The sequence below is a fragment of the Actinomadura sp. 3N508 genome, from assembly GCF_044326375.1.
In the GTDB taxonomy this organism is placed as follows: domain Bacteria; phylum Actinomycetota; class Actinomycetes; order Streptosporangiales; family Streptosporangiaceae; genus Spirillospora.
The window spans coordinates 1-52,162 of the sequence record NZ_JBIRAX010000022.1 but is presented as its reverse complement, the minus strand read 5'-3'; the positions used below and the strand labels follow the sequence as shown (position 1 = coordinate 52,162).

Annotated in this window: 40 protein-coding genes and 1 pseudogene; 23 read left to right on the top strand and 18 right to left on the bottom strand. The window is 72.4% G+C overall.

Annotated elements, in window-relative coordinates; all coding sequences use genetic code 11:
- From ACH34S_RS41260 to ACH34S_RS41235, 6 genes and pseudogenes are all read right to left on the bottom strand, one after another.
- Positions 1-217, bottom strand: a pseudogene (locus tag ACH34S_RS41260) (hypothetical protein); the annotation flags it as partial.
- Positions 218-256: 39 nt separating this feature from the next.
- Positions 257-1,114 (bottom strand): lytic polysaccharide monooxygenase, encoded by an 858-nt coding sequence (locus ACH34S_RS41255; protein WP_395958388.1) that lies wholly within the window; start codon positions 1,112-1,114, stop codon positions 257-259.
- 85 nt (positions 1,115-1,199) lie between these two features.
- Complete coding sequence (locus tag ACH34S_RS41250; RefSeq protein ID WP_395958387.1) at positions 1,200-2,966, bottom strand: chitinase; 1,767 nt, start codon at positions 2,964-2,966, stop codon at positions 1,200-1,202.
- 64 nt (positions 2,967-3,030) lie between these two features.
- On the bottom strand, positions 3,031-4,605 hold the full coding sequence (locus ACH34S_RS41245) for a chitinase (RefSeq protein ID WP_395958386.1): 1,575 nt from the start codon (positions 4,603-4,605) through the stop codon (positions 3,031-3,033).
- 476 nt (positions 4,606-5,081) lie between these two features.
- Positions 5,082-6,620, bottom strand: a complete 1,539-nt coding sequence (locus ACH34S_RS41240) for a cellulose binding domain-containing protein (protein WP_395958385.1) — start codon at positions 6,618-6,620, stop codon at positions 5,082-5,084.
- Between the two features lie 335 nt (positions 6,621-6,955).
- Entirely contained in the window at positions 6,956-8,542 is a 1,587-nt protein-coding gene (locus ACH34S_RS41235) for an FAD-binding oxidoreductase (RefSeq protein ID WP_395958384.1), read from the bottom strand.
- Between the two features lie 125 nt (positions 8,543-8,667).
- Between ACH34S_RS41235 and ACH34S_RS41230 the strand changes: the two genes are divergently transcribed.
- Complete coding sequence (locus ACH34S_RS41230) at positions 8,668-9,471, top strand: N-acetylmuramoyl-L-alanine amidase (RefSeq protein ID WP_395958383.1); 804 nt, start codon at positions 8,668-8,670, stop codon at positions 9,469-9,471.
- 41 nt (positions 9,472-9,512) lie between these two features.
- Here ACH34S_RS41230 and ACH34S_RS41225 read toward each other — a convergent pair whose 3' ends face one another.
- The gene (locus ACH34S_RS41225; RefSeq protein WP_395958382.1) at positions 9,513-9,950 is read right to left on the bottom strand and encodes a MarR family winged helix-turn-helix transcriptional regulator; all 438 of its coding nucleotides are present in this window, start codon (positions 9,948-9,950) and stop codon (positions 9,513-9,515) included.
- A gap of 65 nt (positions 9,951-10,015) precedes the next feature.
- On the opposite strand from ACH34S_RS41225, the gene ACH34S_RS41220 reads away from it, so the two are divergent.
- Positions 10,016-11,080, top strand: coding sequence for a substrate-binding domain-containing protein (locus ACH34S_RS41220; RefSeq protein WP_395958381.1), 1,065 nt, complete (start codon positions 10,016-10,018; stop codon positions 11,078-11,080).
- Between the two features lie 40 nt (positions 11,081-11,120).
- Positions 11,121-12,128 (top strand): alpha/beta fold hydrolase, encoded by a 1,008-nt coding sequence (locus ACH34S_RS41215; protein WP_395958380.1) that lies wholly within the window; start codon positions 11,121-11,123, stop codon positions 12,126-12,128.
- 317 nt (positions 12,129-12,445) lie between these two features.
- Here ACH34S_RS41215 and ACH34S_RS41210 read toward each other — a convergent pair whose 3' ends face one another.
- The 4 genes from ACH34S_RS41210 to ACH34S_RS41195 are packed head-to-tail and all read right to left on the bottom strand — an operon-like array spanning position 12,446 to position 15,933.
- Positions 12,446-13,294, bottom strand: a complete 849-nt coding sequence (locus ACH34S_RS41210; protein ID WP_395958379.1) for an ABC transporter permease — start codon at positions 13,292-13,294, stop codon at positions 12,446-12,448.
- Positions 13,291-14,331, bottom strand: coding sequence for an ABC transporter ATP-binding protein (locus ACH34S_RS41205; protein WP_395958378.1), 1,041 nt, complete (start codon positions 14,329-14,331; stop codon positions 13,291-13,293). The genes ACH34S_RS41210 and ACH34S_RS41205 overlap by 4 nt, the downstream gene beginning before the upstream one ends.
- Positions 14,328-15,422: a hypothetical protein gene (locus tag ACH34S_RS41200; RefSeq protein ID WP_395958377.1), complete on the bottom strand. Its 1,095-nt coding sequence runs from the start codon at positions 15,420-15,422 to the stop codon at positions 14,328-14,330. The genes ACH34S_RS41205 and ACH34S_RS41200 overlap by 4 nt, the downstream gene beginning before the upstream one ends.
- Positions 15,406-15,933 carry a sigma-70 family RNA polymerase sigma factor gene (locus ACH34S_RS41195; RefSeq protein ID WP_395958376.1) on the bottom strand — a complete coding sequence of 176 codons (528 nt, stop codon included), beginning with the start codon at positions 15,931-15,933 and terminating at the stop codon, positions 15,406-15,408. Before ACH34S_RS41195 ends, ACH34S_RS41200 begins: the two co-directional genes overlap by 17 nt.
- Positions 15,934-16,266: 333 nt before the next feature.
- Between ACH34S_RS41195 and ACH34S_RS41190 the strand changes: the two genes are divergently transcribed.
- A complete protein-coding gene (locus tag ACH34S_RS41190; protein ID WP_395958375.1) occupies positions 16,267-16,824 on the top strand; it encodes a peptidylprolyl isomerase in 558 nt (185 codons plus the stop codon).
- A gap of 14 nt (positions 16,825-16,838) precedes the next feature.
- Here the strand turns inward: ACH34S_RS41190 and ACH34S_RS41185 are convergent, their stop codons facing one another.
- Positions 16,839-20,363 carry a hypothetical protein gene (locus tag ACH34S_RS41185; RefSeq protein ID WP_395958374.1) on the bottom strand — a complete coding sequence of 1,175 codons (3,525 nt, stop codon included), beginning with the start codon at positions 20,361-20,363 and terminating at the stop codon, positions 16,839-16,841.
- A 193-nt stretch (positions 20,364-20,556) separates the two neighbouring features.
- Here ACH34S_RS41185 and ACH34S_RS41180 point away from each other — a divergent pair, with 193 nt between their 5' ends.
- The 4 genes from ACH34S_RS41180 (at position 20,557) to ACH34S_RS41165 (ending at position 23,502) form a co-directional block, all read left to right on the top strand.
- Entirely contained in the window at positions 20,557-21,636 is a 1,080-nt protein-coding gene (locus ACH34S_RS41180) for an OmpA family protein (protein WP_395958373.1), read from the top strand.
- A complete protein-coding gene (locus ACH34S_RS41175) occupies positions 21,633-22,394 on the top strand; it encodes a hypothetical protein (RefSeq protein ID WP_395958372.1) in 762 nt (253 codons plus the stop codon). Before ACH34S_RS41180 ends, ACH34S_RS41175 begins: the two co-directional genes overlap by 4 nt.
- An 88-nt stretch (positions 22,395-22,482) precedes the next feature.
- Complete coding sequence (locus tag ACH34S_RS41170) at positions 22,483-22,956, top strand: carboxymuconolactone decarboxylase family protein (RefSeq protein ID WP_395958371.1); 474 nt, start codon at positions 22,483-22,485, stop codon at positions 22,954-22,956.
- Positions 22,957-23,199: 243 nt separating this feature from the next.
- Positions 23,200-23,502, top strand: a complete 303-nt coding sequence (locus ACH34S_RS41165; RefSeq protein WP_395958370.1) for a hypothetical protein — start codon at positions 23,200-23,202, stop codon at positions 23,500-23,502.
- On the opposite strand, the gene ACH34S_RS41160 is transcribed toward ACH34S_RS41165, so the two are convergent.
- Positions 23,499-25,529 (bottom strand): AAA family ATPase, encoded by a 2,031-nt coding sequence (locus ACH34S_RS41160; protein WP_395958369.1) that lies wholly within the window; start codon positions 25,527-25,529, stop codon positions 23,499-23,501. The two genes, ACH34S_RS41165 and ACH34S_RS41160, sit on opposite strands and share 4 nt — an antisense overlap.
- 144 nt (positions 25,530-25,673) lie before the next feature.
- On the opposite strand from ACH34S_RS41160, the gene ACH34S_RS41155 reads away from it, so the two are divergent.
- Positions 25,674-27,086 (top strand): FAD-dependent oxidoreductase, encoded by a 1,413-nt coding sequence (locus ACH34S_RS41155; RefSeq protein ID WP_395958368.1) that lies wholly within the window; start codon positions 25,674-25,676, stop codon positions 27,084-27,086.
- On the top strand, positions 27,083-27,451 hold the full coding sequence (locus ACH34S_RS41150) for a hypothetical protein (protein WP_395958367.1): 369 nt from the start codon (positions 27,083-27,085) through the stop codon (positions 27,449-27,451). Before ACH34S_RS41155 ends, ACH34S_RS41150 begins: the two co-directional genes overlap by 4 nt.
- Before the next feature lie 98 nt (positions 27,452-27,549).
- Here ACH34S_RS41150 and ACH34S_RS41145 read toward each other — a convergent pair whose 3' ends face one another.
- Entirely contained in the window at positions 27,550-29,577 is a 2,028-nt protein-coding gene (locus tag ACH34S_RS41145; RefSeq protein ID WP_395958366.1) for a SpoIIE family protein phosphatase, read from the bottom strand.
- A 256-nt stretch (positions 29,578-29,833) separates the two neighbouring features.
- Between ACH34S_RS41145 and ACH34S_RS41140 the strand changes: the two genes are divergently transcribed.
- The 6 genes from ACH34S_RS41140 (at position 29,834) to ACH34S_RS41115 (ending at position 40,074) form a co-directional block, all read left to right on the top strand.
- Positions 29,834-30,334, top strand: coding sequence for a hypothetical protein (locus ACH34S_RS41140; RefSeq protein ID WP_395958365.1), 501 nt, complete (start codon positions 29,834-29,836; stop codon positions 30,332-30,334).
- Positions 30,335-30,620: 286 nt separating this feature from the next.
- Positions 30,621-31,220 carry a hypothetical protein gene (locus ACH34S_RS41135; protein WP_395958364.1) on the top strand — a complete coding sequence of 200 codons (600 nt, stop codon included), beginning with the start codon at positions 30,621-30,623 and terminating at the stop codon, positions 31,218-31,220.
- Between the two features lie 257 nt (positions 31,221-31,477).
- Positions 31,478-34,405: an AAA family ATPase gene (locus ACH34S_RS41130; RefSeq protein WP_395958363.1), complete on the top strand. Its 2,928-nt coding sequence runs from the start codon at positions 31,478-31,480 to the stop codon at positions 34,403-34,405.
- Positions 34,406-34,550: 145 nt separating this feature from the next.
- Positions 34,551-35,168 (top strand): anthranilate synthase component II, encoded by a 618-nt coding sequence (locus tag ACH34S_RS41125; RefSeq protein ID WP_395958362.1) that lies wholly within the window; start codon positions 34,551-34,553, stop codon positions 35,166-35,168.
- Complete coding sequence (pabB, locus tag ACH34S_RS41120; RefSeq protein ID WP_395958361.1) at positions 35,165-36,622, top strand: aminodeoxychorismate synthase component I; 1,458 nt, start codon at positions 35,165-35,167, stop codon at positions 36,620-36,622. Before ACH34S_RS41125 ends, pabB begins: the two co-directional genes overlap by 4 nt.
- Positions 36,623-36,843: 221 nt before the next feature.
- Positions 36,844-40,074 carry a tetratricopeptide repeat protein gene (locus ACH34S_RS41115; protein ID WP_395958360.1) on the top strand — a complete coding sequence of 1,077 codons (3,231 nt, stop codon included), beginning with the start codon at positions 36,844-36,846 and terminating at the stop codon, positions 40,072-40,074.
- A 3-nt stretch (positions 40,075-40,077) separates the two neighbouring features.
- Here ACH34S_RS41115 and fdxA read toward each other — a convergent pair whose 3' ends face one another.
- Positions 40,078-40,419, bottom strand: coding sequence for a ferredoxin (gene fdxA, locus ACH34S_RS41110; protein WP_395958359.1), 342 nt, complete (start codon positions 40,417-40,419; stop codon positions 40,078-40,080).
- Positions 40,420-40,432: 13 nt separating this feature from the next.
- On the bottom strand, positions 40,433-41,425 hold the full coding sequence (locus tag ACH34S_RS41105) for an NAD(P)/FAD-dependent oxidoreductase (RefSeq protein WP_395958358.1): 993 nt from the start codon (positions 41,423-41,425) through the stop codon (positions 40,433-40,435).
- 175 nt (positions 41,426-41,600) lie between these two features.
- On the opposite strand from ACH34S_RS41105, the gene ACH34S_RS41100 reads away from it, so the two are divergent.
- The 7 genes from ACH34S_RS41100 to ACH34S_RS41070 all read left to right on the top strand — a co-directional run bounded on the left by ACH34S_RS41100 (position 41,601) and on the right by ACH34S_RS41070 (position 47,994).
- Positions 41,601-42,827, top strand: a complete 1,227-nt coding sequence (locus ACH34S_RS41100) for a Rieske 2Fe-2S domain-containing protein (RefSeq protein ID WP_395958357.1) — start codon at positions 41,601-41,603, stop codon at positions 42,825-42,827.
- A gap of 14 nt (positions 42,828-42,841) precedes the next feature.
- On the top strand, positions 42,842-43,798 hold the full coding sequence (locus tag ACH34S_RS41095; RefSeq protein ID WP_395958355.1) for a hypothetical protein: 957 nt from the start codon (positions 42,842-42,844) through the stop codon (positions 43,796-43,798).
- Entirely contained in the window at positions 43,795-44,685 is an 891-nt protein-coding gene (locus ACH34S_RS41090; protein ID WP_395958354.1) for an alpha/beta fold hydrolase, read from the top strand. The genes ACH34S_RS41095 and ACH34S_RS41090 overlap by 4 nt, the downstream gene beginning before the upstream one ends.
- 20 nt (positions 44,686-44,705) lie before the next feature.
- Positions 44,706-44,852, top strand: coding sequence for a hypothetical protein (locus ACH34S_RS41085; protein WP_395958353.1), 147 nt, complete (start codon positions 44,706-44,708; stop codon positions 44,850-44,852).
- Between the two features lie 16 nt (positions 44,853-44,868).
- Positions 44,869-45,744, top strand: coding sequence for an alpha/beta fold hydrolase (locus ACH34S_RS41080; RefSeq protein WP_395958352.1), 876 nt, complete (start codon positions 44,869-44,871; stop codon positions 45,742-45,744).
- Positions 45,741-47,051, top strand: a complete 1,311-nt coding sequence (locus ACH34S_RS41075; RefSeq protein ID WP_395958351.1) for a M20/M25/M40 family metallo-hydrolase — start codon at positions 45,741-45,743, stop codon at positions 47,049-47,051. The genes ACH34S_RS41080 and ACH34S_RS41075 overlap by 4 nt, the downstream gene beginning before the upstream one ends.
- 301 nt (positions 47,052-47,352) lie before the next feature.
- Positions 47,353-47,994 (top strand): flavin reductase family protein, encoded by a 642-nt coding sequence (locus ACH34S_RS41070; RefSeq protein WP_395958350.1) that lies wholly within the window; start codon positions 47,353-47,355, stop codon positions 47,992-47,994.
- Positions 47,995-48,000: 6 nt separating this feature from the next.
- On the opposite strand, the gene ACH34S_RS41065 is transcribed toward ACH34S_RS41070, so the two are convergent.
- Both ACH34S_RS41065 and ACH34S_RS41060 read right to left on the bottom strand, forming a co-directional pair.
- Positions 48,001-50,658 carry an AAA family ATPase gene (locus tag ACH34S_RS41065; RefSeq protein ID WP_395958349.1) on the bottom strand — a complete coding sequence of 886 codons (2,658 nt, stop codon included), beginning with the start codon at positions 50,656-50,658 and terminating at the stop codon, positions 48,001-48,003.
- A gap of 173 nt (positions 50,659-50,831) precedes the next feature.
- Positions 50,832-51,869, bottom strand: a complete 1,038-nt coding sequence (locus ACH34S_RS41060) for an LLM class flavin-dependent oxidoreductase (protein WP_395958348.1) — start codon at positions 51,867-51,869, stop codon at positions 50,832-50,834.
- Positions 51,870-52,162 lie beyond the last annotated feature (293 nt).

Genomic DNA, 52,162 nt, shown 5'->3' with positions numbered 1-52,162 from the left:
CGGGGCGTCCCGCAGCGCGGCCGTCCGGCACAGGGGGTTCGGCCGGAGGGGGTGGCTCGGCCGTGTGGCGGACGGTGACGCTGCGGTCGGCCGCTGGGCGGTCGGCCGCGGGAGGGTCGGCCGCGGGCCGGCCCGCCGCCGGGGCCCCCGTGGTGGTGGGGGCCTCCGGGGCGGACCGTCCCGTGGCGCGGCGGCGGCCGGTGGCGTGGCGCTTCATCTGGGGCAACTCATCGCGTGCGCTTCATCCTCGTCGCGCTCAGACCTGCTGCCAGAGCGCTGCGGTGTTCGCGGGTTCCCAGCCGGCCAGCGCCGTGTGCGGCTGAAGGCACTTGTACGTCACGCCGTTGTAGGTCACCTGGTCACCGGCGCTGTAGGCGGTGCCGGCCGTCCAGGTGCCGCTCGGCGGGTCCGTCGGCGGGTCGGTGGGAGGGTCGGTCGGGGGATCGGTGGGCGGGTCGGTCGGCGGCGTGGTCGTGCCGCCGAAGTCGACGTCCGAGCAGGTGTAGAAGGCCTCCTGGCTGCCGACCACGCGCTGCCAGATCGAGTACAGGATGTGCCGCCCGGTGCGCGGCGGGATGTTGATCGTCCACTTGGTGAACGTGGTCGGGTTCTGGCGGTTGAACGTCTGGATGTGCACCAGGTCCGACCAGCGCAGCGGCTGCGTCGGGCTCCAGCCGTCGCGGGTGATGTAGAACTCGAAGTTGCTGGCCGAGTGCGGCGCGGTCGCGTGGTAGGTGATCGTCTGCGGGCCGGACGACATCCGCTTGGCGGGCCAGTCGGCACGCGCCAGGTCCAGGCCGCGGTACTTCGCGCGTCCGGCGCTGCACAGCTGGCCGTCCGGGATGATCTGCCGGTGCCGGCCGCCGGCCTCCAGCAGCGACACCTCGTTCCAGTCGTAGAACGCCTGGGTGCCGCCGGCCGCGACGGCCGCCTTGCACGCGGCCGACTTCGGCGCCTCCGGGCCTTCGTTCTTGCAGACGTAGACGCGGCTGGGCGGGTCGGACATGGTCCCGTGGGCGTTCGCGCCGGTGGAGCCGCTCAGCACCACCAGCGCGGACGCCGCCGGGACCGCGGCCGTGACGGCCGCGACCTTTCTCGCTCGGGTCGATCTCACTTCGTTTCCTTCCGGTGGGGGTGGGTGTTCCTCAAGGAAGCTCTGGGGCCCTGCCGAAGGGCCGCCGGCGCCAAGGCCGTCGGCGCTACGGAAGGCCGTTGAGGAACGGCTCGTGGGCGTTCATGAACTCCCACTTGAAGTAGTGGTCCCAGTTGATCGACCAGGTCATCAGCCCGCGCAGCGCCGGGGACGTCCCGCCGCGCAGCTGGTACGAGCCACAGCCCGTCCCCTTGACCAGGCAGTTCACCGCCTGCTGCACCTGCGCGGGCGAGGTGTGGCCGTTGCCCGCGGGGATCGCGGCGGGCAGCCCGATGCCGATCTGGTCGGGCCGCAGCCCGGGGAACGTGTGACCGGTGTTCGCGACCGGGAAACCGGCCTTCACCATGTCGGTCATCGCGATGTGGAACTCGGCGCCGCCCATGTTCTTGTACTGGCCGTCGAGCCCCATCACGGGACCGGAGTTGTAGTCCTGGACGTGCAGGACGGTCAGGTCGTCCCGCATCGCGTGGATCACCGGGAGGTAGGAGCCCGTCCGGTTGTCCCCGCCGCCGGCACCGCCGTAGAACTGGTAGCCGACCTGCACGAAGAACGTCTCCGGCGCCATCGTCAGCACGAACTTCTCGCCGTACTTCGCCTTCAGCGTCTTCAGCGCGGAGATCAGGTTGACGATCACCGGCGTCTTCGGGTTGCGGAAGTCGGTGTCACCGCTGTTGAGGTAGAGCGAGTGGCCCTCGAAGTCGACGTCCAGGCCGTCCAGGCCCCACTTGTCGATGATCGCCGAGACGGACCGGACGAACGCGTCCCGCGCGCCCGTCGTCGTGAGCTGCACCTGGCCGTTCTGGCCGCCGATCGAGATCAGCACCTTCTTGCCCTGCGCCTGCTTCGCGCGGATCGCGGCGATGAACTCCTCGTCGCTCTCCACGTTCGGGCATTCGCTCACCGGGCAGCGGTTGAACCGGATGTCGCCGGAGGTGACCGACGTCGGCTCGCCGAACGCGAGGTCGATGATGTCCCACGCGTCCGGGATGTCCGCCATCCGCACGTAGCCGGAGCCGTTGGCGAAGCTCGCGTGCATGTAGCCGATGAGCGCGTGCTTCGGCAGCCCGGAGTCGACGCAGCCGCTCGTCCGGCCGCTGACAGGCGCCGATCTGGCCGACTCTCCGACGTCGTTGTACGCGGCGACCGTGTAGCTGTGCGAGGTGCACTTGGCCAGGCCCGAGATGGTGGTGCTCGTCCCGGTCACGGTGGCCTTCAGCGCCGTGCCCTCGTAGACGCGGTAGCCGGTGACCGTCCCGGTCGCCGGTTCCCACGACAGCGCGATCGAGTTGTCGGTGACCGTGCCGAGCCTGGGAGCGGCGGGCGCGCCCGGCACCCCCGGCTGGGGTTCGCCGCCGGGGCCGTCCAGCTCCACGTCGTCCGCGTGGTAGGCGCCGGTGCCGTACCAGCCGTGGAGGAAGATCTCCGCGGACTTCTGGTCGGCTCCGGTCGTGAACGACACCGTCAGCTTGGTGTAGTTCGACGCGGACGGGATCCACGTCTTCGCCCCGCCGGTCACGCCCATGTGCACGTAGCTGCCGCGCACCCACGCCGACAGCGTGTAGGCCGTGCTCGGCTGGACGCTGACGGTCTGCGTGCACTGGCCCGTGCTGCCCGCGGTGACCCCGCCGGCGAGCGCGTACGAGCCCGTCCGCACGGGGCTGCTCACCACGGAGCCGCCGCTCGCGCACGTCCAGCCGCTCAGCGACCCCGTCTCGAAACCTGCGTTGGCCAGTACGTTCTCGGCTTGCGCCGGGCTCGGAAGCCCGACGAGCAGCCCGGCGGTCAGCACCGCCGGGGCCCAGATCTTCTTCATGTCCGTCCCTCTGGCGAAACGTGTCCCGCTCCCGCAGCATGTCCCGCTGCGGGAGCGGGATCGGTTACGGAAGCGTGTCCAGGTGCGGTCCGACGGTGCCGGCGAACCGGCCGCCGTTGGTGACGTCCCAGTTGATGGACCAGGTCATCGCGCCGCGGATGTCCGGATACGTCTTGGACGGCTTGAAGCTGCCGCAGCTCGTGCCCTTGGCAAGGCAGTCGAGCGCGTTGTTGACCAGACCCGGCGAGACGACACCGCCGCCCGCCGCACCGGCGCCCGCCGGGAGACCCAGCGCCACCTGGTCGGGACGCAGCCCGTTCTCCAGCTGGATGCACGCCAGCGCCGTCATGAAGTTGATCGTTCCCTGCGAGTACACCCCTTGGTCACAGCCGAGCATCGTGCCTGAGTTGTAGTACTGCATGTGGACGACGGTCAGGATGTCCTTGATGTTCAGCGCGAGCTGGAAGTAGGCACCGCCGGTGGACTGCATGTCGACGGTCTGCGGCGCCATCGTGATGATCATGTCGTTGCCGACGTTGCCACGGATCGCGCGCAGGGCCTGCCCCATGTACTGCGGGTTGAGGCCGTTCTCCAGGTCGATGTCGACGCCGTCGAAGCCCCACTCCCTGATGATGTTCGTCATGGACTCGGTGAACAGCGTCGCGGCGCTGCTGTTGCCGACCCAGATCGCGCCCTTCTCGCCGCCGACCGACAGGATGACCTTCTTACCCTTGGCCTGAAGCGCCTTCACGTCGGCCTTGAACTGCTCGTCGGTGTAGCCGCCGACCGCGCTGGCCAGACCCGGGTCGACCCGGAAGCTGACCTCACCGAAGCGGCTGGTCGACTCGCCGAACGCGACCGCGATGACGTCGTACTCGTTGGGCACCTGGGAGAGCTTCAGCGGCCGGGCCTGGTTGACGAAGTCGTGCCAGTAGCCGGTGAGGAAGTGCTTGGGCAGCGCGCTGCTCACGCATCCGCTGGTGGTGCTGGTGACGGCGGTGCTGGCGGGCGACTCGCCGTCGGCGTTGTAGGCCTTGACCGTGTAGCTGTGCGTCGTGCACTTGGCGAGGCCGGAGATCGTGGCGGTGGTGCCGCTGACGGTCGCGCGCAGCTCGGTGCCCTCGTAGACGCGGTAGCCGGTGGGCTCGCCGGAGGCGGGCTGCCAGCTGAGGGTCAGCGAGGTGTCGGTCCGCGCGGTGACGGTCGGGCTGCCGGGCGCGCCGAGATCGCCGGGGCCGCCGGTGTCACCGCCGTCGCATGGGTTGCCGTTGAACTTGCAGTTCTCGGGGGCGCCAGGACCGTTCCCGAGGAAGCCGAACGTGACGGTGCCGCCGGCCGGTACCGCGCCGTTGTAGTTGCGGTTCTCGAACGTCTGGTGCTGCCCGTTCTTGGTGAGCAGGGCGTCCCAGTACGCGCCGACGGTCGTGCCGGCCGGCAGGTCGAACTCGACCTTCCAGCCGCTGATCGCCTGGTCGGTGCCGTTGGTGAGGGTGAAGCGTCCCTCCCACCCGGAGCCCCAGTCGGAGGGCTTGGTGAACGTCGCGGCGAGCGACTCGGCGTTGGCGGGGGAGCTGCCGAGCGGCGCGAGAAGCGCGACGAGGAGGACGGCTATGACGCTGAGGACGGAACGGGGGCGCAAGCGTGCATGGGGGTGGGGGCGCAACTCTCACTCCATCGGTAGGAAGCTCTGGCGGATTCCCCCGAACCCCGAGTAGGTACTGCAGTTGTAGATCGCTAATCGATAGGAAGGTTTCCTATCAGTTTGAGAGCAAGGTAACCAGCCTGCGTGACCTGGGCAAGCCCTTTGCTGAAGGTCAGACACATGCATATGGCAACCACCCCAGCTTGAACACCGAACCAGCCCGGGCCCTCCGGAATATCGGCACTGTCCGCCGGGGGAGGGCGTGATTCATTGGCGATATTCGCCAATTAGGCCACGCGGTCAGGGCGGCGGAAGCCCCATCCGATGTGCCAATCGGCGGGTCGCGAGCGGGTCTGGAGGCGGGTCCGGAAAAGTTCGGAGGCGGGCCTGGAGTGGGGCGGGGGCGGGTTTGGAAAGTGTGCGGCCCGCGTCCCCGGAGCTGGGACGCGGGCCGCCTAGAGGGTGGTCAGGGGTCAGGACATGAAACCGGCAGTGATCTTGCTGAACTCCCAGTCGGTCTGGTTGGTGCCGCTGCCGCCGGCACGGTCGCGGTTGACCGCCCAGAACGTCAGCCGGGCCAGGCCCTTGGACTTCGACCAGTCACGGATCTGGGTCCAGATCGCGGTGGTCGTGATCTCGCCCACGTCGGACCGGCCGTTCATGCCGGAGATGCCCATGTGCGAGTAGGCGACCTCGTCGGTCCACTTGTTGGCGGACTTCAGGGCCTCCTTGAGGCCTTCGGAGGACTTGACGGTGTTGCCGTACATGTCCGAGTGGCCGTTGAAGTTGAACGGCATGATCGACCAGATGTCCACCGGGACCTGCAGCTCGGCCGCGCGGTCGATGAGGCGCTTGCCCCACGAGTTCGGGCCGCTGGCGAGGACGGGGAGCGTCAGGATCGTCTGGATGCCGGGGTTCTTCTGCTCGACGATCTTCAGGGCGCCGAGAATCCGGTCCTGGACGACCGCGCTCTCGAACTCGTCGGTGTTCTCGATGTCGACGTCGATGGACTTGAGGCCGTAGGCGTCGATGACCTTCTGGTAGGCGCCGGCCAGGGCCTCCGCGGAGGAGCAGTTCGGGCCGAGCTTGTTGCCGGACCAGCCGCCGATGGACGGGATGATGTCACCGCCGGCCGCGCGGATCTTGTTGATCGCTTGCTCGTCCACGCCGCCCTTCAGCGGGCGCTGGCTGTCCCAGGCCGGGTTGCAGCCGTTCTGAGCCAGGATGAACGCCATCGTGAACGTCTTGGTGCCGCTCGCGTTCATCACCGTGACCGGGTCGGGCGGGTTGCCCCAGCCGAGGTACAGGTAGGGAGCCGCGTGCTTGCCGATCTCCGGCACGGTGCAGCCGCTCGTGGTGCCGGACACCGCGGATCCCGCGGACTCGCCGACCTCGTTGTAGGCCTTCACCGTGTAGGTGTGGCCCGAGCACTTCTGCAGACCCGAGATGGTGGTGCTGGTGGCGTTCACCGTCGCGCGGACGTCGTCGCCCTCGTAGACGCGGTAGCCGTCGACCGAGCCGGTGGACGGGCCCCACGTCAGGGTGAGCGAGGTGTCCGTCTTGCCGGTCACCGACACCTCGCCGGGAGCGGAGGGCGCTCCGGGGTTGGTGTCACCGCTGCAGGATCCGCCGTTGACGGTGCAGTTCGTGGGAGTGCCCGAACCGCTGACCAGGAACCCGAACGTGACGGACGCGCCGGCGGCGACGGTGGCGTTGTAGTTGCGGTTGGTGAAGGTGGCCCGCTGCCCGGACTTGGTGAGCAGCGAGTCCCAGTAGGAGCCGATGGTCGAGCCGGCCGGGAGGTCGAACTCGACCTTCCATCCGGAGAGCGCCGACTCGGTCGCATTGGTGATCGTGTATCTGGCCTCGTAGCCCGAACCCCAGTCCGCGGCCTTGGTGAAGGTCGCCGTCGCCCCTGCCGCGGCGTTCGCCGGGGTCGGGACGAGCAGTGCGAGGACGAGGGCACAGAGGGCGGTGAAGAGGAGGCTAGGGCGGAGTCTTCTCAATTTCACTCCCGGGAAGGAGATGTGGACATGCGGGAATCCCCCGAACCCCGAGGTAGGTCTGATGGGCATGGCTGGACGGCCGGCGGGGGGCGAGCGGGCCACGGGTTCGACCTCGGATCTGATAGGAAACTTTCCTTTTAATCGAGTGAACGGTAACCAGCGCGCCGTGCTCCGGCAACCCTGTCCGGCCGTCGCGTCTCCGCCCCAGCTCAGCCCGCTCCAGCCCAGCCCAGCTAATGGACCGAACCACGCCGGTGTAAGAAGAATGTCGGCACTTTCCGCCAATGGTCGGCCCGATCTATGGGCAGATCAGGCCGGTCGTGCAGCTTGAACGCGGTCGGTCATGCCTGTTCCGGCGAATCCCTTTCGGGCAGGAGCACCCCCGGATTGAGGATTCCCGCCGGGTCGAGCGCGGCCTTGGCGGCGGCGAGCGCGGCGGCGAACGGGCCGGGGCGCTGGCGGTCGTACCAGGGCCGGTGGTCGCGGCCGACCGCATGGTGGTGGGTGATCGTGCCGCCGTTCGCCGCGATCGCCGCCGACACGGCCGCCTTGATCTCGTCCCACTGGGCGAGCAGGCCGTCCCAGCGGCCGGGCGCGTAGACGCCGAAGTACGGCGCGGGCCCGTCCGGGTAGACGTGGGTGAACCGGCAGGTCACCACGCCGTCGCCCGCCACCTCGCGGATCGCCGTCCGCGCCGCCTCGGTGACCGCGCGGTGCAGCCGGTCGAACCCCTCCCAGGTGCAGGACGTCTCGAACGTCTCGACGATCAGCGCGTGCCGGGCGAGCGCGTCGCGCTGGTAGGGCATCCGCAGGAAGGACGAGCGCCATGTGTCACCGGGCTCGCCGTCCGCGTGCACGTCCGGGGCCTCGCCGCCGTGATCGCGGCAGATCTCCACGGCACGCTCCAGGGACGCGTCCACCGGATGGTCGGCGGACTCGAACCCTAGCACCAGCACCCCGCCGCCGACCGAGACGCCCGCGTTGACCAGCGCCTCGGCGGCATCGAGGAGCCGGCAGTTCGCCGGGTTCAGCCCGCTCTGCGCGACGGCCCGGGTCGCCGCCACCGCCGCGCCGTAGTCCGCGAAGCGCACGGACGCCTTGGCCCGCCACCGCGGACGCTCCCGCAGCCGCATCCACGCCTCGGTGATGACGCCGAGCGTCCCCTCGCTGCCGAGGAAGAGCCGGTCCGGGGACGGCCCGGCACCCGAACCGGGCAGGCGCCGCGACTCGCCGACGCCGCTCGGCGTGACGACCCGCATCGATTCGACGAGGTCGTCGATATGGGTGTCGAGGGTCGCGTAGTGGCCGCCGGAGCGGGTGGCGAGCCAGCCGCCCAGCGTGGAGAACTCGAACGACTGCGGGAAGTGCCGCAGCGTCAGCCCGTGCGGCCTGAGCCGGTCCTCCAGGTGCGGGCCGAACGCCCCGCCCTGGACGCGTGCCGCCCGGCTCACCGGATCGATCTCCAGGACGTGGCCCATCCGGGCCATGTCGACCGTGACCGCCGCGCGGCCGTCCGTGAACCGCGGCTCGATCCCGCCGACCACCGAGCTGCCGCCGCCGTAGGGGATCGCGGCGATCCCGCCGGCGCCGCACCAGTCGAGCAGGTCGACCAGGTCCCGCTCGCCGCGCGGCCGGGCGACGAGGTCGGGGACGTGCCGCAGGTCGCCGTGCAGGTTGCGGACCACGTCCCGGAACGCCTTGCCGTGCGCGTGCGCGGCGCGGTCGGCCGGGTCGGCGGAGCAGAGCGCGGCGAGCGCGGTCGGCGCGGAGATCCGGGGCGCGGGCAGGCCGAGTGAGGCGATGCTCGGCGGCTCGTGATCGACCAGCTCGCCGGGTGCCAGCGCGCGGGCTCGGGCGAGCAGCGCGTCCAGTTCGGCGCCGTGGACCGCGTCCTCGACGTTGCCCCAGCCCCACCACGACCTCGTCATCGACCCATCGTCCCCGATGCCGCCCGGACCTGCTTGTTTAGGCGGCGCCGCGCTGCGCAGATTGTCAGGGGGGCGAGCGAGCTGTCACGGGGGGACGACCGGTGCGTGTTCGGGGGAGCGGGCCAGTGGCCGTCGGGGCCGGGCTGTGCTTCGCGGTGCTGGCCGCGTGCGGGGGATCCGACCGCGAGCCGGCGCCCAGGGCGACGGGCGTCACGCCCACGGCCACGGACGTCTCGCCCACGCCGACCGGCGGGTCACCGGCGACCGGCGGGTCGGCGGTGAGCGGGAAGGTCATCGTCGTCGATCCCGGTCACAACGGCGGGAACGCCGACCACAAGGAGGAGATCGACAGGAAGGTCTTCGTCGGCAACGGCTACAAGCCGTGCAACACGGTCGGTACCAACACGCGGGACGGTTACAGCGAGCACGCCTTCACCTGGGACGTCGCCAACCGGCTGGCGCGCGTCCTCCGGGACCGCGGCGCCAAGGTCACCCTGACCAGGAAGGACGACACCGGTGTCGGGCCCTGCGTCACGGAGCGGGCGGCCATCGGCAACCGCCTGCGCGCCGATGCGTCCGTGTCGATCCACGCCGACGGCGCGGAGCCGTCCGGGCACGGGTTCCATGTGATCGAGCCGGAGGCGGTGGGGAAGAACGCGCCGATCGTCGAGCCGTCCCGGAAGCTCGGCACGGCGGTCCGCGACGCCTACCGCTCCGGCACCGGCATCCCCTACTCGACCTATCGGGGACGCGACGGCCTGGACCGGCGCAGCGACCTCGGCGGGCTGAACATGTCCACGGTGCCGGTCGTGTTCATCGAGTGCGGCAACATGCAGAACCCGGGGGACGCGGCCAAGCTGTCGAGCGCCCGGGACCGGCAGCGGATGGCCGAGTCACTGGCCGCCGCGTTCGAGAACTATCTCCGCTGATGCTTCCGAACAAAAATATTCTGAAGGGAAGCAAGGGCGGGTCAGGTCAGCCGCGCGGACATCCTCGTCAGCAGCACGCGCAGCAGCGCCAGCTCCTCCCGGCCCACCGCGTCCTGTACGCCCCGCCACTCGGCCTCGATCGCCGCGGTCAGCTCGTCGGCCGTCTCGCGGCCGTGCTCGGACAGGAACGCCAGCACCCGGCGCCGGTCGGCGTCGTCGACGCGGCGGAACACCAGCCCCGCCGACACCAGGCGGTCGATCACCTTGGTCAGCGTCGGTGCGGGGAGCAGGGCGAACTCCGCTATCTCGGTCATCGTGTGCCCGGCCCCGTCGGCGAGCAGGGAGATCACGCGCCATTCCTCGACGGTGGAGCCGGCCGTCTTCAGCGCGGCGGCGAGCCTTGCGGCGATGCCGCGTTCGACCCGCGCGAGCATCCGCGGCAAGTCCAGCTCGTCCTGCGCCATACCTGTTGTAGTCATCGCGAGATACAAGATTACCGTCTCATCGGAACTATTTTGGGCGAGGATCCACTAACGTCCCCGATATGGACGACCTGGCTGTCGCCCTGGTGGTGCCGCGTCAGGGGCCCGCGGGACTCTTCGGGCCCTCTGCCGAGCTGTGCGCCCGGCTCGCGGAGGAAGAGATCAACGAAGAGGCGGGCGTGCTCGGCCGCCGCCTCCGGCTGACCGTCGTGGACGGCGGCGCGCCGCCCGCGCGGGTCGCCGGGCAGGTCGGGGAGCTGGTCGGATCGGGCGCCGTGCAGGCGGTCACCGGCTGGCACGTCTCGACCGTCCGGCAGCGGCTCGTCCCGGAGATCGCGGGACGCGTCCCCTACGTCTACACCGCGCTCTACGAGGGCGGCGAGCGCGCGCCGGGAGTCTTCCTCACCGGGGAGACGCCCGAGCAGCAGCTCCGCCCGGCGCTGCGCTGGCTGTCGTCCGAGCTCGGCATCCGCCGCTGGACGATCGTCGGCGACGACTACGTCTGGCCGCGCGGCACCGCCCGCGCCGTACGGTCCTACCTGGGCGAACAAGACGCGACCCTGTGCGACGAGATCTACGTCCAGCTCGGCACGAAGGACTTCTCCGAATCGCTGCGCAGGATCGAGACGAGCGGCTGCGAGGCCGTCCTGATGCTGCTGGTCGGCGACGACGCGGTGGCCTTCAACCGCGCGTTCGGCGCGGCGGGCCTGGAGCAGCTGCGCTTCAGCCCGCTGATGGACGAGAACATGCTGCTCGCGTCCGGCGTGGAGGGCACCCGCGGGCTGTTCGCGGCGGCGGGGTTCTTCGAGACGCTCCCGACCGGCGACGGCCTGGACTTCGGCGCCCGCTACCACCGCCGCTTCGGCCCGCAGGCGCCGCCGCTCAACAGCATGGGCGAGTCGTGCTACGAGGGCGTGCGGCTGCTCGCCGAGCTGTTCCGCCGCAGCGGCGGCGAGCCGGACGTCCGCCGGATGACGGCCCTCTCGGAGGGCCTCGGCTACGACGGCCCGCGCGGCCCCGTCGAGGTCCGCGACCGGCACCTGCGGCAGAAGATGTTCCTCGCCGCCGCGGACGGCCTGGAGTTCGACGTCCTGTACCAGCTTCCCTCGACCCCCCTTGACCATTGATTCCTCAGGAAATAGTTTCATCCTGAACTAAGGGGGGCTTATGGCCACGACGTTCGAACTCGGCGACTTCGTCCTGCAGGGCGGCGCGACCCTGCGCGGGGCGCAACTCACCTACGAGACCTACGGTGACCTGGCGGAAGACAAGAGCAACGCCATCGTCTATCCCACCTGGTACTCCGGCCGCCACCAGGACAACGAGTGGCTCATCGGCGAGGGCATGGCGCTGGACCCGTCCCGTTACTTCATCATCGTGCCGAACATGCTCGGCAACGGCCTGTCCAGCTCGCCCAGCAACACCCCGCCGCCCTACGACCGGGCCCGCTTCCCGAACGTCACGATGTACGACAACGTCGAGGCCCAGTACCGCCTGGTCACGGAGCATTTCGGCATCGAGCGCCTGCCGCTGGTCACCGGCTGGTCCATGGGCGCGGGCCAGACCTACCAGTGGGCCGTCAGCCACCCCGAGATGGTCGACCGCATCGCCCCGTTCTGCGGCTCGTCCCGCTGCAGCTACCACAACAAGGTGTTCCTCGAAGGCGTGAAGGCCGCGCTCACCGCCGACGCCGCGTTCGAGAACGGCTGGTACACCAGCCCACCCACCAAGGGCCTCCGCGCCGCCGCCCGCGTCTACGCCGGCTGGGGCTTCTCCCAGGCGTTCTACTGGGACCGCCTCTACGAGCAACTCGGCTTCAGCTCCCTGGAAGACTTCCTCGTCGGCTTCTGGGAGGGCTTCTTCCTGGACGACCGCGACGCCAACAACCTCCTCACCATGCTCTGGACATGGCAGAACTCCGACGTGGGTCAGACCCCGGGCTTCAACGGCGACACCAAGGCCGCGCTAGCGTCCATCAAGGCCAAGACGCTGGTCATGCCCGGCGAAAAGGACCTGTACTTCCCACCAGAAGACGAGGCCTGGGCCGTCCAGCACATCCCCGGCGCCGAACTACGCGTGATCCCCAGCGTCTGGGGCCACTTCGCAGGCCACGGCACCAACCCCGTAGACACCGCCTTCATAGACACAGCCCTAAAGGAACTTCTCGCCCGATAACCACCCCCACCCGCCACCGACGCCCCGGCCCCCGGGCCGCCGATGGCCGCAAAGCGGCGCCCCGGTGCGCTGCATGCGTGCGCGGTGCGCTGATACCTGGCGCCGTGGGGCCTGGTGGACGCAGTGCCTCCGGTGTCCAGCGGTTGATGCGTGGTGGGTGTGGTGCGTGGCGCCCGGTCGTGCTGCGTGGTGCTCTGGTGCCCGGTGCCCGGTGCCCGGTGCCCGGTTGCTGGGGCTTGCTGGCTGGGCTCGCTGGTTAGTGGTTGGTGGCGGAGGGCTTGTTGGGGACTGTCGGGCGGTAGGTGATGGTCCTTTGGTCAGAGGTCGCGGCGCTGGAAGGCGACTCCGGCCAGGCCGAGGACGACGGCGGCCCAGAGGAGGGTCCAGGCGGCGTAGGCGACGGTGAGCGGGGCGTCACTCAGGAACGGGTGGCCGTCGAACCCACCGGGAAGCCCTCCCGAAAACGCCGGGTGCTGGATCGCGTGCATGGCCCCGCGCCATAGGCCGTCCGTCGGGAGCAGCACCCGGGAGACGTCCCCGACCCGCTCGACGCCTTCGTTGCCGAGGGCCTGGCCGACGCCGCCGACCACGCCCGCGATCCAGGTGGCGCCGAACAGGCCGACCGCGACGATGCCCGACGCCATCGGCGAGATCACGGTGGACAGCAGCAGGCCCAGCGTGAGCAGCACGGTCGACTGGGCGGCCAGCAGCACCAGGCCGGTCACCGGCTCCGGCGGCCAGTAGTCCATCGTGACCTTGACGATGACGAACTGAGCGAGCCCCGCCACGGCCACGAACCCGCTGGCGAAGACCACCAGGCCCAGCCATTTGCCCAGCAGCACCGCCGAGCGGCGGATCGGACGCGCCAGGACGGCCAGTGCCGTCCCCGACTCGATCTCGCCCGCCAACGTGGGGCCGGCGAGGAAGGCGGTGCCGAGGGCGGCGATCAGGCTCAGGCCGAACATCACCAGGTTCAGCACCGTGGACGCGGCCAGCCGGGCCTCTCCGCTGGTGAGCGTCCCGAACTCGGCGTCGAGCCGGGCGAACCCCCAGGCGCTGAGGCCGAGCAGGATCACCGTCATCACGGCGAGCGAGCGCAGTACGCGCCTGCGCGCCGCCTCCTGGAGGGTGAGGGCGGCGATGGTGAAAACGATCCGGACGGTCATCGGCGATCCTCTCCGGGGCCGGTGCGGAGGATGTCCAGCAGCCGTTCTTCCAGGCTGATCCGCCCGGGTTCGACGGCGTGCACCCGAACCCCGAGCGCCACCAGATCGGCCACGAGGTCCGGGACGGTGGCAAGGCCCTGCCCGGTGTCCTGCTCGATGTCGTGGCCTTTGCCCTGCCCGGCGCCCTGCCTCGCGGTCTGGGCGGGGTCGTGGGTGGTGGGGAGTTCGATTGTGTACTCGTCGGCTGTGCGGGTCAGGCGGCCGGTGGCTGCTAGGCGTGCCTCTGCCTCTGGGGTCACGTTGTCCAGGCGGAGTCGTAGTTCGCGGGCGCCGAGTAGTTCGGCCAGGGTGCCGGACGTGGCGACGCGGCCCTTGTCGAGGATGACGACGCGGTCGCAGACCCGCTCCACCTCGCCGATCAGATGGGAGTTGAGCAGGACCGCGACTCCGCGGGATCGCAGGGACAGCAGGAGGTCGCGGACGTCGGCGCGGCCGAGCGGGTCGAGGGCGCTTGTGGGCTCGTCGAGGACGACCAGGTCTGGTCGGGCGACCAGCGCCACTGCCAGGCCGAGGCGCTGCTGCATGCCCTTGGAGAAGCCGCCCACCCGGTCTTCGGCCCGGTCGGCGAGGCCGACGGTGGACAGGCATTCGCGGCGCTCCGAGTCAGGCACCGTGGTGCCTGCGAGCCGGACGTGCAGGCGCAGTACCTCGGCGGCGGTGAGCCATGGCTGGTAGCGGAACAGTTCCGGCAGGTAGCCGACGCGGGCGCGGGCGCGCGGGTCTCGTGCGGGGCGTCCGAGCAGGAGCACCTCGCCCGCGTCCGGACGGACCAGGCCCAGCAGGATCTTGATGACGGTCGTCTTCCCGGCGCCGTTCGGACCGAGCAGGCCGACCACCTCGCCGCGTCCGACGGTGAACGACACGTCGTTGACCGCGGTCTGCCGCCGGTACTTCTTGCGCAGGCCCGAGCACCATGCGGCTGGTGCCGGCGGCAGCTCCGCCAGGAGCTGCTTCGCGGGCTCGGTGCGGGGCGTCACCGGAGCCCCCTTGCCACCGACAGGACCTCGCGGGCGCTCAGCGAGCCCGCCACGGCGGTGACGACGCCGTTGTCCACCCAGACCACGGCCGACATCGCGCCGTCGCGTGCGGTGAGGACCGTGGCCGGGATCCCGCCGACGTCGGCGGTGGCGGTCTCCATCTTCTCGACCTGCACGAACAGGGGCAGCGTCGTCCCTGTGCCGGTGTAGGTGCGCAGTTGCGCCTTGACGTTCTCCGGCAGGGTGGGAAGGGACAGCAGGTAGTCGCGGGCCGTCGCGAACGGGAGGCCCGCCGAGTACACCGTGGGCGCGATCGCGCGGGCCACGATGAGGGACGGGACGGGACGGCCCTGCGACCAGGCCGCGACGATCCCGGGACCGGCGCCCAGCCGGAACCTGCTGCCGTCCAGGCCGGGGGGTGGCGGCGGCGCCTTTCCCCCGGCCGCCGCGACGGTCTGCGCGGTCTTCGCCATCGAGAAGGTGAAGAGTGCGCTCGTCTTGCCGGCGATCCGGTACTTCGGTTCTCCCGTTGCGCCGCGGGGGAGCCTGCCTACGCGGGGCACGGGGAGCCCTGTGGCGTTGTGCGCGGCGGCGGCGTCGGCCACCGGGCGGATCTCGATCTTCGAGGTCACCACCAGGTCGCCGAAGGCGTCGAGCTCCGGTAGCCGCACGAGGTCGGCGCGCGGGGCGGTGACCGGGGCGATCTGCTCGGCGCGGAAGATCTGGAACCAGTCCGCAGCCGCCGCGACACCGGCCCCGCCCAGGAGGGCGACGACGCCGACGATGGCGACCACCGGGTTGCGCAGTTTCGCCTGCCAGCGGCTCGGGGGGTCGGCGGTTGCCTCCGGTGTTTCCCCGGCGGCGATCGCGGTGGTCAGGCGGTGCCAGCCGGCGTCGACGTCGACGATGAGCTCGACGTCCGGGGTGAACGTGATGTCGAGGGTGGAGGCGGCGGCGGTCGCGTCTTCTTGGGCGGCCGCCAGCTCCGACAGGCATGACGCGCAGTCGGCGACGTGATCGCGGTCGGCGCCGGCGACGCCGGACGGCTCGTCCAGCAGCCGGCGCAGCGTGCCGTCACTCGGATGGCGCATGGCGGTTCAACTCCTCCCGCAGAGCGGACTCGGCGCGCCGCACGGTGGTGCCCACGCTGCCGGGGGAAAGATCGAGGGCGGCGGCGACCTCGGCGTAGCTGAGGCCGCTGTGCCGCAGGACGAGGGCGACCGCCTGCCTGCGCGGAAGGCGCGCCAGCGCCTCCCGGACGCGGCGGCGCTCGTCGAGGGTCACGACCGTGTCGGCGACGTCAGGGCTGACGGTTCCGCCGTCGTCGGCGGCCTCTTCGCGGGACGTGCGGCGGCGGCCGGAGCGCAGATGGTTCAGCGCGGTGTGCGCGGCGGCGACCGACAGCCAGCCCCCGGCCTCGCCCGCCGGGACCGCGGAGCGCGCGAACGCCAGGAACACCTCCTGGGCGACGTCTTCGGCCTCGTCCCGGGTGCCGAGCACGCGGGCGGCGACGGCGACGACCCGCGGGTACGCCGCGCGGAACACCTCTTCGAGGTCGGCCCGGACGGCCGCCTCCCGGCTCGGACGATCCGGCACCGCCACCCCGCCGCCCCTTCGCTCGGCACGCCCGGTCACGCCGCCGTGTCCATCTGCGGACAGGGCGGCCGGGAGCGCGGCGGCCGGTGCGCTCCCACCTTGCCCTACAAGGTCCATACCTGTAGAGCACCGCCGGAGCTCCGCATGTGACACCGGGGTTCGTCGGGATTTGCCACTATGCCGGTAGCTCGGTGATCACTACGTTGGGGCGTTATGAGACCCCGCTGGGCCGTCCTCACGTCGGTCGCCGCTCTTGCCACCGCGCTCCTTCCAGCAGGTGCCGCCCAGGCCCAGGCGGCTCCCGCGTCGCCTTCCGGTGGCGGGCACAAGGTTCGGTGCGTGTACACCCCTACGCCCGACAACCCGCCCGCCAAGCCTGTGCGTCCGCCTCACTCCAAGGCTCGTGCCCACGGCAAGGTCGACGTCGTCCTGGTCACCAACTTCGGCGTCGTCGCCATCCGCATGGACCGCGGGAACGCCCCCTGTGCCGTGCACAGCTTCGTGAGCCTGACCCGGCAGAAGTTCTACAACGACACGCGGTGCTGGCGGCTGACCAACTCGCAGCGGCTCGGCGTCCTGCAGTGCGGCGACATCTACCGGGCGGAAGAGGGCGGGCCCGGCTACAAGTTCGACGACGAGCTCACCGGCAAGGAGACCTACCCGCGCGGGACGGTCGCCATGGGCAACTGGGGCCCGGACACCAACGGCAGCCAGTTCTTCCTCGTCCACTCCAGGGCCGAGATCCCGCCCGCGTACACGGTGCTGGGCAAGGTCACCTGGGGCCTCCCGGTCCTCGACCGGATCGTGAAGGGCGGGATCACTCCCGGCCCGAGCGGTCCCCAGGACGGCGAACCCGCCAAGCCCGTCAAGATCCACCGCGTCTTCGTCCACGGCTGATCCCGGGCAGCACTTCAGCGGGACACGGTCTTCAGGGACGCGGCCGCGCGTTCCGGGGCCAGGTCCCAGGCGGTGATCGTCTGGTCGCCGCTTGAGGACAGCAGCGTGCGGCCGTCCCGGCCGAACGACAGGCCCAGGACGATGTCGGTGTGGCCGGTGAGCGTGGCCCATCGCGTGCGTGCGGGGACGTCCCACACGACGACGGAGCGGTCGAGGCTCGCCGTGGCCAGGCGGTCGCCGGACGGGGCGAACTCGATCGCCCGGATCTCCGCCGCGTGCCCGGCCAGCACGCCGACGCGGCGGTGCGACCGCGCGTCCCACAGCAGCACCCGCCCGTCGCCGCCGCCCGACGCCAGCAGCCGCCCGTCCGGGCTGTAGTCGATCTCCTCGACGTCGCCCGCGTGCCCGGACACCCGCGCGACCGGACGCCGCGCGCCGAGGTCCCAGAACGTCAGGGCGCGGTCGTCGCCCCCGGTCACGAGCGTCTTCCCGCCGGGACTGAACGCGACGTCGCCGACCAGCGGACGGCCGCGCTTGAGGGTGGCGAGCGGGCGGCGCGCGGCCAGGTCCCACCAGATGACCGCGCCGCTGTGGTCCGCGGCGGCGAGCGTCCGGCCGTCCGGGGCGAAGGCGATGCTGCGGAGCCCCGCGGAATGTCCCTCCAGGGTTGCGGCGAGGCGCCGGTCCTGCCAGATGCGGATCGTCCCGTCGTCGCCGCCGGTCGCGACGGTCCGGCCACCGGCGGCGGTGTCCATGGCCCCAAGCCCGGCCTTGGCGCCGGTGACGGGCGGCGCGGGCGTGTCGGCCGGGCGGTGGTCGCGGGTGTTCCACCAGCGGACGGCGCCGTCCTGGTCGGCGGACACGGCGGCGCGGCCGTCCTCGACGAGGGAGACGGCGTTCACCCAGCCGGTGTGACCGGTGTACGGCATCGTCCGGCGGTCCCAGATCAGCGCGCTCTGGTCCGCGGCGGCGGTGGCGATCAGCCCGCCGTCCGGGGCGGCGGCCACGTCGTACAGCCCGCTGGTGTGGCCGGTGAGCTCGGTGACGGCGGTCTGCGAACCCGTGTCCCACAGCTTGGCGACCTGGTCGTACCCGGCGGAGATGAGCGTCCGTCCGCCGTCGGTGAAGGCCAGTGCCCGGACGGGGGCGGCATGCGCGAGCCGCCGCTTGGGCTTCAGCAGGCGTCGGCCGGCCAGATCCCAGATATGGACTTCGCAGTCCTCGCCCGCCGCGGCCAGGCGCCGCCCGTCCGGGCTGAACGCGACGGCGAAGAGCGGCGCGTCGCTGACTTTCAGCGTCTCTGCCGGTTCCGGTTCCCCGCCGCCGGTGCGCGGGGTCCAGAGTGCGACGCGGCCGCTCTCGTCCGCGATCGCCACCCGGCGGCCGTCCGGCGCGAACGCGACCTCGGTCATCTGGCCGCCGTGCCCGCCGAGCTCGTCGACCTTCCGGCCGGTGGAGGTCTCCCAGACCATGGTCTTCTTCGCCGCCCCGGACGCGGCGACCAGCCGCCCGTCGGGGCTGAACGCGAGCCCGTCGAGGACGCCCTTCGCCTGCATGCGGGCGACCCGCGCGTTGTCGGACGTCCGCCACAGCGTGACACCGCCGCCCAGGTCGGCGGCGGCGAGCAGGCCGCCGTCCGGGCTGTACTCCAGGGCGCGCACGGCGCCGCCGCCCGGGCGGAGCCGGCCGGTCTCGGTGTGCGCGCGGCCGTCCCAGAGGATCACGGTGCCGTCCTGCCCGCCGGTGGCCAGCTCCGCGCCGTCCGGCCGGATCGCGACCACCTTCACCATGCCCGCGTGCCCGCTCAGCCTGGCCTGGTAGGGGCGGCGGGCCGCGATGCTCAGCAGCGCGCTGCGGGCGTCGAGCGTCGGGGCGATCCGGTACGCCTCGGCGGCGCTGCGGGCGGCCCCGCGGACGTCGGTGGGCAGCCGCGCCACCGCCTCGGCGGCCAGCTGCCGGGACCGGGCCAGCCGCCGCTGCTCGTCGGCCTCCGCCCGCTCGCTCAACGCCAGGCCCCCGGACGCGACGGCGACCAGCAGCAGGACCGACAGGGCCGACACCAGCCCCTGCAGCACACGAGTCCGCCGCTCGGCCGCCGCCGTCCTCCTGCGGTGCGCGGCGGACGAGGCGTCCAGAAAGTCACGTTCCAGCGGGCCGAGGTCTTCGTCGTGCGCCTCGGCCCACTCGGCGGCCATGGTCAGGCGCGGGCCCTGGTAGAGGCTGCCCTCGTCGCGTCCGATGGCGTCCCATTCGGCGGCGGCCGCGGCCAGCCGGGCGCGCAGGCGCAGCCCCTCGCGGTCCCGGGCGAGCCATTCGCGCAGCCGCGGCCAGGTGCGGATCAGCGCCTCGTGCGCGATCTCGACCTCGTCGTCGTGGAGGGTGATCAGGCGGGCGTGCGCCAGCCGCTCGACGAGGGCGCCGCAGCGCAGCGCGCCGTCGAGCTCGGCGCGGGCCACGGGCCGCCGCACGGTCAGCTCCGGGGCCGTGTCGCCGACCGTGACCAGCCGCGTCATCAGCCGCCGCACCGCCCGCCGCTCGGGCTCGGACAGCCGCTGGTAGATCTCCTCGGCCGTGTCGGCGATCGCGCCGTGCACGCCGCCCGCCGCCTCGTACCCGGCCAGCGTCAGCGTCTTGCCGCGACGCCGCCGCCAGGTCTCCAGCAGCGCGTGCGACACCAGCGGCAGCGCGCCCGGCTCGGTGCCCGCGTCCTGGATCACCCGCGCCACCAGCGCCGGTTCCAGCACCAGCCCCTCGGCGGCGGCCGGTTTCACGATCGCCTCGCGCAGCTCCTCCCCGCGCATCGAGCCGACCAGCACGCCCGCGTCGCGCAGCGCCGCGACCAGCTCGGGGTGCTCGGCGCAGCGCCCGTAGAAGTCGGCCCGGACGGCGATGACCGTCCGGCCCCGGCGGGCGAGGACCGCGTCGATGAAGGCGTCGCGGTCGGCGGCGTCCGGGCGGAGCGTGAACACCTCCTCGAACTGGTCGACGACCAGCACCTCCGCGCCGGGCGGCGGCACGCCGTGCTCGCCCGGCGTGACGACCGCCGCGTCCGCCGCGTCCAGGCCCAGGCGGGGGACGACGCCCGCGCGCAGCAGCGAGGACTTCCCGCTGCCCGAAGGGCCGAACACCGCGACGAAGCGGTCCCGCCGCGTCCTGGCGACGATCTCGTCGACCAGCGCGTCGCGGCCGAAGAACCGTCCCGCGTCCCCGGCCTCGTACCGGGAGAGCCCGAGGTAGGGAGGCTCCGCGTCGGGGGCGTCGGAGGTCTCCTCCGTGAGGCGGCGCCGCAGGTCCTCCCACCGCCGCCGCCACTCCTCGCGGTCCCCGCCGCAGGCGTCGACGTAGGCGAGCGTGACCTGGAGGCTCGGCAGCCGCTCCCCGCGCGCCGCCGCGGCCAGCGCCGACGCCGAGAAGCGGGTCCGGTCGGCCAGTTCCCGGTAGCCGGGTTCCCCCGCCTCGCGCCTCAGCTCCCGCAGCCCGTGCGCGAAACCGTGCAGCGGATCGGCCTTCGGGTCGAGTTCTCGCTCGGGACGGGGCACGGGCCACCCCCGGTTCTCTCGTCGGTTTCCGGCTTCATCGCGTCATTCGGGTTGTGCAGTTTCGGGCCCCCTTGCTGCACAACGCGGCACAGCGTAGACCACCAGAACGGACCGAGACCGGGTCGTCACGCGAACGCGGTCTCGGTGCCTGCACGCTCGCAACCCGCCAGCCGTATCCCGTGAAAGGTGCAGAATGCTCCGCCGATCCCTGCAACGTTCCCGACGCTCCCGGCAGCGGTCCCTGCGGCGGCTGGCCGCCGTCCCGGTGGCCGGGACGGTCCTGCTGGCGGGCTGCTCCCTGCCCGGATTCGGAGACGGGGACGGCGGCGGAGACGGGGGCGGAGGCACCGGTAAGGGAGAGGGCGGCGGCAAGCTGCCGGCCACGGGGATGTCGCAGTGGATCCTGGCGAAGCAGCCCGTCCGCGTGGACCTGCTCTCCCTCGACAAGACCTCCGGCAAGGCGGTGACCGCCCGCCTCCGCGTCACCCACACCGGCGCCGAGGGATCGTTCCTGTTCAGCCAGTCCGACCTCGGCGGACGCCGGGCCCCCAAGGACTCCCTGTCCGGCGTCACACTCGTCGACGGGGTCAACCGCAAGCGCTACTACCCGTGGTGGGGCGCCGACGGTGCATGCGTCTGCTCCATCGCGGGCGGATCGGGGATGTTCATCGAGCCGGGCGCGAGCGCCGAGTACTTCGTCAGCTTCCCGGTGCCGCCGGTGCGCAAGGTGATGCTGCTGGTGCCCAACACCCCGCCGTTCATGGACGTCCCGATCGGCGACAAGCCCGGCCCGGTGACCGCGCCCGAGGGCCAGCAGGAACGCGATCCCGCCAAGGTGGCCCTGGACGGTCCCGAGATCGTCCCGCTCACCGACGAGTCCGAGGCCCTGGACGGCAGCAGCGAGCAGACCGAGAACGACCAGAAGGTCGAGGTGCGCCTCTCCGCGGACGTGCTCTTCGCCCTCAACAAGGCGGACCTGAACCCCCGCGCGCAGGACGTCCTCCGCCGGGTCGCAGCCCAGATCAACGCGTCGAAGGCGGCGACCGTCGTCACGATCGACGGCTACACCGACGACACCGGCAACGACGCGATCAACGTTCCGCTGTCGCAGCGGCGGGCGCAGGCGGTGCAGAAGGCGCTGGCGCCGATGGTCACCAAGCCCGGGATCACCTACCGGGCGGCGGGGCACGGCTCGGCCGATCCGGTGGCCGGCAACGACACCGAGGAGGACCGCAAGCGCAACCGGCGCGTGAGCATCGGCTTCGCCCGATGAGCACGCTCCGCGAGATGAACGCCGTCCCCTCGATGAACGCCGCCCGCCCGATGAACGCCGCCCGCCCGATGAACGCCGCCCGCTCGAAGAACGCCGCCCGCCCGATGAACGCCGCCCGCTCGAAGAACGCAGTGCGCACGATGAAAGCGAGCATCCGCATGTCCCGCCGTCCGATGACCGCGCTCCTCGCCGCCCTGCTCCTGCTGGCTGGCCCGGCCCTGCACGCCTCGCCCGCGCGAGCGGACGGCGCCGTCGCTCCCGCTCAGGGCCGGGCACCCTCCCCGGGGCCCACCGGGCCGACCGCGAGGCCGACCCTGCCCGTGCTGGCCGAGGCCAAGTTCAACCCGGCCCAGGCGAAGAACTCGAACGGCTCCGACCGCACCGGGGCCGTCGTGAAGATCAACGGCTTCAAGGCGGACGGGCAGGGCCTCGGCGTCCTCTACTGGACGCTGCGCAACGAGGGCGACTCTTCCGAGAGCCTCGGACCGGGCGACTTCGCCGCCTCCGAACGCTGGGGGGAGTCGGTCGTCTCGCCGTCCGGCGTGCGCATCGTGTACGAGGGGCGGCGCCACGCGACCCTCTTCCACGAGAACCAGTGCCTGTGCTACCGGAACCCGCCCGGAATCGACTACAGCTTCGTCTCCCAGGGCGAGGAGATCCTGCTGAGCCAGGTGTTCCTCATCAGCCCGACCGCCACCCACGTCACCGTTGAGATTCCGGCCTTCCACCCGGTGCCCAACATCCCCGTCCAGCGGTGAGAAGCACTTCACATCCGTATCGATGTCACATCACGCCTGGTCGTCCCGTCTGTCCTTGTGTAACGGCTGACACGGCAAGGAGAACGTGATGGACGCTCGATTCGACTACTACGGCAACCCGACCACGGCGAAGTTCATGAAGTACGTCCAGTCGGCCGGCAAGGAACTGGGGAAGACGACCCTGCCCGCCGCGACGCGCGAGCTGGTGCACATCCGCGCCAGCCAGATCAACGGCTGCGGGGTCTGCGTCGACATGCACACCAAGGACGCCGCGCACGCGGGGGAGACCCCGGCACGGCTGAACATGATCGCCGCCTGGCGCGAGGCCAAGGTCTTCACCGAGGCCGAGCGCGCCGCCCTGGAGCTGACCGAGCAGGGCACCCGCATCGCAGACGCGGCGGGCGGGGTGCCGGACGAGGTGTGGGCGAACGCCGTCAAGCACTACGACGAGGACCAGCTCGCCGCCCTGGTGTCGGAGATCGCCCTCATCAACGCCTGGAACCGGCTGAACGTCATCACCCAGCAGCCCGCCGGCGACTACGAGCCCGGCCAGTGGGGCTGATCTGAGAGATCCCGCGAAGGCCCGCCCGGCCCCGCATGCCAAGGCCCCGCCGAGTTTCACGCCCCCGATCGGCGGGGCCTTTCCCTGCCCGCTCCCCGCCCGCGCCTCTTCGGGATCACCGACGGTGGCGGGGCATAGCCTCCGTGCGATGGCCAAGTGAGATTGGGCTGGCGACCTGCGGCGACGTCAAGATGGAAACGTCCAAACGTTGTCCAAACCGGCGTCCACCCCCCGGGAACGCATATGGCCCTCCAGCAACCCCACGCCATCGAGCAGCCCCACGCCGCCGACCCGCAGCGCCACGCCGTCGGCCTGCAGCCCCATGCCATCGGCCCGCAGGACCACGAGGCCGCGTACGAACGCGAACTCGCCATCGTCCGGGCCCAGTTCAACCCCGCCTCCGCCGGCGGCTGGGGCATCATCTTCGACCGGCACGCCCACCGGTGGACCGCGGTCCGCGGGTCCCGCACCATCGTCCACGCGGGCAGCGCGAGCGAGCTCCGCGCGAAGCTCACCGCCGGCCACTGGAACCTCGCCGCGCGCTAGCCGCCGCCGTCCGTGGGGCCGTGGATCTCGCGTTGCCAGAGCCAGGTGGTGATGCGCTCGACCGCGCGGTCGCGGTGGCGGCGGTAGGTGCTGAACGGCAGGCCCAGCATCTCGGCGGCGCGTTCCTGCGTCGGCGCCGGACGCAGGAACGTGCGGTCGATGACCCGGTACAGCGACTCCTCGCCGCGGAGCGTCCCGGCCGCTTCGGCGATCAGGTCCGGGAGCGTCCCGGGACGATGGCGGACGAGCCGCGACCGCATGAGCGGATTCCCAGCGAGCCGCTCGGGACGATGCAGATCCTTCAACGCCGCCCGCACCGCGTCGGCGAACTCGGGCTGGGAGAGCACCAGTTCCGGGGCCGTCCCGGTGGGCGGGGCCGCTTCGGCGCCGAGTTCGCGTTCGGCGGTCAGCTCCAGCCATTCCTCGACGCTCAGCCGCCGCCAGTCGTGGGCGTACACCTCGTACGGGCGGCCGCCGATCTCGTATCGGGTGGCGTGGTGGAAGTCGAAATGGCTTAGCAGCGGGTCCCAGTAGTCGCGGTCGGACGGGACGGAGACGACGTCCCACGCACGCGGCCCGCGTGTGATGATCTCCTGGCCGTTCCACAGCCGGATCAGCGTCTCCGCGCGGGACGGGCGGATGTGCGCCTCGGAGTCCACGAAGAACCGCCAGGCCATGACACTCTCCCCCGGACGGGCCGGGCCGTGGCGGCGGGTGTACTCCCACATCGTCCGGGCGCCCGGATCGTGTGCCAGGTCCCGCTCGTCCGCCTCGTGCAGGGGGAGGAACGCCGCGTACCCGAACATCTCGCCGGAGGTGTCGCGGAAGGCGCCGAACGCGTCCGGCCGGCGGTCCAGCCAGTACGCCGCGAACCGGGCCTGCTCCTCGCCCTGCGTGCGCCGGGTCAGGTCGAGGAGGGCGGCGTGGTCGTCCGGGCGGACCTCGTCGGTGCGGAAGCGGCCCAGCCCGGTGAGCTGCCAGTACGAGCTGACGACCGGATGGGACCGGCTGAGGAACAGCACGTCCGCGACGTGCTTGCGGCGGTCGCGGCGGTTGCCCGTCGCCTGCCGGACGCGCTCGACGAAATGCCCGCGGAGCCTGCGGTGCAGGGCGGCGTACCCGTCCGGATCGCGCCAGCGCAGGTCGGCGTCCAGGATGTCGCGGGCGACGTCGTGCGGGTAGATGCCGTGCTCCCCCTCCTCCATGAAGGACAGCGTCCGCAGCCACCGGAACAACTCAGGGACGCCGTCGCCGTCGAGCATGGCGCGCAGCAGTTCCTCTGTGGTGAACCGGGCGTGCGCGCACACCTGGAGCGCCCGCGCGTGCCGGTGCGAGGGGACCTGGTCGATCACGCGCCCGAGCAGGGCCCGGACGACGTCGGGGGCGGCGGCCAGCGCGTCCGGCACCGCGCGGCCCTCCCGCCGCTGCCGGACGATCATGTCCACGGTCAGCGACAGCGCCAGCGGATGCCCGTGCGTCATGGCGAGGACCTGCTCGTGCAGGTCGTCGGGGACGCCCTCCACCCGCAGGTAGGCGCGGGTGTCCTCCGGGCGCAGGTTCCGCAGCGACACCACCCGCAGCAGTTCCCGCCACCCCGGATCGGCGCTCCAGCGGGGGCCGGGCGCGTCCCGTCCGGCGATGACCACGAGGGCGTCGGACGGCAGCGACGGCAGGAAGGTCTCCCGGACCCAGTCGTCCAGCGGCGCGAGCAGCTCGTAGGTGTCGATCATGACCACCCGGCGGCCCGGACCCGCCCCGGCCGCCGCCCGCGCGAACGCCTCGGGCGCCGGGTCCACGGTCCGGGCGTCGACCAGCGCGGGCGCGAGCCCGTGGCGCCGCGCCTCCTCGGCCAGCTCGGCCAGCAGCGCGCTCTTCCCGACGCCGCCGGGCCCGTGCACGAACAGCACCGAGAACGGCGCGTCGGCCCCGGCGTCGAGCACGCCGCCGAACAGCTCGATCTCCCCGGACCGGCCGACGAACCGGCGCCGCCGGGCCCGCCGCAGCCGATCCCCGAACGTCCCGCTCATCGGCACCCTCCGCGCACCCGCCCGCCTGTCCTGCTCACGCTAGGCCACCGGATCGGGCAGTAGACGGACAGCGAATGGCCTGTCGGATGGACACCGGACCGCCGGATCGTCGTCGTACCTCGCCGCTACGAAGGAGGTACGGAGATGGGACGCGTCGGAGAGCGCGCGGTCGTGCTCGGGGCCGGGATGGCGGGCCTGCTCGCCGCCCGGGTTCTGGCCGGGGCCTACGACCAGGTGACGATCGTCGAACGGGACGAACCGCCCGAGCCGGGCCGGCCTCGGAAGGGCGTGCCGCAGGGACGGCACGCGCACATGCTGATGCCGCGCGGGCAGGAGGTCTTGCAGGAGCTGTTCCCCGGCCTTGAGGACGAGCTGGTCGACGCCGGGGCCGTGGTCGCGGACCCGAGCACCGAGCACCGGTTCAACCTGGGCGGGCACGCGCTGTGCCGGGTGCCGCGCAGCGACCGCGCGGTGCAGGCGAGCCGCCCGCTGCTGGAGGGCGCCGTCCGTGAGCGGGTGCGGGCGCTGGACGGCGTCGTCTTCGCCCACGGCTGCGACGCCGTCGGGCTGGTCGCGCCCGATCCCCGCCGCGTGACCGGTGTGCGGATCATGCGCCGGGTCCCGGGCAGCGCCGAGGAGGAGCTCCCCGCCGACCTGGTGGTGGACGCGACGGGACGCGCCGCCCGGACCCGGCTCTGGCTGGAGTCGCTCGGCTACGATCCGGCCCCGCGCGAGGAGATCGAGGTCGGGGTGGCGTACGCGAGCCGTCCCGTCCGGCTGCCGCTGGGGGCGCTGCCGGACAAGGCCGTCGTGGTCGGGCCGGGGCCGGGACGGCCGCGCGGGATGGCCCTGATCGCGGTCGAGGGCGACCGGCACCTGCTGACCGTCGCCGGGCTCGACAGGGGGCACCGGCCGCCGGCCGACCCCGAGGGCTTTCTCGCCTACATGGAGACCCTGGCCCCGCCGGACGTGGCGAGGGCGGTGCGCGCGGCCGAGCCGCTCGGGGAGATCTCCGCGCACCGCTACCCGTCCGACCTGCGGCACCGCTACGAGCGGCTGCGGCGGTTCCCGGCGGGCCTGCTGGTGACCGGGGACGCGCTGTGCAGCTTCAACCCCATCTACGCCCAGGGGATGACGGTCGCGTGCCTGGAGGCGCGGGTGCTCGCCCGCTGCCTGGACGCCGCCGGAGCCCGCGACCTGACCCGGCGGTACTTCCGCGCGGTCGCCAAGGCGCTGGACGTCCCGTGGCGGATGGCCGTGGCGGCCGACCTGTCCATGCCCGAGGTGCCGGGACGGCGCGGACCGGCGATCCGGCTGCTCAACGCCTATGTCGGCCGCGTCCAGGCGGCCGCGTCCCGCGACCCCGAGATCGCGGGGCGGCTGGTGCGCGTGATCGGGCTCCTCGACCCGCCGGCCGCGCTGATGCGCCCGTCCGTGCTCGCCGCCGCCTGCGCCGTCCGGCGTAGGGGCGAAGCCTCCCCGGGGACGACGCCGCGCCCCGGAACCGCATCCGATCATCACTTCACCGTAGGAACCGAACAGGGAGCGCAGCGATGAAGACGCTCGACCGAACCGAACTGATCACCGTGGCGGGCCTGGTCACCGGGGCCGCGGGGCTCCTGATCCAGAAGGTGGCCGGGGTGGAGATGCCGGTCGTCCCGCCCGGGATGATCATCCTGCTGGTGGTGGCCGCGCTGATGGCCGCGACCCGCTGGCGCTGGACGCCGATCCTCGCCGTGCTGGCCGCGCTGGCGGAGGTGGCCGGGTTCGTCGGCAGCCTGGCCGATGCGGGCGCGTTCGGCGAGTACGCCGGCGCCCTGGTCCGGGGCGCGGGCGTCACCGTCGCCCTGGTCGCCGGAATCGCCGCCACGGTCGGCAACTACCGGACCCGGAAAGCCACCGCTCCCGCACCGACGCGCTGACCCGCCGACCCGCCGACCCGCTGACCGCCGCGTCGACCGCCGGCCCGCCCGCCCCGGCCCGCCCGCCGGGGCGGGCGCCGCCGCCGGACGCGGCGGCGTCACGGGCTGACGCGCAGGGCGATCATGGCGATGTCGTCGGTGCCGGTGCTGGGCATGTCGTCCAGGAGGGCGTCGCAGAAGTCCTCCAGCGGGCGGGACACGAGCGCGGAGGCATGCCGGCGGAGCCGCTCCAGGCTCGCGTCCAGGTCCTCGCCCGGATGTTCGACGAGGCCGTCGGTGTAGAGCAGCAGGGTGGAGCCGTGCGGCAGCGGTTCGATCGCGCTGCGGTAGGGTTGGTCGAGCGGGGAGCCGAGCAGGGGGTCGGCGACCTCGTCCAGGAAGCGGGCGCCGCCGCCCGGAGCGATCAGCAGCGGCGGCGGATGCCCGGCGACGGCGTAGTTGAGCCGGTACCGGCCCGGTTCGGGCTGCTCGACGCGCGCCAGGACGCAGGTCGCCGTCGCGTCCGGGTCCACCGTCTCCATGGCGATGTTGAGGCGGCGGAGGATCTCGCAGGGCGGGGTGAGCCGGTCCGCGGTCAGCACGCGCAGCATGTTGCGCAGCCGGCTCATCTCCACGGCGGCGGCCAGGTCGTGGCCGACGACGTCGCCGATGGCCAGCGCGGTCGCGCCGTCGGACAGGACGAACGAGTCGTACCAGTCGCCGCCCACCTCGGCCGCGGCGGGGCTGGCCAGGTACCGGGCGGCCAGTTCCAGATCGTCGAGCCGGGGCGGGTCGGCGAGCAGGCTGTGCTGGAGCGCCAGGGCCACCTGCTGGGTGCGGTGGAACTGGACGGCGTTGCTCAGCGCGTCGTGGGTGTGGTTGAAGATCTGCCGCATGAGCGCGACGTCGTCCGGCCCGAGGGGGTCGCGGTCGGCGAGCCGGGCGGCGGTCACCGCCGCCGCCACGGTCCCGTCGACGATGACCGGCATCAGCACGATGCTGGTGGCCTCGGCCTCGGTGAGAAAGGCGACGGTCGACCTCGGCAGCAGATCCTCGGGCGGGCGGCCCGGCGGGAACGTGAGGTGCAGCGGGCGGCGCCGCTTGATCGCGCGGGCGAACCCGCTGTCGGGGGCGAAGCGCTCCTCGCCGGTCGGCGGCTGCCGCCGGGTCCCCGGCCGCGCCGCGGTGGCGATCCGGCGCACGACGATCGGGGCGCCCGCGGGCCGGTCGACCAGGTCGGGGAGCAGGTACACGCCGCACCCGTCGGCCAGCGTGGGGACGAGCACGTCGGCGAGCGCGCCGAACACCTCGGCCAGCTCGGCCTGCTCCACGGCCGCCGCCGCGGCCCGGTCGAGCAGGTCCCTGCGCTCGCGCTCCCGCCACTGCTCCTCGACGTCGGTGCAGGTGCCGACCCACTCGACGACCTCGCCGTCCTCGAACACGGGCGCGGCCTGGACGTCGTAGTGCCGGTACTCGCCGTCCCGCCCCCGCACCCGGTAGGTGTAGTGCCAGGGCCGGCCCTCCGCGCACGCCTCGGTCCACGAGCGCAGCGCCGCCGCGCGGTCGTCGGGATGCAGGACGTCCGACCAGCCGTCGCCGCGGTACTCCTCCCAGGACTGTCCGGTGAGCCGCTCCCAGACGCCGCTCGACTCGGTCACCTGGCCCTGCGGGTCCGCCACCCACACGATCGACGCGCCCAGCCACACCAGGCTCTCGTACCGGCGCCGGATCCGCTCCTGCTCCTTGGTGGCGCGGTCGGCGCGCCGTGCCGCGGCGACCTGCTCGGTCACGTCCACCGCGATCACCAGCACGCCGGGCCGCCCGTGGGTGAACCGGGACAGGCTGACCGACAGGAACCGGTCGGGGCCGGCGGCGGGCGCCGCCCGCACCGGCGCCTCGACGAGGCTCACCGGCTCCCCGGTGGCCAGCACGTGGTCGAACAGGCCGGCGTAGTCGTGCCGCGTCCGGTCGCTGAACGCCTCCGCGAGCGGCCGGCCGAGCTCGGGGTCGCCGACGAAGGCGCGGAAGGCGCGGTTGGTGTACGCCACCCGGTGGCCGGGCCCGGCCGTCAGGGCGACCGCGACCGGCGTCGGATCGAACGCCTCCAGCGCGAGCCACTCCATCGCACGGCTGTCGCCGTCATGCATCACACGTCCCTCGGTTCCTCCCCCGCACCCCGGGATATCCCCTCCCTACCCACGATGCCGGGCCGTATCAGCCCCAGGTCGCGGGGCCTCGCGGGCCGCGCGGGTCGCGTGGGACGGGTGTGGAGTTCTGGACGCCGGCGGCCGAATGCGGACTCGGCACCCGGCCAACCATTGGGCGACAGGAGACGTCTTCTTCAACATCGATGTCACTTTGCGCGACGGAGGTCCAGAAATGCGCGCATTTATCGGGGGCTTGTTGACACTCGTACTGTCGGCCGCTCTCATCGGAGTAACCGGCACGTCCGCGTCGGCGGCCTGCTCGACCCCCTGGGGTTCGCTGCAGAAAGGCTCGCTGAGCGGCTACTCGGAGGGCCCACTGGAGCGGGTCCGCACCGGTCAGCAGTCCTGCTATGACCGACTGGTCATCGAGGTGGACGGAACCGCCTTCGGCCACCTCGTCGGATACGTCGACGAGGTGGTCCAGGAGGGTTCCGGCAAGCCGGTTCCGCTGCGCGGCAGCGCCAAGCTGCGGATCATCGTCCAGGCGGCCACCGCGCCCGGCTTCCCGGCCACCTCGCCCGAGCTGGCCAACGTCAGCGGCTACCGCACGTTCCGGCAGGTCGCCGGGGCGGCCTCGTTCGAGAGCCAGACCACGATCGGCGTCGGCGTCCGTGCGCGGCTGCCGTTCCGCGTCCTCACCCTCCCGCGCGACGGCGGCGGCACGCGCCTCGTCGTCGACGTGGCCCACACCTGGTAGTTCCCGGCACGCAGCGGCGGCCCGGTCCCGCACCGGGCCGCCGCCCGGCCGCCGCCCGCCGGCCCTCGGAATCCCGTTCCCGAAAAGGGGATGAATTGCAGACCACAACGGCCTGCGCGGCGACGGCCGGCCGCTTCTGAAAGCGCCCGACCAGGACGCCTATTTAATACGTAGACCTATCTTTCGATTCCGGGATTGCTTCTCCCTCTCACTCCATCGACCGTGTGTCCCGGCGGCCCCGGGCCGCCGGGAGGTACACCCCCAACCCCCCATGGAGGAGAGGCACATGCCGAGCAAACGGCTGACGAGAACGGGCCTGGCCGCAGTCGCCGCCGTCGTGGTCGTGAACGGCGCCCCCGCACACGCCGAACTCACCCAGGGCGTCCAGAGCGACGCCGCGGCGGCCAAGACGCAGAGCGCGCAGGCACAGCCCGTCGAGGCGCACGGCATCACCGCGGAGGAGCTCGAAGCGGCCGGCTCCGCCCTGATGGAGCCCCCGCCGGGCGGCTGGCCCGTCCCGAGCAGGCGCAGCTACTACCTGACCGGGTCGTGCCAGGCGTCCGCATCGGTGATCGCCGCGGGCGCCGCGGCGTGGCAGGGGCTCACCCAGGGCGGCGGGACGCCGGTCGAGTGCCGTAACAGCTACATCAGCGACTGCGGCGGAGGCGGCAGGATCGTCGGCTGCAACTGGGGCCAGGGCCAGCGCATCGCGCTGTTCCTCGGCGGTGTCAGGGACCAGCGGCTGCTCGCCGCGCACGAGTTCGGCCACGACTGGTACGGGCACAGCAGCTACCAGTGCGCCGGCTGGGGAAGCGCGTCCGAGGTCATGGCGCCGTCCCTGTGCGGCGGCAAGCTGGGCAAGACGCAGCCGATCCCGATCGACTGACCCTTCCCGCCCCGGCGAAGATCCGGGAGAGACACGGCGTGCGTCCCCGTCAGCGACCTGGCGGGGACGCGCGCCGTTTCCGTGCTCCGGCGAACCGCGGGGGCCGGGCGGGACCAGGGATTTCGGGACGTGGGGTTGTCGCGGACCGGTACAAGACTTAACTTCACTGTCACCGCGGTACCGGTTGCCAATCGCTCCCAGTCACCCGCTCGCTCCCAGGAACAGGCCGGCCGCGGCGTCACCCGCCGGAGTCGTCCATGAACCCCCCGCCCATTCGCACCCCGGCTGCGCCCGTCCTGATCGGCAGGACGGGCGAGCTGAACTCGTTGCTCGACGTCGCCGCCCGCCCACCCGCCGTGGCGCTGGTGGAGGGAGAGGCCGGGATCGGCAAGACCCGCCTGATCCACGAGGCGCTGCGGCATCCGTCGCTCAGGGACCGCGTGGTCCTGCTCGGCCGCTGCCACCCGCTCCGCGAGCCGTTCCCCTACGGCCCCGTCTTCGAGCTGCTGCGGCATCTGCCCATGGACCGGGTCGCCGAGCCAAGCCCGGTCTGCGGCGCGCTGCGCCCCTACCTGCCCGAACTGGCCGACCGGCTGCCGCCCGCGCTCGAACCGCTGCACGACGCGCGGGCCCGCGAGCACCGGGTGTTCCGCGCCGTCCACGCGCTGCTCGGCGCGCTCGGCGAGACCGTCATGGTCGTCGAGGACCTGCACTGGGCCGACGACGGCACCCGGGACCTGCTGCGGTTCCTGGTGGACGATCCGCCCGCCGGCCTGTCGGCGGTGCTCAGCTACCGCCCGGAGGACCTGTCGGGCGACCGGCTGCCGCTGGGCCGCGCCTTCCGGCACCCTCCCGGCACCACCGGCCTGCTCCTCCCGCTCCGCCCGCTCGACGTGCAGGGCGTCCGCGGGCTGCTCGCCGCCGTCACCGAGGCCCCCGGCCCCGAGGTCGCGGCGGACCTCGCCGAGGAACTGCACCGGCGCAGCGCGGGCATCCCGTTCGTGGTGGAGGAGGTTGTCCGGGCCCTGCCCGCCTCGGTCCGGGGCGAGACGGGGGTATTGGACGGGATGGAGGTCCCCACCCCGCTCCAGGAGGCGATCGCGGACCGGATGAAACCGCTCTCGCCCGCGGCGGCCGAAGCCGTGCGGGCAGCCTCGGTCCTGCGCCTCCCAGCGGGAGAGGCGCTGATCGGCGCGGTCATGGGCGACACCCCGGCCCCGGCAGCGGACCGCTCCTGCGCGATCCGCGAGGCACTGCTCGCCGGGGTCCTGTACGAGTGCGGCAGGAACAGGTACGGGTTCCGGCACGCGCTGGCCCAGCAGGCCGTCTACTCCGCGCTGCCCGGCCCGGACCGGTGCAGGCTGCACCGGCAGGCGGTCCGGGCGCTGGCCGACGAGGAGCCGCAGCCGCTCGTCCAGCTCGCCTACCACGCGCGCGAGGCCGGAATGGTCGCGGAATGGCAGCGCTACGCCGAGGCCGCCGCCGCCACGGCCCGCCAGATGGGCGATCTGGCGGTCGCCGTGGAGATCCTGGAGGAACTGCTGTCCGACTCCCGTCTCGGGCGGGAGGAACGCGCCAGGATCGCGGTCGAGTTCAGCCGCGACGCGGTGCTCGGCCTCACCAACCGCCGGGCCGTCGACCTGCTGCGGACCGTCGTCCGGGACGAGCACATCCCGGGCTGCCTGCGCGGTGAGATCAGGCTGAACCTGGGGCTGCTCCTCTACAACCAGATGGGCGACTACGAGGCGGGCCGGGCCAGCACCGAGACCGCCGTCGAGGAACTGCGCGAGCGTCCGGCGCTAGCGGCCAGGGGAATGGCGGCGCTGGCGATGCCGAGCTGGGGCGAGCATCCGTTCCCCGTCTACCTGCGATGGATCGAGCGCGCCGAGGATCTGGTGGCCGCCGAGCCCGACCCCGCCGTCCGGACGGCGGTGCGCGGCAATCACCTCACGCTGCGGATGTTCGAAGGCGACTCGACCGTCTGGGAACGTGCCGAAGCGCTGATCGGCGCCGCCGGCGCGGGCACCGACCGCAGGCAGGCCGCGCGCGCCTGCGGGAACTTCGCCGACGCCGCCACCTGGCTCGGCCACTACCCGCGGGCGCAGCGGTTCCGCGCCGCCGGCGGGCGCCTCGCCGCCGAGTGCGCCGCCGCGTTCGTCGAGGGCACGATGGAGGGCACCGCGCTGCGTCTCGACTGGTACGCGGGCCGCTGGGACGGGCTCGCCGAGCGGGCGCGGCAGACGCTGGAGATCGTCCAGGGCGTCTCCGGCATCGCGGCGGACGCCCATCTCGTGCTCGGCCTGCTGGCGTCCGCGCTCGGCAACTGGCGCACCGCCGCCACGGAACTCGACGCGGCCGGGCTCGCCGACCCCGCGAACGCGCCCGCGACGGTCCTCGCCACCGCGTCCGGCGCGATGACCCGGCTGCACACCGCGCGCGGCGACCTCGAAGACGCGGTGGCCGAGGCCCGGCGGGGCCTCGCCCGGATCCGCGGCAAGGGAATCTGGACCTGGGCCGGCGACCTGGTCCCGATGGCCGTCGTCGCGCTGGTCCGCGCCGGTTCACCCGCCGAGGCCCAGCAGATCATCGACGAGTTCGCCGAGGGCATCGCGGGCCGGGACGCCCCGATGGCCGCCGCCGCGCTCCCCGCCTGCCGGGGCGTCCTCGCCGCCGGACGCGGAGACGACGCCGGCGCGGCCGAGGCGTTCACCGCCGCACGAGCCGCCTACGCCGCCCTGCCGCAGCCGTACCACGCCGCCCGCGCCGCGGAGGCGGCGGCGCGATCCCGGATGGCGATGGGCGGCGCCACCCGGGAGCTGGCGAGCCTCGTGGAGGAGTTCGCGGCGCTCGGCGCGTCCCGGGACGCGGCGCGCTGCCGCCGGGTGCTGCGCGGTCACGGCGTCGTGCTGCCCACGCGCCGCGGCCGCCGCGGCTACGGCGACCAGCTCTCGCCCCGCGAGTGCGAGGTCGCCCGGCTGGTGGCGCTCGGCCACACGAACCGGGAGATCGCCGACACGCTCGTCCTGTCCACGCGGACCGTCGAGCAGCACGTCGCCAAGGTCCTCCGCAAGCTCAACGTGCGATCCCGCGCCCAGATCACGCTGGAGGTGACACCGCCTCAGGCGGGGAGCGCGAGCGCCGCGGTGAGAATGAGCGGCGGCTTGGGGGACATGAGGGCCTGCTGATCGAGCAGGTCCAGACCCACCGGAAGCCGGCGGAGCCGTGTGAGGCCCGCGGCGGCCGGACCCCGGTAGGGGCCCGGGTATCGTCGGGGCGGTCGTCCGGGGACGACGGAGCCGGGTGCGTGCGGGGGAGAGCATGATCAGGACGTTGATCATTGACAACTACGACTCCTACACCTACAATCTCTTCCAGCTCATCGCCGTGGTCAACGGGGTCGAGCCCACGGTCGTGCGGGGCGACGCGGCGGTGTGCGCGGACCTTGATCTCGGCGCGTTCGACAACGTGGTGGTGTCGCCGGGGCCGGGGCATCCGTCCCGCGCCCGCGACTTCGGCGGCGCGGCGGCGCTGATCGCCCGGACGGAGGTTCCGCTCCTCGGCGTCTGCCTCGGGCACCAGGGCATCGGCGCGGGCGAGGGCGGTGTGGTGAGCCCGGCGCCGTGGCCGCGGCACGGTCACCTGTCGACCATCAGGCACGACGGCAGTGACCTGTTCGCGGGCGTGCCGCAGGGGTTCACGGGCGTGCGCTACCACTCCTTCCGGCTGCTGGAGCCGTTGCCGCCGACGCTGGAGGCGACCGCGTGGGCCGAGGACGGCGTCCTGATGGCGCTCCGGCACCGGACCCGCCCGCTGTGGGGCGTCCAGTTCCACCCCGAGTCGGTGCTGACCGAACACGGGCACCGGCTGCTCGCCAACTTCCGTGACATCACCGCGCGCCGCCGCGGCGGAGCCGGGCTCCTGCCCGCCGGCGGGGCGTCCCGGCCGTGAGCACCCGCTTCCGGCTGCTCACCCGCACGCTCCCCGTGCCGGTGGACCTGGAGACGGTCTTCGAGCGCCTGTACGCCGGGTCGCCCACCGCGTTCTGGCTGGACAGCGCGCAGGCCGAGCCCGGCCTGGCGCGTTTCTCCTTCGCCGGGGACGGCTCCGGGCCCCTCGCGGAGGTCGTCCGGTACGACGTGACGACGGGCATGGCCGAGATCCAGCGGCCCGGACGGCCGGTCGGCCGGACGCGCACCGGGATCTTCGACGTCCTGGCGGACCGGCTCGCCCGGCGCCGGATCGACGCGCCCGAACTGCCGTTCGACTTCGCCTGCGGGTACGTCGGGTACTTCGGGTACGAGCTGAAGGCCGACTGCGGGTCGCCGAACCGGCACCGGTCGCCCGCCCCCGACGCGTGCTGGCTTTTCGCCGACCGGCTCATCGCGGTCGATCACCAGGAGCGGGTCACCCACCTGCTGTGCCTGTGCGAGGACACCCCGGCCGGACGGCAGGACGCCACCACCTGGCTGGACGCGACCGCCGAGACCCTGCGCGGAGTCCCGGAGCCCGCCGCGAGCGGCCCGCCGCCCCCGGTGGTCACCGACATCGCCGCGGCCGAGCCCTGGCTCGTCCGCGACAGGGCCCGCTACATCGCCGACATCCGGGCCTGCCAGGCGGCCCTGCGGGCGGGGGAGAGCTACGAGATCTGCCTCACCAACACCGCCCGGCTCCCCGCCCCGCCCGACCGTGACCCGTTCGGCTTCTACCGGGCGCTGCGGCGCACGAACCCGGCCCCGTACTCGGCCTATCTGAGGTTCGGCGACGTGCGGGTGGCGTGCTCGTCGCCCGAACGCTTCCTGCGCGTCGACCGGACGGGCCACGCCGAGGCACGCCCGATCAAGGGCACCGCCCCCCGCAGCGCCGACCCCGCCGCGGACCGTGCGCTCCGTGCCGCGCTCGGCACCAGCGCGAAGGCCCGGGCCGAGAACCTCATGATCGTCGACCTGCTCCGCAACGACCTGGGCCGCGTCAGCGTTCCCGGAACCGTCACCGTCCCCCGGCTGATGGCCACCGAGACCTACGCCACCGTGCACCAGCTCGTGTCCACCGTCCGCGGCAGGCTCCGCGACGGCGTCACCGCCCTGGACGCCGTGCGCGCCTGCTTCCCGGGCGGCTCGATGACCGGCGCCCCCAAGCTGCGCACGATGGAGATCATCGACTCGCTGGAGACCGAGGCGCGCGGTGTCTACTCCGGCGCCATCGGCTACCTGGGCTGTACCGGCACCGCGGACCTCAACATCGTGATCCGCACCGCCGTCTTCACCGGCGGCGCGCTGCGCCTCGGGGCCGGTGGCGCCATCGTCCTGGACTCCGACCCTGCCGAGGAGTACGAGGAAATGCTGCTGAAAACGGCCGCCCCGATGCGCGCCTACCACTCCTGGATCTCGTCCGGCTCCGACTAGCGTCCGGCCCCGGACTGGCGGCGCCGGCGATTCCACGGCGCATGGATTCACCTTCCGGAACGAACAATGGCTCCTGAATTGACGCCACCATCGCCCCTGGTCAGGGCGCCTGGATCGGCCAGGGTGAGGCGTGGTCCGGTGTGGCGCTCGTTGATCGACCGGCTTGGGTCACATCCCGGTGATCGCCGCGTTTTCATGTTGGTGATCTTGATGGTTGGGTGATGCTGGGCTTCATGGAAAGTGGGGCGCGGCGTCGGGTGCTCGGGTTCGTGTTGCTGCTTGTGGCGGCGGGTGTGGTGGCGGCAGTGGTTCCGTTGTTGCCGTCGTCGTGGCCGCTGGCGGTGCGGGCGCTGTTGGGGACGGTGGGGGCTATCGCGGGGGCGGCGGCGGGTTTCTTCGCCGGTGAGGCGATCATGGCTCGCCGCAGGGTCGTGGAGGGCGAGCGGGCGGCGGTGGCGGAGTCGGAGGCGCGCCGGGGCGCCCTGGTCGGGACGCGTGAATTGGCGGCGTCCGATGAGGAGAGTGTGGCGGGGTTGCTGCGGCCGGAGCGTGCGGTGGTGGAGTTCGTTGGGCGGGTGGATGAGCTGGAGCGGTTGCGGGAGTGGTGTGCTGATGAGGCGGCGTGTCCGGTGTGGTTGGTGACGGGCGCGGGTGGGGTGGGCAAGACCCGCTTGGGCATGCGGCTGGCCGAGTCGCTGCCCTTTGGGGAGTGGGAGTGTCAGCCGGTCAAGCCGGGTGATGAGGTCGCGGCGGTGCAGGCGGCCGGCCGGGTGGGGCAGCGGGTGCTGTTGCTGGTCGATTACGCCGAGACCCGTCCTGGCCTGGCGGCGATGTTGACCGAGGTGGCGGCGTGTGAGGCGGTGGGGGATGCGGGCGGGGTGCGGGTGTTGTTGCTGGCCCGGCAGGCGGGTGAGTGGTGGACCTCACTGGACACCGAGTCCGATGCGACGCGCGATCTCGTGGCGCGGACGCCGGTGCTGGAGTTGGCGGCGGCGCTGGACGATCGGCGTGATGACGTTCAGGTCATGCAGGAGGCTTTGCCGTTCTATGCGGCGGTGCGGGGGCGTCCGGTCCCGCGGGTGAGGTTCACCGTGGGGTCGGCGGTGCGGTTGCCGGTGTTGGTGTTGCATGCGGCGGCGCTGGTGGCGGTGCTGGACGACGAGCGGGGGACCTCTGGCGGGCGGGCGGCGGCGGATCTGGGGGTGCTGGATCGGCTGCTGGGGCATGAGCGCCGGTTGTGGGACAAGGCCGCCAGGCGTGCCGGGCTGGCGGTGCGGTTGCCGGTGCTGGAGCAGGTCGTGGCGGCGGCCGTGCTCTTGCTGGACCCGGAGGAGGAGGGGGACGAGTCGTCCCTGCGGGCGGTGATCAGACGGGTGCCGGACCTGGCGGTCGCCGATGAGGAGCGGGTGGGGGCGCTGGCGGGATGGCTGCGGCAGTTGTATCCGGTGCAGGGCGGGCGGGTGGAGCTGCTGCGCCCTGACCTGCTGGCCGAGCGGCATGCCACCAGCCAGTTGGCGGCACATGAGCTGTTGCGGCGCGCTTGTCTCACCGGTCTGGGGTCGTCTGAGGCGGTGCGGGCGTTGACGGTGCTGGCGCGCGCGTGTGCTCATCATGACCGCGCGCCGGGGTTGATCGAGGAGATGTTGCGGCGGGATCTGGCGGGGTTGGCGCGTGCGGCGATCGTGGTCGCGGAGCGGACCGGTACGCGGCTGGGTGACCTGCTGGCCGATGTGCTGAGGGATGTCCCGGCCACGCTGGAGGATCTCCGGCGTATTGCGGAGAGGATCCCCTATCCGACGGTGGCGCTGGCGACCGCGGACGCGGTGGTCACGCGGCGGGTGCGCGACCTTCTCCCTGCTGACGCCGATCCCGCAGAGGTGGCCAGTTGGAGCCGGCACCTGGCGGTGGCTCTCGGCCAGCTGGGGCGGCGGGAGGAAGCACTGGAGGCCGTCACCGAAGCCGTCTCGGTCTATCGCACCCTGGCCCAGGAACGCCCCGACGCATTCCTCTCCAACCTGGCGTCCTCGCTGAACAACCAGTCCAACCACCTGTCGGACCTGGGGCGGTGGGAGGAGGCGCTGGAGGCGATCACCGAGGCCGTACAGATCCGTCGCCAACTGGCCCAGGCACGACCCGACACATTTCTCCCCGACCTGGCCGGATCGCTGAGCAACAGATCCAACCGCTTGTCCGACTTGGGGCGGCGGGAGGAGGCGCTGGAGGCCAGCACCGAGGCCGTCACCGCCTACCGCACCCTGGCCGAAGCACGACCCGGTGCCTTTCTCCCTGACCTGGCCATGTCGCTGAACAATCAGTCCAACCAGCTGTCGGGCCTGGGGCGGTGGGAGGAGGCGTTGGAGGCGATCACCGAGGCCGTCCAGATCCGTCGCCAACTGGCCCAGGCACGACCCGACACCTTTCTCCCCGACCTGGCCATGTCGCTGAACAACCAGTCCAACCGTTTGTCGGACCTGGGTCAGCGAGAGGAGGCGTTGGGCGCGATCACCGAAGCCGTCCAGATCCGTCGGGAACTGGCCCGGGCGCGGCCCGATGCCTTTCTCCCTGATCTGGCGATGTCGTTGAACAATCAGTCCAACCGTTTGTCGGACCTGGGGCAGCCGGAGGAGGCGCTGGAGGCGATCACCGAGGCCGTGACGGCCTACCGCACCCTGGCCGAAGCGCGGCCCGATGCTTTTCTCCCTGACTTGGCGATGTCGTTGAATAACCGCTCCAACCGTTTGTCGGACTTGGGGCGGCGGGAGGAGGCGCTGGAGGCGATCACCGAGGCCGTGACGGCTTACCGCACCCTGGCCGAAGCGCAGCCCGATGCCTTTCTCTCTGACTTGGCGATGTCGCTGAACAATCAGTCCAACCACCTGGCGAAGCTGGGGCGGCGGGAGGAGGCGCTGGAGGCGATCACCGAAGCCGTCCAGATCCGCCGACGACTGGTCCGGACGCAGCCCGATGCCTTCTTCCCCGATCTGGCGTCCTCGCTGAACAATCAGTCCAATCGCCTGTCGGACTTGGGGCGGCGGGAGGAGGCGTTGGAGGCGATCACCGAGGCCGTGACGGCCTACCGCACCCTGGCGGAAGCGCGGCCTGACGCCTTTCTCCCCAACCTGGCGGTCTCCCTGAACAATCAGTCCAACCGTCTGTCGGGCCTGGGGCGGCGGGAGGAGGCGTTGGAGGCGATCACCGAGGCCGTGACGGCCTACCGCACCCTGGCGGAAGCGCGGCCTGACGCCTTTCTCCCCAACCTCGCGTCCTCGCTGAACAACCAGTCCATCCGCCTAGGGACACTGGGACGGCAGGTAGAAGCACTGCGCACCATCGATGAGGCGTTGCAAATCCGTCAGCGTCTGGCCCGTGCGCGACCGAGCGTGCATCAAGCCGAGCTCGACCAGTCTCAGCGAATCAAAGAATGGCTGGAGAACACGCCGGACCGAACATGACCGCTAGGCGGGACGGTCCGCGACGAGCGGGGTGTCGACGCCGATCGCGCCGTAAGCCTGGGCGCCGCCCGGATTTCCGATGGGTTCCGAACGTCCCGGCAGCATCCCCTGGAAGAAGGCGCGCGAGTCGTCGAGGTGCACTTTCAGTTCCGGGTCCTTGCGCGCCTTCCGGTCGACGAAGATGGCGCCGACAGGGCATTCGACCTCGCAGGCTCCGCAGTCGATGCATTCACCGGGGTTGATGTAGCTCTTGCGGGCGCCCTCGTAGATGCAGTCGACGGGGCATACATCGACGCATGAACGATCCAAGATGTCGATGCAGTCGGAGCCGATGACGTAGCTCATTTTCATGGTCCTCTCAGGCGACGTCGGTCGAATGGCCGGGGAACAGGGTGAGGTCAGGATCGAGATCGACCGCGACGTGGTTCATCGCGGTCGCCACCTCGCCGAAGCCGACCGACATGAGCCTGACCTTGCCGTCGTATTCGGTCAGGTCTCCGGCCGCGTACACGCGGGGAAGGTTGGTGCGCATGCTCCGGTCGACGGCCACGGACCGGCCCCGCAGGTCCAGGCCCCAGTCGCGGAGCGGGCCTAGGTCGCTGATGAAACCGAGCGCCGCGATCACGTGATCGGCGGCGACGACGGTCTCGTCGCCGCTCCGGCCGCGGAGGGTGACCTTGGTGAGCGTCCCGGATTCCAGGTCGCCGTCGAGGCGCACGACCTCGGTGTCGGTGTGGACGGCGGCCGCACCGGCGCGGACGCGGGCGAGGGTGGCGGCGTGCCCCCGGAACGCCGCCCGCCGGTGCACCAGGGTGACGCTGCGGGCGATGGGGCCGAGGGCGTCCGCCCAGTCCAGCGCGGAGTCGCCGCCCCCGACGATGACCACGTCGCGGCCGGTGTGGACGGCGGGGTCGGTCACGAAGTACGACAGGGCGACGCCGGCCCATTCCGCACCGCACGGCAGCGGGCGGGGCGTCGGCGTGCCGATGCCCGCCGTGAGCACGACCGCCCGCGCCCGCACGACGGTGCCGTCGTCCAGCGTGACGACGGGCTCACCGCCGGAGTACGCGAGCCGGACCGCCTGCCGGCCGAGCAGGTAGGCCGGATCGAACGCCGCCGCCTGGGCCGCCAGCGCGGTCACGAAGTCGCGGCCCCGGATCGCGGGGATCGCGGCGACGTCGCGGATCTCCTTCTCCGGGTACAGCGCCGTGACCTGCCCGCCGAGCGCGGGCAGCACGTCGGCCACGACCGTCGACAGGCCCCGGAACCCCGCGTAGTAGGCGCCGTACAGCCCGGTCGGGCCCGCCCCGACGATCAGGACGTCGGTGCTGATGGACTGCGGTGCGGCCATGGCCTGCCTCCAGCCGGGGATCTCGGTTCCTTCGGCGGAGGAATGTAGGAAATCCGTGGCCGCCCGGCGCCCCGCGCGGACCGCTGAACGAACCCGAGCCGAATTTCGGGACGCGGTCCGCCAGGCGAACCGCGCGCGTTGTCGGCGGCTCCCGACCGGTGGTGTCCTCCGGACCATGAGCGAGACAGCGAACGCCACCGCTCCCGGCGCGCCGAAGCGGACCGCCCGCCGTCGCCAGGGCATGCTGCCCGGCCGCCAGGACTGGTCGACCTGGCCGCACTACCAGGCGGCCGCCGCCGGGTTCCGCGGCTACTGGTACCCGGTCTGCTTCGCGGACCAGGTCGGCGAGAAGCCCCGCAAGGTGCGCCTGCTCGGAGAGGACCTCTTCCTCATCCGCGACGGCGGCCGGATCTTCGGGATGAAGGACCGGTGCCCGCATCGCGGCGTCCCGCTGAGTTACGGCAACAAGCAGTTCCCCGGCACGGTCTCCTGCGTCTACCACGGGTGGACGTTCCGGCTGGAGACCGGCGACCTCATCGCCGCGATCACCGACGGCCCGGAGTCGCCGATCTGCGGGAAGGTCAGGCAGCCCACCTACCACGTCGAGGAGCGGCTCGGCATGGCGTGGGTGTACGTCGGCGACGGCGAGCGGCCGCACCCGATCGACGAGCAGCTCCCCGAGGAGCTCGTGGACAACGCCGCCGTCCTCGGGCAGCGCATCCAGCCCCGCGCCGGCAACTGGCGGTTCGCCTGCGAGAACGGCTACGACGAGGGCCACGCCAAGTACCTGCACCGGGCCGCGCTGTGGCGGCTGTTCAAGCCCATGCCGGTGTGGAACACGACGAAGATCGTCAAGCGGGGGCGGTGGATCTACCGCGTCCAGGAGAAGCAGTACTGGGAGGCGGAGTTCCCGGGGCTCGGCCGCTGGTCCGGCCAGGCCTGGTACAAGGCGAAACCGCCGAAGGAGACCAGGAACATCGGGAACACCTCCTCGCACCGCGAGGTCAACCCGGTGATCGCGGCCCAGGAGTTTCCGGGCTTCGCGTCCGTCAGCATGCCCGGCGTGCTCCGCATCGCCTACCCGACCTTCATCCACTACGAGTTCTACGTGCCGGTCGACGCGGACAACCACCTCTACGTCGGCGTCATGGCCGACTTCCAGAAGGGCCTCAAAACTCTGCCCTTCTACGTCAAATACCTCGGCGCCGTCCGCTGGCTGTTCCACGGCCAGTTCTCCGGCCAGGACAAGTGGATGGTCGAGGTGACCGACGCGCCGCCGGAGAAGCTCTACCGTCCCGACGAGTCGCTGCTGCAGTGGCGCAGGCTCGCCGAGGACACGGCGGAGGACCGGCTGGACCGCCTCCGGGAGCAGGGACTCGCCCCCGCCGACCCCACGGCCTGAGGGGACGGCGACCGATGGCCTCCATCGTGCTCGGCGCCGGCGCCTCGCACTCGACGCTGATGAACACCCACTGGGACAAGGTCGTCCACACCGAACGCGCGGAGGCGTTCCGCGACGGCCTCGCCGCCGCCCGCGCCCGCCTCGCCGAGGCCCGGCCGGACGCCGTCGTCGTGGTCGGCTCCAACCACTTCCGCGGCTTCTGGCTGGACCTCATCCCGTCGTTCACGCTCGGGGTCGGCGAGGTCATCGCGGCGGGCGACGGCGGCACGCCGAAGGGGCCGCAGCGCACCGACCCCGAGTTCGCGCGGACGCTGGCCGCCGGGCTCGTCGAGGCGGGCACCGAGGTCGCGATCTCCGCCCGGCTCACGATCGACCACGGCCAGTCGCACGCCGTCCAATGGCTGCTGGACGGTCTCGACGTGCCGATCGTGCCGCTGGTGGTGAACGTGTTCGCCGCCCCGCTGCCCACGATGCGCCGCTGCGTCGAACTCGGCGCGAACCTCGCGGCCGCGATCGCGCGGATGCCGGGGGAGGGACGCGTCGCCGTCGTCGCCTCAGGCGGGCTGTCGCACCGGCTGCCGTGGCCGTCGGACTGGACCGACCCCGACGGCGAGGACGAGGAGTTCCTGGTCGAGGCCTGGCTCAACGGCCGCGGCCAATGGACCCGCTACGACCGGCGCCGCCGCGAGATCATCGTGGCCGCCCAACCGACGATCCACACCGGGTTCGACGAGACGTTCCTCAGCGACCTCCAACACGGAGACCTGCGCAGATACGCCGATCTCAGCTCCGGCGAGATCGAGACCCAGGCGGGCAACGGCGGGCAGGAGATCCGCACCTGGATGGTGATGGCGTCCGCGCTCGGGTTCGTCCCCGGCCGGCCGCTGGTCTACGCGCCGATGCCCGAGTGGCTCACCGGCATGGCCGCGGCCGTCATCGAACCCGCCGAAACCGAGAAGGGACGACCATGACCGTCTCGCCCCAGCGGCTCACCTCGCCCGCCGCCGGCCCGATGCCCGCGGGCCGGTACGCCGACGCCGGCGGCGTGCGCTACCACTACCTCGACCTCGGGCACGGCCCGGACACGATCTTCCTGCACGGCGGCGGCCCCGGCTGCACCGGCTGGAGCGACTTCGGGCCGGCCGCACCGCTGTTCGCGCGCGACCGCCGCTGCCTGATCGTCGACATCCTCCAGTACGGCAAGTCGGAGAAGTGCCGGATCAGCGGCCCGATGTGGGACTACCACGCCGCGAAGACGGTCGCGCTCATGGACGCGCTGGGCGTGCAGAAGGCCGACTTCATCTGCAACTCGTGGGGCGGGACGATCGCGCTCTGCCTCGCGGCGACCTACCCGGACCGGGTGCGTTCGCTGGTGATCACCGGGAGCATGCCGGTCTTCTACGGCCCGCTCGCCCCGCTGCCCGAGAAGGGGCACCGCGGCCGGAACGCCCGCGACGTCTACTACGGCGGCGAGGGCCCGACCAGGGAGAAGATGCGCTCCCTGATCACCCGCCTGGAGTGGTACGACGCGGACCGGCTCCCCGACGAGACGCTGGAGATGCGGTGGCGGCAGAGCCTCGACCCCGAGGAGCGCGAGCTCGCCGCGATGTCCGACTCGCCGCGCGGGGAGTGGCAGGACCTGACCGCCGAGCTGGGCCGCGTCGAGGCGCCCGCGCTGTTCATGTGGGGCCGTGAGGACGCCTTCCTGACCCCCGACTACCCGATGATGCTCGCCCGCATGGTGAAGAACGGAAACCTGCACGTGATGGACCACGTCTCCCACCATTTGCAGGAGGAGCGTCCCGCCGCCTACCACGCGATCGTGGACGGCTTCCTGCGCTCCGTCGCCCACCCGTGACGCCCGAAAGTGAGGGGAACATGAACAAGATCTACGTCCTCGGCGCCATCGTCCTCGCCGTCATCGGGCTTGCGCTCGCGAGCCGCCGCATGGCGGCCTACCAGGCCCTGCTCCCCAGGGTCACCGACCGGATCAACACCCGGGTGACCCGCATCAACCAGCACTGACCGCGAGGAAAGCGACATGAGCAACGACCTGGCCCGCACCATCTGGACCGAGCTGGCCGACCTGGACTTCCGCCTGTCGACCGTCGACGCGGGCGGCATCCCGACCCGCTCCCTGCGCACCGGCGACGGCGCCGAGGCCGTGATCTTCCTGCACGGGACGTCGGGCCACCTGGAGGCGTTCGCCCGCAACCTCCGCGCCCACGCCGAGCGGTACAGCTGCCACGCGATCGACATGCTCGGGCACGGGTACACGGGCAAGCCCGACCACCCCTACGAGATCCCGCGCTACCGCGACCACCTGCTCGCCTACATGGACGCCGTCGGCATCGGCAAGGCGCACATCGTCGGCGAGTCCCTCGGCGGCTGGGTCGGCGGGCGGACCGCCATCGACGCCCCCGACCGGATCGCGTCGCTGCAGCTGCTGTGCGCGGGCGGCACGGTCGCCAACCCGGAGGTGATGGAGCGGATCCGGACGAGCACCCGGCGCGCGGTCCAGACCGATGACGTCGTGCTGACCCGCCGCCGGATGCGGCTGCTGATGGCGGACCCGGCCAACGCGACCGAGGAGCTCGTCGCCGTCCGGCACGAGATCTACCACCGCCCCGGCTTCGTCGCGAACATCGACAACCTGCTGTGCCTGCAAGACCTCGAAACACGGCTGCGGAACATCCTGAAGCCGGCGGACCTGGCGCAGATCACCGCCCCGACCCTGATCGTCTGGGGCCGCGACAACCCGTTCGGCGACGTCCCGGAGGCCACCGCCATGCACGACGCGATCCCGGGCTCCGAACTCGTCCTCTTCGACGACTGCGGCCACTGGCCGCAGCACGAGCAGCCCGACCGGTACAACGACCTGAGCCTGCGCTTCCTCGCCAAGCACCCGCTGAAATGAGCATCGACGAGGCCGTCGCGCAGGTGATGGGCCAGGTCACCGGCGAGGACCTCCGCGCCGCCATCACCGGCGTCGTCGACATCGCGAGCCCCACGGGGGCGGAGGGCGAGCTGGCGTCCTGGATCGCCGCCCGCCTCGCCCGGACCGCCCGCGTCGAGTCGCACGTCCAGCGGATCGACGGGCTCCAGGCGAACGCGGCCGCCGTCCTCCGCGGCTCCGGCAACGGCCCGTCGACACTGCTCTACGCGCCCCTGGACACGTTCACGACAGGGGACCCTCGCTGGGACGTCCCAGGGGCCGCCCGCCGCATGCGCCCCGACATGCTGCCTCGGGCACAGGTGCACGGCGACCTCGTCCAGGGGCTGGGCGCGGGCAATCCGAAGGGGCACGCGGCCTGCGTCCTGATCGCCTTCGAAGCGCTCGCGGCCGCGGGCATCGACCTGGCCGGGGACGTGGTCGCCGGGTTCGGGGCGGGCGGCATGCCCGCGTTCGCGATAGAAGGCGCCGGAACCCCGGGCCGCGCCAACACCGGGCACGGCGTCGGCGCCGCGTTCCTGGCCGAGCGCGGCTTCACCACCGACCACGCGGTGATCGCGAAGCCGGGCTGGAACGTCTCCCACGAAGAGGTCGGGCTGGTCTGGCTCGACGTCATCGTGCCCGGCGAGCACACCTACGTCGGGAGCAGGCACCGGATGCCGTACCGCAACGCCGTCGCGCTGAGCGGGGTCGTCGCGATCCGGCTGGAGGACTGGTTCGAGGAGTACGCCGCCCGGCACGAGCACGGCACCATGCGTCCGCAGGGCGTGGTGTCGTCCATCGACGGCGGCCTCGCCCATTTGGCCGCCTCGACGCCCGCGACCGTGCGGCTACGCGCGGACGTGCGCCTGACGACCCGGCAGACGCCCGCGGCCGTGACGCGGGAGGTCCGCGCGTTCGTGACCGCGCTGGGCCGGGAACTCGGCGCCGACCTGCGCGTCGAGCAGATCGCCGCCGTACCCGCCTCCCGCACCGACCCGGACGCACCGGTCATCCGCGCCGCGATCGAGGCCTGGGAGGCGGTCGCCGGCGTCCCGCACCGGCCGATCATGGAGAACAGCGGGGCCACCGACGCCAACATCCTCCGCATGCGCGGCATCCCCACCGCCCGCGTCGGCATGCCGAAGGCCCCAGAGGGCCCGGAAGGCGAGAGCGTCGACTTCACCCTCGGCATGAACCTGGTGGACGTCCGCGAGGCACACCGGCTGGTCGAAACCCTGATCCGAACCGTCCTCCTGCTCGACGCTCGCACACTGCCTACCCTGAACTGATCGCGCGGTACGCCGGAGACGAAGGTCCGGCTGGACTGCCCGAGCCCGGGACCGGCGCAGGTGCTGCTGGGCGGGATCCACCCCGAGAGCCGATTCAGCGACTCGTGGCGGCGGCGGGACATTAGTGGGGCCGGGGCGCTATGACAGCGTGGCGGGGTGTTCCGTGGCCCCTACACGGGTTGGACGGCGCTGTACCCCTTAGGGGTTGAGGGTGTGTGGTGACCGCGTAGAACAGGGGTTTGCAGACGGCCGTGTGCGCATGAGAATTCCCACAATGGTCCGACTGCGTGAAGGGGGAACCGTGCAGGTGGGGAGCGAGACGTGGCCGCCGCGGCTGCGCCCGGTGGCCGGGCAGCGGGCGCTGCGCGACGTCTTCGGGAACTTTCCCAGCGGCGTGGTCGGGCTCTGCGCGCTGGACGAGGACGGGGCCGCCGCGGGCATGGCGGTCAGCTCGTTCACCTCGGTGTCGCTGGACCCGCCGCTCGTGTCGGTCTGCGTGGCCGAGTCGTCGCGGACGTGGGGGCAGGTGCGCGGTGCTCGCACCGTCGGGGTCAGTGTGCTCGGGGAGCGTGACGGGGTGCTGTGCCGGGCGCTGGCCGGCCCGGCGGACGGCCGGTTCGACGGGGTCGACTGGACGGCGCGTGACGGCGGGGCCGTGTTCCTGCGCGGCGCCGTCGCGTGGCTGGAGTGCGCCGTCGCCGCGGAGGTGCCCGCGGGCGACCATGTGATCGTGCTGCTGGAGGTGCGGGCGGCGAGCAGCGTGCCGTGGGAGCGGCCGCTGGTCTTCCAGGGTGGCCGGTTCTGGACGCTCAGTGAGGGCGGTGGGCGGCTCGTCGACCGGCTCGACGGCGCCCTGCTGGACGAGATGGTCGGCCTGGCCCAGCACGGAAGTGTCGAGCGGGTGCTGACACTCCCGTGCTGGCAGGTCCGGCGGACGGGTTGAGCAGGGTCAGGCGGGGGTGCCGAGTGCCTTGGCGAGGTTCGGGCGGCGCGACACGTTGAGCTTGCGGTAGACGCGGGTGAGGTGCTGCTCGACGGTGCTGACCGTGATGAACAGCTCGCTGGCGATCTGCCGGTTGGAGAAGCCCGCCGCGGCGAGCGAGGCGACGCGCTGCTCGGCGTCGCTCAGCTCCGCGGTGGGGCCCGCGAACCGCAGCGGCTTGTCCCCGTCGCGGTCCGCGCCGGCGCCGGGCAGCGCCGCCTCGAGCGCCTCCAGCCCGCATTTCTTGATCAGCGGCCGGGCCCGGGAGGCGGCCTCGCAGGCGCCGTCCTCGTCGCCGAGCGCCGTCCGGGCCAGGCTCAGCTCGGTGAGGACGGTCGCCAGCCCCACCAGGTCGGCCGTCTTCTCCAGGGCGGACACCGCCTCGGCGAGCCGGGCGGCCCGCTCCTCCGGCCCGGCGAGCTCGGCCAGGACCCGCAGCGACGCGCCGCGCGTCCGGTCGTCCCAGGACATGGTCAGCGCCATCTGCTCCTCCACCAGCGCGCGGGCCCGCTCGGTGCGGCCGAGGTGCAGGCAGGCGCGGGCCGCCTCGCCGCGCCAGGGCACCAGCGCGGGCTGGTCGTTGCCCCAGGCGCGCATCAGGTCGCCGCAGGAGCCGAAGTCGGCGAGCGCGGTCACGTGCTGCCCGATCGCGGCGTGGTAGTGGCCGCGCGCGAACATGTAGTAGAGGCCCGGCAGGGTCTCGAACATGCCGTCCGGCAGCGGGACCCGCAGGAACCTGGCGGCCTCGTCGTAGTGTCCGCGGGCGGTGGCGATCTGGATCGAGCTGGACAGCGCCAGCCCGAGGGCCATCCCCCAGCTGCGGTTGGACAGCAGGGTCAGGGCGCGCTGCGCGTGCCCCTCGGCGGCGCGCAGGTCGCCGCGCCGCACCTCGATGATCGAGCTGGTGGTGGACAGCAGCGCCTGCCAGGTCAGCGACCCGCGCCGCTCGGACGCCTTCAGCAGGATGTCGATCCAGGCGGCGGCACGGTCCAGCTCCTCGGTGTAGACGAGGACGGCCAGCGCGGTCAGCGCGGGCACCAGGACCGAGTCGTCCAGCCGGGTGCTGAGCAGCACTTGTTCGGCCGCGATGAGCAGGTCGTCGTCCATCTCGCCACCCGCGATCACCGCGACCTCGACGGAGTGGTCGTCGGGCGGCGCGCCGTCCAGGTCGGCCAGCAGCGTCGGATACAGCCAGGAGCGGAAGCGGGAGGCCCAGCCGGTCGCCGGCAGCCGGTCGGTCCCGCCGGTGAGCAGCGCGCGCGCCTGCTCCCGGCGGCCGTGCCACAGCAGGTAGGTGACGAGGTCCTCGGTCTGGCGGTCGGTGAGCCGGCCGGCCGCCGCGGCGGCCCGCAGCTCGGGCAGCAGCCGGACGACCTGGAGCGGGTCGACCTGCCATTCGGCGCTGGCCAGCTCCGCGGTGAACTGGGCCTCGTCGCCGCCGTGCGCGGCGGCGGCCTGCCGCGCCAGCCGCAGGTAGCGGATCGCGCTGGGGAAGTCGCCGTCGCGCTGCTCGTGGTCGGCGGCCTGGCGCAGCACGTCGAGCATCCAGCCGTCGCCGACCGTGCCCGCCTCGGCCAGCGGCCGGGCCACCCGGGCGGCGGGCTCACCGTCCTCGCGCAGCGCGCGGGCCGCGTGCAGGTGCATCGCGGCTCGCTCGCGGGCGGGGACCTTGGCGTACAGGGCGTCGCGGGCGGCCTGGTCCCGGAAGCGGCCGCCGGCCAGCAGGCCGATCGTCTCCAGGCTCTGCAGGGCCGGCGTGATGTCGGCGGGGTCGGCGTCGAGCATCCGGCCGAGCAGGGCGGGCGTCGGGGCGGCGTCCTCGCCGAGCACGGCGACCGCCCGCGCGCAGTCCACGACCGCGGGATGGGCGCGGTGCAGGCACTGCCAGACGGCCTGGACGTAGTCGTTGCCCGCCACCGCGTGCGGCTGCGCCGGGCGGGCGGCGCGGGTGTCGGCCACCAGGGCGTCGAGCAGCAGCGGGTTGCCGCCGCTCAGCCGGCGGAACGACTCCAGGCCCTCGTCCGGGACGGGGCCGCCGAGCCCGCGGGTCACGATCCCGGCGACCGCCTGCGCCGCCAGCGGGCGCAGCCGGATGTGCCGGCAGTGCGGCTGGCTGCGCAGCTCGGCGGAGAAGGACGCGCGCTCGTCCAGCGGGCAGGACGACAGGGTCAGCGCGACCACGATCGGCGCCGTCTCCAGCCGGCGGGTGAGGTGCATCAGGGCGCGCAGCACCGCCTCGTCGGCGTGATGGACGTCGTCCACGCCGACGACGACGGGCACTTCGGCCGCCAGCTCGTGCACCGGTTTCCACATGCGGTGCAGCGTGGAGCTCGACGGGGCGGGGTCGCCGTCGGCGGGGTGCTGCGCCGGCGTGCCGGCCGCGGCGGCGGGCAGCCGCGGGTGCTGGGCGAGCTGCCCGAACAGCTCGGCGACGCCGTTCTCGGTGCGCGCCGCGGTGGCGCTGATGAACACTGCCCCCTGTTTCTCCGCATGGTCGGCGAATGTCCGCAGCAGGGTCGTCTTGCCGTAGCCGGTTGGCCCGGTGATCACGGCGACCCGGCCCCTGCCCTCCAAGCTCGCCGCGAGTAGGGAGGACAGGATTCCTAATTCTGCTTCACGTTCCACGTTCAGCTCACCCCCGTGGTGCCGATGGAACTACTGGGCTGTTCGTTGTGCGGGGATTGAAGCTGAGCCTCTCACCGGCTCGGCGGGACGGGCAAGGACGCCCGCTCCCGGACAGGGAGAAGTCCGATGGGCGGATGGCGGAGCGTCCAGGTATCATTTCCCGCCCGCGAAGGTCAGCGGTGCAGGCTCCGTACCTCGTTGAGCCGGCCGAGACCGTCGAGCGCGACGTCGGTGTCGAGCCCGAAGTCGATGAGGCACGCGAGGTCGTCCACGCCGATGTCGGCGAGGGTGGTGACCATCTTCACCGCGTCCTCGACCGTGCCGAACAGGCCCCCGGTGTCGAAGTAGCGGTCGAAGGAGCGGGCGACGAGGAAGTCCAGGTCGGCCGGGGTCAGCCGGTCCAGGTCGATGCCCGGCATGTCGGCGCTGATCGCCCGCGCGAACAGCCCGATGGAGCTGCGCAGGTAGGCGCTGAACGGGTCGCGTACCAGTTCCCTGACCTCGTCGCGGTCGGTGCCGATGTAGGTGTGCAGCATCAGCGCCACGGTGCCGCGGTCGCCGCCGTGGTGTTCGGCGTGCGCCTCGCGGTAGACATCGATCTTGCCCGCCAGCGTGTCCAGGTCCTGGCCCAGCAGGTGGGTGAGGATGCCGATGCCCAGCTCACCGGCCTTGCGGAAGGTCTCGACCGAGCCCGCGCTGGTGAGCCAGACGGGGAGCTCCGGCTGCACCGGCGGGGGATAGATCCGCACCGCCGAGGTGGCGCCGGTGCCGTCGGTGAACTCCAGTTCCTCCTGCCGCCACAGCCGCCGGACGGCCTCCACCGTGTCGATCAGCACCCGCTTGCTGTCGCGGAAGTTCTCCGCGCGGAGGGTGAAGTCGACGGCGTTCCACCCGGAGGCGAAGGAGATGCCGACCCGGCCGCCGGACAGGTTGTCGACGACCGACCACTCCTCGGCGATGCGGACGGGATGGTGCAGCGGCGCGACGACGCTGCCCGCGCGGAGCGAGACCCGCTCGGTGATCGTCGCCAAGGCCGCCGACGTCACCGCCGGGTTCGGATAGAGACCGCCGAAAGAATGGAAGTGACGCTCCGGCGTCCAGATCGCCGTGAAATCGTTCGCGTCGGCGAACTTGGCTCCCTCGACGAGAAGCTGATACCTGTTCTCTGCGGCGGTTCCGGTGTCCGCGAAATAGAACAGACCGAAGTCCACGGCTATGGCCCCCTTGAGGTCGATCGCTATTTTCTGACCGGCCGCTCGGGATCATCGGCCGCCGAATCGAGCGCTTCTTACTCGCCGCTACGCAAGATAACTCGCGGACCGACTCGGCGAACCCCTATGACGCCCCCTATCCGCTGCCGCGGCGCCCCCTATCAGCGTCCCGTCGTTTGTTGTGGTCCGGCGCGACCGCTTCTTGTTGACACCTATTCACGTTTGGTCACCCGGTCGCGACGCGAATCGGGCGGACCCCCCCGGCGGGGCGTCCGGCCGATTCCCGTGCGGCG

What these genes read in the sequence shown, in the direction of transcription:
- ACH34S_RS41250 (WP_395958387.1), bottom strand. Translation starts at nt 2,966, where the DNA reads ATGAAGAAGATCTGGGCCCCGGCGGTGCTGACCGCCGGGCTGCTCGTC.
- ACH34S_RS41075 (WP_395958351.1), top strand. Translation starts at nt 45,741, where the DNA reads ATGAGCATCGACGAGGCCGTCGCGCAGGTGATGGGCCAGGTCACCGGC.
- ACH34S_RS41160 (WP_395958369.1), bottom strand. Translation starts at nt 25,529, where the DNA reads ATGAGCGGGACGTTCGGGGATCGGCTGCGGCGGGCCCGGCGGCGCCGG.
- ACH34S_RS41165 (WP_395958370.1), top strand. Translation starts at nt 23,200, where the DNA reads ATGGCCCTCCAGCAACCCCACGCCATCGAGCAGCCCCACGCCGCCGAC.
- ACH34S_RS41080 (WP_395958352.1), top strand. Translation starts at nt 44,869, where the DNA reads ATGAGCAACGACCTGGCCCGCACCATCTGGACCGAGCTGGCCGACCTG.
- ACH34S_RS41175 (WP_395958372.1), top strand. Translation starts at nt 21,633, where the DNA reads ATGAGCACGCTCCGCGAGATGAACGCCGTCCCCTCGATGAACGCCGCC.
- ACH34S_RS41135 (WP_395958364.1), top strand. Translation starts at nt 30,621, where the DNA reads ATGCCGAGCAAACGGCTGACGAGAACGGGCCTGGCCGCAGTCGCCGCC.
- ACH34S_RS41145 (WP_395958366.1), bottom strand. Translation starts at nt 29,577, where the DNA reads ATGCATGACGGCGACAGCCGTGCGATGGAGTGGCTCGCGCTGGAGGCG.
- ACH34S_RS41150 (WP_395958367.1), top strand. Translation starts at nt 27,083, where the DNA reads ATGAAGACGCTCGACCGAACCGAACTGATCACCGTGGCGGGCCTGGTC.
- ACH34S_RS41215 (WP_395958380.1), top strand. Translation starts at nt 11,121, where the DNA reads ATGGCCACGACGTTCGAACTCGGCGACTTCGTCCTGCAGGGCGGCGCG.
- ACH34S_RS41170 (WP_395958371.1), top strand. Translation starts at nt 22,483, where the DNA reads ATGGACGCTCGATTCGACTACTACGGCAACCCGACCACGGCGAAGTTC.
- ACH34S_RS41085 (WP_395958353.1), top strand. Translation starts at nt 44,706, where the DNA reads ATGAACAAGATCTACGTCCTCGGCGCCATCGTCCTCGCCGTCATCGGG.
- ACH34S_RS41235 (WP_395958384.1), bottom strand. Translation starts at nt 8,542, where the DNA reads ATGACGAGGTCGTGGTGGGGCTGGGGCAACGTCGAGGACGCGGTCCAC.
- ACH34S_RS41105 (WP_395958358.1), bottom strand. Translation starts at nt 41,425, where the DNA reads ATGGCCGCACCGCAGTCCATCAGCACCGACGTCCTGATCGTCGGGGCG.
- ACH34S_RS41225 (WP_395958382.1), bottom strand. Translation starts at nt 9,950, where the DNA reads ATGACTACAACAGGTATGGCGCAGGACGAGCTGGACTTGCCGCGGATG.
- ACH34S_RS41115 (WP_395958360.1), top strand. Translation starts at nt 36,844, where the DNA reads ATGCTGGGCTTCATGGAAAGTGGGGCGCGGCGTCGGGTGCTCGGGTTC.
- ACH34S_RS41095 (WP_395958355.1), top strand. Translation starts at nt 42,842, where the DNA reads ATGGCCTCCATCGTGCTCGGCGCCGGCGCCTCGCACTCGACGCTGATG.
- ACH34S_RS41200 (WP_395958377.1), bottom strand. Translation starts at nt 15,422, where the DNA reads ATGCGCCATCCGAGTGACGGCACGCTGCGCCGGCTGCTGGACGAGCCG.
- ACH34S_RS41090 (WP_395958354.1), top strand. Translation starts at nt 43,795, where the DNA reads ATGACCGTCTCGCCCCAGCGGCTCACCTCGCCCGCCGCCGGCCCGATG.
- ACH34S_RS41100 (WP_395958357.1), top strand. Translation starts at nt 41,601, where the DNA reads ATGAGCGAGACAGCGAACGCCACCGCTCCCGGCGCGCCGAAGCGGACC.
- fdxA (WP_395958359.1), bottom strand. Translation starts at nt 40,419, where the DNA reads ATGAGCTACGTCATCGGCTCCGACTGCATCGACATCTTGGATCGTTCA.
- ACH34S_RS41210 (WP_395958379.1), bottom strand. Translation starts at nt 13,294, where the DNA reads ATGACCGTCCGGATCGTTTTCACCATCGCCGCCCTCACCCTCCAGGAG.
- ACH34S_RS41155 (WP_395958368.1), top strand. Translation starts at nt 25,674, where the DNA reads ATGGGACGCGTCGGAGAGCGCGCGGTCGTGCTCGGGGCCGGGATGGCG.
- ACH34S_RS41180 (WP_395958373.1), top strand. Translation starts at nt 20,557, where the DNA reads ATGCTCCGCCGATCCCTGCAACGTTCCCGACGCTCCCGGCAGCGGTCC.
- ACH34S_RS41220 (WP_395958381.1), top strand. Translation starts at nt 10,016, where the DNA reads ATGGACGACCTGGCTGTCGCCCTGGTGGTGCCGCGTCAGGGGCCCGCG.
- ACH34S_RS41130 (WP_395958363.1), top strand. Translation starts at nt 31,478, where the DNA reads ATGAACCCCCCGCCCATTCGCACCCCGGCTGCGCCCGTCCTGATCGGC.